This is a genomic window from Marinomonas sp. MED121, from assembly GCF_000153025.1.
Taxonomy (GTDB): domain Bacteria; phylum Pseudomonadota; class Gammaproteobacteria; order Pseudomonadales; family Marinomonadaceae; genus Marinomonas.
This window is the reverse complement of sequence record NZ_CH672430.1, coordinates 225,330-283,000: the sequence shown is the minus strand read 5'-3', so window position 1 is coordinate 283,000 and position 57,671 is coordinate 225,330. Positions and strand designations below refer to the sequence as shown.

Here is a 57,671-nt window from a genome sequence, read left to right as displayed (position 1 = left end):
ACCAAGAAAAGACCGCTATCTAATAATAATGCCTTGCTGATTTCATTCGCTAAATGGGTGGGGATATTTAACTCAGGTAATATGCGAATTTTATCTTGATGTAACAGTCTTAACGCGACTTTCTCGCCTTTTTGAGTGGCGATAATGCTGATTCGAATGAAGTATTTTTTATTGTTGATTTGACTTTCAAATTGACCTTCTTGAGTGCGCCTTGTTTCTGAGAGGTCTAAGCTGGAGATGATCTTAAGTCGATTGATCAGATTGCCTTTTGATTGGCGTGTAAATAAATTGAGTCTGCCTGAACGGCGAAATAAAATTTTAAAATCATCATGTTCAGGGCAAAAATGAATGTCCGTCGCTTGCATTTCATCGGCATGTTTAAGGATCTCTTCTAACATCATAATTCGCTCTCCTCATCGGCTAGGTCAGCTGTTGAACAATGACTAGGCAGGTAATCTGAAGAAAGGGAAGAGAGGCATTGCCAGTTAGCACTGTCGTCTCTTGAGAATAAGAAGTAATGGCCGGCTTCAAGTCCAGGCAGGGCATTTAGTTTAATGGTTAAATCACCGCTAGTGCCTTCATTGTTATCCAAGCTTATGGTGTTTATATGAGGGTCGGATTCATCTGTAATTAACCAACTCACAAACTCATCACTTGAAGGATAACTGTCATTGATCATGATGAACTCTTCGATTGCAGCTTGGTTTTGACTAGCTAAATTATGAGCGGCAACTAGGTTGGCTTTGGCAACCTGTCTGGCTAACTTTGGCGCACTTAAACTGGCTAAAATTGAGATAATAGCGATGACTATCATAAGTTCGACCAAGGTGAATCCACTCAATCGATTTACTTGAGGTGAAAGAGGCTTTCTATCCATGCTTTCCTCCATGAAATCTGGATAAATAGAGTCTGCTCTTATCCTTAAGAGCTTAGTGTCTTTAAGCTAGCTGATAAAATGCAGGTTTGCTGAATTTATCTCATTGTTTGTAGTCAATTAATTACTTGAAGTAGGCTAAATGAGTGCTAGTGACGTGTTTTTAATAGATTCAGATTCATCTTGCTTGGCGGCTTTATTTAGCCCGCAGTTTCAACGGCTTGTTTATGTAATGTGATCTAATGAAATGTGGTCTAATGAAATGAGATCTAGAAATAGCGCCTTTATTGAAGCAGGCTAAAGGAGTGAGTTTTAATAAAGAGCGAACAAAGAGCGAGGAGATATGATACCTCACTCTTTGTTTTGTCGTTATTAAGGGTTATGGCCTGATTGAATAGCTGTAATCGCGATAGTATAGACAATATCATCCACCAAGGCGCCGCGAGAAAGATCATTTACGGGTTTTCGAATGCCTTGTAGCATAGGTCCTATGCTGATGACATCAGCACTTCTTTGTACTGCTTTGTAGGTGGTATTACCGGTATTTAAGTCAGGGAAGATAAAGACAGTTGCGCGTCCTGCTACTTTACTATTAGGTGCTTTTTGTTTTGCAACATCTTCCATGATGGCAGCGTCATATTGAAGGGGGCCATCAATTAATAAATCAGGGCGTTTTGTTTTAGCAAGTTCCGTGGCACGTTTCACCTTTTCGACATCATTGCCGGCGCCTGATCCACCTGTACTGTAACTTATCATGGCAACTCTTGCTGGAATGCCAAAGGCAATGGCTGAGTCGGCACTTTCAATCGCTATTTCAGCTAATTGCTCGGCACTTGGATCAGGGTTAATGGCGCAATCCCCATAAACCAAAACTTGATCAGGTAAACACATGAAAAACACTGAGGATACCAAAGACGAGTTTGATGATGTTTTGACAAGCTGGAGTGCAGGGCGAATGGTATTTGCTGTCGTGTGAATGGCGCCAGATACTAGCCCATCTACATCACCGGTTTGCAACATCATGGTACCTAAGGTGACGTTATCTTCTAGCTGCTCTTTGGCAACAATATCAGTCAAACCCTTATGTTTTCTGATTTCCAGCATGGGGGCGACATATCGATCACGAATGGAATTAGGGCTTAAAATTTCAATGTCTGGGTGAAGTTCAATGCCATTGTTATGGGCAATGCGGTGTATCTGTGCTTTATCACCTAGTAACACACAACGAGCTATTCCTCTTTCGGTACAGATAGAGGCGGCTTCAATGGTACGAATTTCTTCTCCTTCTGGTAGTACGACACGTTTATTAAGCGCTCTTGCTTGCTCAATCAACTTGTACCTAAAGGCGGGTGGTGAGAGCTTTCTTTCATCTTGGTTTAAGGCAAATGAACTGATCCATTCATGATCGATACAGCGTGCCATATGCTCTTTTACTAAGGAAATACGCTGTCTATCATCAAGTGGGATTTCTTGGTTAAAAGACTGCATGCCGATCGCTGTTTCCCAGCTATTAGTATCAACCGATAAAATAGGAAGGCCTTTTGCCATGGCTTTACCACAAAGCTTTAACAGCTCTTCACTGGGCTGGTAGCTTCCTGTGAGAACGAGTGCTGCTATTTTTGTGTCATTAAGTGCGGCAATTGCCGTTGCCATTATAATGTCTGTTCTATCCCCTGGTGTGAAAACTAAGACACCTGGCTTAAGAGCGGGCAAGGTGTTTTCAACACCACGGGCGCAAAGAGTGAAAGATTGAACACGACGGGTGTCCATTTCGCCTGCATTAATAACTTTCGCATTTAAGAAGTCAGCAACGTCTCTTGCTCTTGGGTAAGTCAGCTCCTCTGTCTTAGGGATTTGCCCCAAGAGGTTAAAACTGCGCTTAAAGATAGGGCGTTGAGCAAAAGAGTCCCCGTAGGATTTTGCTCCCAGTGAACCTGGAATGGTTTTATTTAAAATGCAGCCGATGACATCTTCCGCTTTAATGCCACCGTAAGAGCCAGCTGCAATTTCAACGTGGTGCTCTAATTCGTTCACTCGCATATTATTGGGTGCTGTAACCAATACTAATGAGGCATCAAGGGTTTTTGCTATGGCTTTGTTTAAACGAGTGGCATAGGGGTGGCCTGGAATTTGTGCAAGGCCTTCAATAATAACCGTGCTATCAGCTTCAATGCTTGATTGAAAGCGAGCAACAACTTCTTCCATTAGCTCTTCAATTTGGTCGTTGTATAAAAAGCGTTCTGCTTCATGAAGAGGAATGGGGTCTGCTGGGGTTAAGGTTGAGCCTTGGGCTACCATAGCGGTGGATCGATCGGGGCCAAAGTCGCCAGGTCTTGGTTGGGCGATAGGTTTAAAAAAGCTTGCTTTAAGCCCCTGCTGTTCAAGTGCCCGGACCAGTCCAACTGAGACTGAAGTAAGGCCAACACCTGGACCTGTTGGTACTGTCATAAGGACATTCGTTGACATGTCTGTTTCCAATTCTAATTATGTTAGTTGGTCGTATTTAGTTAACGGCCTAAGCTTGGATAAGATTAATTGTATCCAAGGCAATCATGAGTTCTTCATTCGTTGGAATTACCCATACTGAGACATTCCCATCTGTTTTAGATATGTCGCTTGTTTGCCCTCGAACAAGGTTTGCATTGGCTGCTTGATCGAGCTGAATGCCTAAAATGCCAAGTGATTGGCAGATTTTTTGGCGAACATAAACTGAGTTTTCGCCTATGCCGCCGGTAAAAACAAGATGCTCGATTGAATCTAATGAGGTTGCAAGGCTAGCAATGTGTTTTGCGGTTCTTTGACAAAACATTTCAAGTGCTAACTTGGCTCTTTCATCACCCGCTTTCATTGCTTCCTCAAGAGTACGGCAGTCATTCGAAAGTTCTGAAATACCCAGCAAACCACTTTCTTTATTTAAAATGCTCAGGCATTCATCGAGTGATTTTCCTTCTGACTTGGCCATAAAGCCTAAAATCATAGGGTCGATACTGCCTGATCGGGTTCCCATCATCAGACCATCTAATGGGGTAAGTCCCATGCTGGTATCAAGGGAAAGGCCATTTTGAATAGCGCACACACTCGCACCATTACCTAAATGAGCAACAATGACCCCTTGTTGAAGCGATTTTGCATCTACCTGACCTAATGCTTGGCTGATATAACGATAGCTAGTGCCATGAAAGCCATACTTTCTGATGGTTTGGTCACGATAAAATGCCATCGGAATAGGGTAGAGGTATTGCACCTGATCTAAGGTTTGATGAAATGCAGTATCGAAAACGGCCACTTGCACTAAATCCGGAAACAGTGATTGGCAGGCTTTTATTCCTTTAACATTGGCAGGGTTATGTAGCGGTGCAAGACTTGCGCATTCTTCAATGGCATTAATCACTAGCTCATCAATCAATACCGATTGATTAAAGGTTTCACCACCATGAACCACTCTATGGCCAATACCACTTAAGTTTGCGGCTATTTCTGGGTGTTGGTCAAACCATGCTTTTATACTGGATAGCGCCCCTTGGTGGGAGCCTAGTGTTAGTGTTTGGGTCTCTTTAGTTTGGTCAAATTTAAAGCTGATGCTTGCATCTTTGCTGCCTAATCTATCCGCAAGGCCTTCTAGAATGACTGTTTGACCTTGCTCAGCAAGCACTGCAAACTTTAAAGATGAGCTGCCACTATTAATTACCAGTATAAAATCTTTCATCGGTTAGTCTTTCACTACTCTTAAAGAAAGGTCGATTGCTTGGATATGTTTAGTTAATGCACCCACAGAGACAAAATCAACCCCTGTTTTAGCAACATCTAATAAATCTTGTTTGGTCATATTACCTGACGCTTCAAATTTGACCTTATCTCCGTAGGTCGAAACGGCTTCAGACATCATGTCCAAGCTAAAGTTATCAAGCATAATAATATCCGCACCTGCTGTTACGGCTTGATTCACTTCATCCAAGCTTTCAGTTTCTACTTCAACGGTTTTTCCAGGGGCAATTTTTTTAGCTTGGGAGATGGCATTTTCAATGGAGCCTGCCGCCATAATATGGTTTTCTTTGATTAAGAATGCATCATAGAGTCCCACTCTATGGTTTTGAGCCCCACCGACCGTGACAGCGTATTTTTGTGCTAGGCGCCAACCGGGAATGGTCTTTCTTGTATCTAAAACAGTGAGCTTAGTATCGGCAACCAGTTGAGCATATTCTCTTGCAACGCTGGCCGTATAAGACAAACTTTGTACAAAGTTAAGTGCACAACGCTCGCCTGTTAGAATACTTCTTGCATTACCTTTAAGGGAGAATATTTTTTGATTGGCATTAAGTTGCTCTCCTTCTTTCGCATGCCAAGTGATTTCAACACTTTTGTCTAATTGCTGAAAGACTTCTTCAACCCAAGCGCTACCACATAGTACGGCGTCTTCTCGAGTAATGACATTCGCTTTAATAGTTTGATCAGAAGGGATTAATTGCGCGGTAATATCACCCGTGCCGACATCTTCAGCTAGTGCTAAATTAACTTGAGATGTTATCTGATGCTGAAGTTTGGCATCGATAGGTGTCATGCTGTGTCCTGTAAATACAAATTAAAAAAGAATCACATTGTAACGGGTATTCTAGAGTTCGTCAGTGCTCAAACATCGATTTTTTTGTTTCTTACGAGTATGTTTGACAAATATGGATAGATTTTATTCTTTTGCGCTAAGACTTTGTTATATCCAATAAAAATGCCACAGTGAGTGTTTTATTAGTGCGTGTCTTGGTGAATGCAATTGAGCGATAAAAGGGGTAGGTAAAAAGTGGAACTATTGATACTAGTGACAGGGTTATTCATGCGTCTCATCTTAACGATTCCAACGACGAGTGTTTGGCATAATGATGAGATCATTTCAAAAATTAATCATGTGATAAAAGGGCGAATCGAGGGGCTCGTTTTGTTATTTGTGATGGCGCTAATCTTAGCCTACCTCATGCAATGGTTATTGTCTGATTTCGTTTTGATTCTGTTTGAGGCTCTTTTGTTTCTCTATTTATTTCAAACAGGCCAACAAAGGGTCAATGTCACTAACACAGACCCTGATCATTATCGAGCTAACCTCATTCAGCTTATAAATAAAAGCCAAACTGACACTGAGTTAGAGGACAGGGGGCAGCCAATTGAGCAACTTGAATCTCAAGTCAGAACCTTAGTCATACACGACTACTTTAAGTCGACCTTAGTCTTGGTGTTTTTATTTTTAGCGCTCGGTTGGCTCGGATTAGTTTTATTTGTTTGCCTATATAAAGTACCTGTTAATCAGTTTCCTGCTTGGTTTGTCTGGCTCAAAAAAATATTGGAGATACCTGTGGGTTTATTAGGTGCTTTCAGTGTGGCATTAGCAGGCAGAATGGATTCGGTATTAAATGAGCTTTCCCAATGGCAGCCAGATCTCTTTGTTAATGGTTTACAAATGTTTGAGTTAGCATTAATTACGGGAGCGAACGAGGAGCAGGAGGACTTTTTAACTCAGCTTAAAGATTACCAGGCCATTTGTTTTCGAGTGACTTATGTATGGGTATTTGTTGTGGCACTGGTTTCAATAAGTTAAGGAACTTAATCCTTAATATCTCTGTTTTTGAGCCAAATAAAGGTAATCCATTAACCTGATTAAAAAGCTTGCTGCTTTTAAGTAGGCCTCAAGGTACACTCAAATAAGCGGCTTGATTCAACATCCTGAATGAATTCGTTAAGATTATTCCGAACCAGCGAGATATTTACCCAAAATCTGCTTGGTTTGTACAAAAAGTAGCCAAAAGCTACATAATAACAAGCGCGCAAAACGCGAGAGGTATTGTATGAATTCAGTTTTATCGCAAGAATTTCCCATGTCAGAAGCCTACCTGAACAATAATTCATTTCATATTGTGAAAATAGACGTCAGTCAACATGAAGAATTTGATCATCACGAAGCCGTTTATCGTTGCCAAGATGATGAATCCGGTTTAATCGCTTTTATTGGCATTCACAATCGTAATCGAGGTCCTGCTGTCGGTGGCTGTCGAATGTGGAATTATCAAACAGAAGCGGATGCGATTACTGATGTTTTACGTCTTTCAAAAGGCATGACTTATAAGAATTCTGTCTCATCATTAGATTTTGGTGGGGGCAAGGCCGTTATCTTAGGGGTACCAAAAGCGGAAAAGCGAGAAGCATTACTAGAAGCCTTTGGTTTATTTGTAAATGCCCTTGAAGGCCGATATTACACTGCTGAAGACGTGGGTATTTCACCTGAAGATATGTCAGTTGTTAAACGAAATACTAATTTTGTGTATGGTTTAACAGAAATTAGTGGCGACCCATCGCCTTTTACTGCCTTTGGTGTTTATCAAGGGATTAAAGCGGCGTGCGAAAAAAAATATGGCACAGATGATTTAGCGAATAAACGAATCCTAGTGCACGGAATTGGGCATGTTGGCTATTTTTTATGTGAATATTTACATCAAGATGGTGCGCAATTATTGGTCTGTGATTTGAATCCGAGTGCTTGTGAAAAAGCTAAAAAAGATTTCAATGCAGAGATTGTTTTTTCAGATCAGTTATTTGGACTTGCAATAGACATCTATGCGCCATGCGCTTTAGGTGGTACTCTTAGCGCCGAATTTGTAAACCAGTTCACAGGGGATATTGTTTCAGGTGCGGCTAATAACCAATTAGTGACACCATCTATTGGCGATTTATTACATGAAAAAGGGGTGCTATATGCACCGGATTATGTAATTAACGCTGGTGGAATTATAAACATTTCCTTTGAGCCTGATTATTCTTCAGATGCTGCAAAACAGCGTGTCGCAAAAATCAGGACTACACTTCGAGATCTTTTTGAAAGATCCGAATCGGAAAACGTTCCGACCTACAGGGTGGCTGATGAAATGGCGTTGGAAAACTTAAAACAATAATAATTTCGACCCCTATCATGCTAAACACAAGTCCATTTTAGTTAATAGACTAGTGTTTAGCATGAGCGTTAGCTGGTGCCGTATATATCCTTATATGGTTCCAACGGTTCGTTTAAAGGGTGCTTGCGTTGAAAAACAATCAAACTCAACGGTTGCGCCAAGATCTGTTCTAATAGCGGGGGGTTATTAACACTATGACTGAGCAGCATATTCTCAATGACGTCGATCCAACAGAAACCAAAGAATGGGTAGATGCACTTGAGTCTGTTCTTCGTGAAGAAGGACCAGAACGTGTACAATACATTTTAGATCGTCTAAATCAAGAAGCGACAAAAGCAGGCGCACCTATGCCTGCGTCCATCACAACATCTTACCGTAACACTATCTCACCTCAAGATGAGAAGCCGTTACCGGGTGATTTGTTTATGGAGCGTCGTATTCGTTCCATTATTCGTTGGAACGCTTTAGCTATGGTAATGAAGGCAAACCGAGTCGATTCGACACTTGGTGGTCACATTACAAGTTTCTCATCCGCTGCAACCTTATATGATATAGGTTTCAACCACTTCTTCCGTGGTGGCGATGGCAAACAAGAAGCGGATATGGTTTTTTTCCAAGGCCATATTTCCCCAGGTATTTACGCTCGTTCGTACATTGAAGGTCGTTTGACTGATGAACAGCTAGATAACTACCGTCGTGAAGTTGACGGCAAGGGTCTTTCTTCTTACCCACACCCTTGGTTAATGCCTGATTATTGGCAGTTCCCAACGGTTTCTATGGGCCTAGGTCCACACCAAGCTATTTACCAAGCACACGTACTTAAATATCAACAAAGTCGTGGTTTGATCGATCATGGTGACCGTAAAGTTTGGGCATTTTTAGGTGATGGTGAGTGTGATGAGCCAGAATCTTTAGGTGCAATAGCACTTGCTGGCCGTGAAAAGCTGGACAACCTGATCTTCGTGATCAACTGTAACCTACAGCGTCTAGACGGCCCTGTTCGTGGTAACGGTAAAATTGTTCAAGAGCTTGAAGGTGTCTTTAGAGGCGCTGGCTGGAATGTTGTTAAATGTCTATGGGGTCGCCATTGGGATCCTTTATTCGAAAAAGATACAAAAGGTTTATTGGCTAAGCGCATGGACGAAGTCTGTGACGGTGAGCTACAAAACTACAAGGCAAATGGTGGCGCTTATACGCGTGAGCACTTCTTTGGCAAATATCCAGAGCTACTGGAAATGGTCAAAGACATGTCTGACGATGACATCATGAACCTAAACCGTGGTGGTCATGACCCTTATAAAGTATATGCAGCCTATGCAGAAGCTTCTAAGAATGATGGTCGCCCAACAGTGGTACTTGCTCAAACCGTTAAAGGTTATGGCATGTTTAAAGCTGCTGAAGCACAAAATACCGCTCACCAAACTAAGAAATTGGATGAAGAATCATTGGCAATGTTCCGTGATAAATTCGGCATTCCAATTAGTGATGAAGAGCTTAAAGATCTACCTTACTACCGTCCAGCTGAAGACAGCCCAGAGATGAAATATCTTCGTGCTCGTCGTTCTGAGTTGCACGGTGCTTTCCCTGCGCGTCGTAAAGCCAGTGAAGCCCTTGAAGTACCTTCTTTAGAAGCATTCAAAGCACAAATACAAAACACAAAAGGTCGTGAAATTTCATCGACTATGGCATTTGTTCGTGTCTTAAACACACTCGTTAAAGACAAGAAAATTGGTCATCGTGTTGTGCCTATCGTTGCTGATGAAGCGCGTACTTTTGGTATGGAAGGTATGTTCCGTCAATTGGGTATTTACTCAGCTGAAGGTCAACGTTACACACCACATGATCACACTCAGATCATGTACTACAAAGAAGACCAAAAAGGTCAGATCCTGCAAGAAGGGATTAACGAAGCCGGCGCTATGTCTGCTTGGTTGGCGTGTGCGACATCTTACAGCAACAGTAATTATCCAATGATTCCTGTTTACATCTACTACTCTATGTTTGGTTTCCAACGTGTTGGTGACCTTGCCTATGCAGCAGGTGATTCTCGTGCCCGTGGCTTCTTAATCGGTGCAACAGCAGGTCGTACTACACTTAACGGTGAAGGTCTGCAGCACGAAGATGGTCATTCGCATCTATTAGCTGGCACGATTCCAAACTGTGTCTCTTACGATCCGACCTATTCTTATGAAGTCGCTGTCATTGTTCAAGACGGTATGCGTCGTATGTACAATGAGCAGGAAAGCGTGTTCTATTACCTAACCGTAATGAACGAAAACTATGCGCATGAAGACATGCCTGAAGGTGCTGAAGAAGGCATCATCAAAGGCATGTACAAACTAAAAGAACACACTAAGAAAGCGAACAAGAAACAAGTTCAACTATTAGGTTCTGGTGTGATCTTGCGTGAAGTTGAAGCGGCTGCTGAGATGCTATTCAATGATTACGGTATCAACTCGAATGTATGGAGTGTCACTTCATTTAACGAATTACGCCGTGACGGTCTTGATGTTGAACGTTGGAACCTATTACACCCTGAAGCAGAGCCACGTGCAAACTATGTGTCTGACTGCCTAAACGGTGCAGGTCCAGTTATCGCTTCTACTGACCATGTTAAGTTATTCGCTGATCAAATCCGTCCTTTCATCGATAGCACTTACAGTGTATTGGGAACAGATGGCTTTGGCCGCAGTGATACTCGTGCGAAATTGCGTCACTTCTTTGAAATCAACCGCTACTGGGTGGTTGTTGCGTCACTAAAAGCATTAGCTGACGATGGAGAAATTGAGGCATCAGTGGTTCAAGAAGCAATTGTTAAGTTTGGTCTAGATCCAGAAAAGCCAAACCCAGTAACTTGCTAATAACCATTTAAATCTGTGCTTGGCTCACACTTTTTTGTGAGTCAGGCGATATATATTTTTGATGCGTCTTTATGACAAAGGAGATTTTTGTGAGCACAGAGATCATTCATGTACCGGATATTGGCGGTGCAGCCGATGTTGAAGTGATCGAGATTAATGTCCAAGTTGGCGACATGATCGAAATCGATCAAGCAATAATTGTGTTAGAAACAGATAAAGCCTCTATGGAAGTACCTGCTTCTGTTGCGGGTAAAGTGACCAGCATTGCTATCGCTGAAGGTGCGACAGTAAATGAAGGTGATGTGATTCTTGAAGTTGAAGTTGCTGGTGGTGAGGTTGCTGTCGAAGAGGCCGCACCTGCTCCAGTAGTAGAAGCCCCTGTTGTTGAAGCCGCGCCTGCTGCTGCGCCAACGGTATCAGCTGAAATCGCTGTTGCTGTGCCAGATATTGGTGGAGCGACTGATGTAGAAGTGATTGAAATTTGCGTCAGTGTCGGCGACGAAGTTGGTGAAGGCGACTCTATTGTTGTGCTTGAAACTGACAAAGCCTCTATGGATATTCCCGCGCCAGCGGCAGGTAAAGTGGTTAGCATGTCTATCAATGTTGGTGACACAGTCTCAGAAGGTAGTGCTATTTTAGTACTTGCTTCTCAAGCTGCAGCACCTGTTGCAGAAGCGGCTCCTGTTGTTGAAACACCTGTAGCAGCTGCGCCAGCACCTGTTGCTGCACCAGTGGTTACTGCTGGTGGCGTTGAAGTTGTGACTGTACCTGATATCGGTGGTGCTGAAGGCGTTGAAATTATTGAAATTTCAGTGGCTGTTGGCGATAACATTGAAGATGGCGACTCTATCCTTGTACTGGAAACAGATAAGGCTTCTATGGAAATTCCTGCCCCTAAAAATGGGACAGTGAAAGCCATTGTTGTGAGTGTTGGTGATAAGGTGTCAGAAGGCGATAAGCTGATGGACCTTGAAGTTGAAGGCTCTGTTGCTGCTACACCAGCTCCTGTTGCTGCGCCTGCGCCAGCAGCGGCTGCGGTATCTACCCCAGCGCCTGTGAAAACAGCCCCTGCTGCTGATACTTCGGCGGTATTGTCTGCTCCTTCAAAAAATGTTCATGCCGGTCCCGCTGTTCGCATGCTTGCGCGTGAACTAGGTGTTGATTTATCGCTTGTTCGTGCAACTGGCCCACGTGGTCGAATCACGAAAGAAGACTTAAATGCTTATGTGAAAGCGGCTGTACAAAAAGCGGTTTCTGCACCAGCGGCATCTTCAGCAACAGCGGTTGCAGGTGCGGGTATCCCACAAGTACCTGATGTTGACTTTAGCCAGTTTGGTGACGTTGAAATTGTGAAGATGAGCAAGATCCAAAAAATCACAGCTCAGAACATGTCACGTAACTGGTTAAACGTGCCACATGTCACACAGTTTGATAAAGCAGATATCACAGAACTTGAAGCTTTCCGTAAAGGCCTTAAAGGGGAAATGGAAAAACAGGGTGTTAAACTAACACCACTACCATTCCTAATTAAAGCGGCGGCACAAGCCTTGGTTGAAAATCCAGCATTTAATGTTTCTATGCGTGCAGATGGCGAAAGCTATGTACAAAAGAGCTATGTAAATATTGGTATCGCGGTTGATTCTCCAATTGGCCTTGTGGTACCTGTGTTACGTGATGCAGATAAGAAATCAGTTGTTCAAATTGCTAAAGAAGCAAATGTACTGATCAAAAAAGCCCTAGATAAGAAACTACTTCCAGCAGACATGCAAGGTGGTTGTTTCACTATTTCTAGCCTAGGTGCTATTGGTGGTACCGGCTTTACACCTATCGTAAACTGCCCAGAAGTGGGTATCTTAGGTGTTTCTAAAGCTGATGTTGAGCCGCGTTGGAATGGTAAAGAGTTTGAACCTCGTACCATGTTGCCACTATGTTTATCTTATGATCATAGAGCAGTAAACGGCGGTGATGCTGGTCGCTTCATGACTTATTTAAATTCAGTTCTAAGCGATTTACGTCGCATGGTGCTTTAATTTATCTAAGTTGAGTGATTCGGTTAGCCATTTTTAATGGCTAACAAAAAAACCGCACTTAATTTAAGTGCGGTTTTTTTTGTTCAGATTTTTAGCCTTCTTTAGTTCATTAGTGCTCTGGCTCAGCAATTTTTAATAATTGCTTGCCTTGGTTTTTACCGGTGAATATTCGCTGGAAAGCCTCGGGGGCATTTTCTAAGCCTTGTTGAATATCTTCTTGGAAAATAAGTTCACCCGCTTGAATCCAGCCTAATAAGGCTGAAATGGCTTCGTTCGCTCTGGGTAAAAAGTCCAAGACGATAAAGCCCTGCATAGTGCATCTTTGCACAATTAAGTTACTTGTGTTTTTCAGTGCATAGTTTTGACCTGAGTTATAACTGGATATGGCTCCACACAGAACAATGCGTGCATTAATTTTGATTTTCGCTAAGACGATATCTAGAATTTCACCCCCAACGTTATCAAAAAATACATCAATTCCCTTTGGACATAATTCACTTAAAGCCTGACTGATATTGTCATCTTTATAGTTAATCGCATGATCAAAGCCCGCAGCTTGGGTTAACCAGTCACACTTTTCTTTTGAGCCTGCAATACCAATGACTTTTGCGCCCTTTAGTTTGGCGACTTGCCCAGCAATCGACCCAGTTGCCCCAGCAGCCCCTGATACTAATACCGTATCGCCCGCTTTCACCTTACCGATTTCTGTCATGCCAAAATAGGCTGTAATCCCAGTGACACCTAATACGCTTAAAGGCATAGTTGCTGGGATGTTAGGAGGGATTTTTCGAGTTTGAATAATGCGCTCTTTGCCATCACTTATCGCGTAATCTTGCCAACCAAAGCCTCCTAAAACCTTATCACCGACTTGATAATCAGAGTGCTTAGACTCAATGACTTCAGAGACAGTCGTACCACGCATAATCTCGTTAATTTGAATGGCAGACACATATGAGTCCTTTTCATTCATCCAGACCCTTAAAGTAGGGTCAAAGGAAAGGTATAAATTACGGACAAGAAATTCACCGTCTTCAATGTCTCTGAGCTTACTTTGATCAAACTCAAAATGCTCTCTACCAACAAGGTCTGTTGGGCGTTTACTCATGCGCCATTGGCGATTCAGTGTCATAAGGATACTCCTTTAAAATTTTGTCTTGTCTAAACCGCTGTCATGCCGCCATCAACAACCAATTCCTGACCTGTCATGTAAGAGTTATTTTTGTCGCAGGCAAATAACATGACTTTTGCGACCTCATTTGGTTGAGCAACGCGCCTTAATGCGGATGCCTTACTGTATTTAGCCAGCACTTCTTCGCGGTTATCTAAGGTTTTAAGATGTTGCTCAACCATGTCTGTCATTGTGATATAAGGGCAAACACTGTTTACACGAATACCGGCTCTACCATATTCATGTGCCACAGATTTCGTTAAACCAATGACGGCATGTTTGCTCGCCGCATACGCCGACATGAAAGGCGCGCCAGAGATACCAGCGACCGATGACATATTACAAATGGCACCCCCGCCTTGTTTTATCATATGGGGGATCTGGTACTTCATGCATAGATAAACCCCTTTCACATTAATATCCATAACACGTTCAAAATCTCGCGTATCCATATCGGCGAGTGTGCTGTGTTTAGGGTCTATGCCAGCATTATTAATGGCGACATCGAGACGGCCAAAATGGGCGGCAGTGTTATCGATAAAAGATTGAACTTCTTGCTCATTACTCACATCACAAGGTTGGCTAAAAACCTCATAGCCTTGTTCAATTAACTCAGTGCCAAGGTCGTTTAAAGCCGCGACATTCAGGTCACATAAGGCGAGCTTTGCTCCTTGTTGCGCGAACTGTTTCGCGGCTTCTTTGCCTAATCCACCACTGGCACCTGTGATGAGAACAACTTGATCTTTAAAGTTCATCATTTTGCTTTCCTTGCTCTTATTGTTGGTTTTGAGATCGATTGTGAGTGATTCAATTAAAGGGTTAGGCCGCCATCAACGACGATGCATTCACCATTGGTATAACTACTGGCATCAGACACTAGGTATAAAACCGTCCCTGCCATTTCTTTGGGCTCAGCGTGACGGCCCATAGGAATTCCCTGAACCACACTTTTGTAAATGTCTTCATTAGTAAAAAGTGCACCCGCAAATTTTGTTTTAGTGAGACCAGGAAGTAGGGCGTTACAGCGTATGCCAAATTGCGCACACTCTTTGGCAAAGGCCTTGGTCATGTTAATCACAGCGGCTTTGGTGATTGAGTAAATGGCTTGACCAGGCCCTGGGTGAACGCCATTAACTGAAGCGGTATTGACTATGGCGCCGCCACCTTGTTTACGCATGAGCTTGCCCGCTTCAATCGACATAAAGAAGTAGCCACGAATATTTACATCAACCGTTTTGTTATAGGCAGCAAGGTCTGTGTCCAATATATGGCCAAAATAGGGATTAGTGGCCGCATTATTAATGAGAATATCGAGTGTATGATGCTTAGATTTCACATGTTCAAAAAGAGCGCTGATATCTTCCATATTGCCCACATTGCAAGCAAACGCTTCTGCGCTACCGCCAGCACTCAAGATCTCATCAGCGATGGCAAGACAGCCTTCTAACTTGCGACTAGAGACAATCACATGGGCACCTTGTTCAGCTAGCAACTTAGCAATCTCTTCACCTATGCCTCGGCTTGCCCCTGTGACTAATGCTACCTTGCCAGTTAAATCAAATAATTGGGTTGTCATATCTTCTCCTTTTGATGTCGTCTTTTTTCTTGCTAGGGGTTTAAGTTATGGGTTTAAGCTAGGGGTTAAATTATGGCGTTAAAATAAGTTTTCCGATTGATTGGCGATTAAATACCTTACTTAGCGCTTCTGGTGCTTGAGATAGAGGGTATACCTGATCGATGACCACTTTGACTTGGCCTTGTTCATACCAAGCTAATAGTTCCTGCATATTGACCATGAAATTAGCCGGCTCTTTTTGGGCGAAGCTACCCCAAAACACCCCGATGACAGAAAAGCCTTTAACAAGGGCTAAATTAACGGGGAATTCTGGAATCGAACCAGACGCAAAGCCGACAACAAGTAAACGACCATTCCATGCCATCGTGCGGGCGCAAGTTTGAAAGATGTCCCCACCGACAACCTCATACACCACGTCAACGCCTTTATTTGCGGTTAACGCTTTGATTTTATCTTTAAGGTCTGGGTCGCTACTTAGTAAAAGTTCATCTGCCCCTTGCTCTTTCGCCGCAAACAGTTTTTCTTGGCTTGAGCAAAGTGCAATGACCTTAGCACCCATTGCCTTTCCTATCTGAACCGCTGCCAGGCCTGTACCACCGGATGCGCCTGTAACAAGCAGTGTTTCACCTTTTTTAAGGTTTGCTCTTTGCTTTAGGCCATGATGTGCTGTTGCATGAGCTGTGATTAATCCTGCGCCTTGTTCAAAGCTGATGGTGTCAGGCAGGGGCAAAACCATACGAGAGTTGATGGCTACTTTTTGAGCATAACCGCCAGTCATGGTGAGTCCAATCACTCTTTGCCCCAACTTAAGGTGCTTCACCTTAGCGCCCAATTGACTAATTGTGCCGGTTACTTCACTGCCAGGAGAAAAAGGGTGCTCAGGTTTCATTTGGTATAAACCCTGAACGAGAAGGCCGTCAGGGAAGTTAATGCCACATGCTGCAACAACAATAATGATTTCGTACTCATTTGGGGTTGGGTCTGGGACCTCTTCATAGGTGAGGGCGTCTATTGGTGCAAACTCGTGACACATAATGGCTTTCATACTGGGGCTCCTGTTGTTTGTTTTTGTTTTGAATTAGCAATAGGAATTTCATTTTTAATAATACCAAGAGCAAGTAAAGCAAGAGGCTCAACCATGGCACCAACCTTGCCAGCCTGTTTACTTGATGCATTACCAGAAAGGGCGCGTTTAGCCACACCTTGAGCAATCGCTGCAAGGCGGAAAAAACTAAAGCAAAGATAGAAGTGCCAGTTATCAATTTTCTCTATGCCCATTCGCTGACAATAAAGGGCGACATATTCAGCTTCGCTTGGAATCCCAAGGGCCTTTGCATCCAAACCCATAAGGCCTGAAATGGCATTTTTATCAGGGTTAATAGGGAGCCTTAATTGCATACATTGATAAGCAAGGTCCGCGTAAGGGTGGCCTAACGTAGAAAGTTCCCAATCTAAAATAGCCTTGATACTTTTGTCTTCTGGGTTAAAAATCAGGTTATCTAATCTAAAATCCCCATGGCATAGGGCAATGCGCCCATCATCTTCAGGCAAGTTTTCTTCCAGCCATGTGATGAGTGTATTCATCGCTTTAATGGGCTTGATTTCACTTGCTTGATATTGGCTTTTCCAGCGACTGAGTTGTCTTTCGAAATAATTACCCGGTTTGCCATAATCACTTAAACCCGCACTGTGTACGTCCACCTTATGTAGTTTTGTGAGAGCGAGGTTCATAGCATCATACATGGCACTTCGGTCGGCTTTTTTCGCTATTTCGGGTAAGGCAGCATCCCAATAAATTTTCCCCTCACAATAGTCCATGAGATAAAACATACTGCCTATGATGTCTTTATCTACACAAAGGTGGTGAGCGATAGGGACAGCTACCTGTGTATTCTCTAACGCCTTTAATACACGAAATTCTCTATCAACAGCATGGGCTGACTTTAATAGGTTGCCAAAGGGCTGACGTCTTAAAACATAAGCGCCAGATTGTGCGATGACTTTATAAGTAGGGTTAGATTGACCCCCTTCGAACTTGGTTAAGCTAATTGGACCTTTGAATCCTGTGATATTTGATTCTAGGTACTGAGTTAAGCGTTTCTCATCTAGGTTGTTATCTAGAGCATCATTGTTCGCCATGATTAATCCTTATTCGCTAGGGCTTGCTGGGCAAGGTTGCGCCCAAGTTGCATCATGTGGACTTGATCTGGCCCATCAGCAAGGCGTAAGCAACGTTGGCCTGCATACATATGGGCAAGGAAGTGATCTTGTCCGACACCTGCTGCACCATGTAGTTGAATGGCTCTGTCGATAACGGCTAGGGCCATATTTGGGGCGACTATTTTGATCATGGAAATCAAATCTTTTGCTGCTTTGTTGCCGACAGTGTCCATCTTTTGCGCTGCTTTTAAGGTCAGTAGTCTTACTTGCTCTATTTCACAGGCAGACTTGGCAATGTCTTCACGCACAGATTGTTGCTTGGATAAAGGCTTTCCAAACGCCACGCGCTCATTGGCTCTTTTGCACATAAGATCTAGCGCTCTTTGTGCTGCGCCTACTGAGCGCATGCAATGGTGAATCCGACCAGGTCCTAGTCGACCTTGGGCAATCTCAAAACCGCGGCCTTCCCCTAAAATAAGGTTCTCTACGGGAACGCGAACATTGTTGAAAATGATTTCAGCATGACCTTCTGGCGCATCGTCATAACCAAAGACCTTCATGGGTCTTACGATAGTGACACCTGGGGTGTTGGTGGGCACCAGTATCTGAGACTGCTGTTGATGTCGGTTAGGGTTATCAGGATCTGTCTTTCCCATCACTATTAATAACTCACAAGAATCACGACAGGCGCCACTGATATAAAACTTGCGGCCATTAATTAGATAGTCATTACCCTCTCGTAAAATTCGGGTTTCGATATTGGTCGCATCTGAGGACGCAACGTCAGGCTCAGTCATGGCAAAAGCTGAGCGAATATCGCCCGCTAATAAAGGCGTTAACCATTGTTCTTTTTGAGCTTCGTTGCCGTATTTTGCGAGTACTTCCATATTGCCTGTATCAGGTGCTGCACAGTTAAATACTTCAGGCGCCCACATGACTTTGCCCATTTCTTCCGCTAACGGAGCATATTCTAGATTGGTTAATCCAGGGCTATAGCTGCCATAACTTTGCGGGAGAAAAAGGTTCCAGAGCCCTTGGGCTTTCGCTTTGCTTTTTAGTGCTTGTAATATTGCTGGTGTCTGCCATGGGCTTTCACTCACTTCTTGATGAAATCGAGCATCATTAGGGTAGATATGCTCATCCATAAAGTCTTTCACTTCTTGTAAGAGTGTTTGTACTTTAGGACTGTATTCAAAATCCATGGTCATCTCCTTATTGAAAATTGAGCAAACTAACTGAAGCTGCGTAAGGTTTTTTGTTTGGGGGCGTCTAGGTGTGAAGTACTATTAAAGCTGTCTAAGCGAATACTGTCTTGCTGACATATACATTGAGTTATGGCTGTATTCTGAATGCTTAAATTAAGCTCAATGCAATTTTTTGTCGGTATGTTTAAAATTTGGCTTACGATCTGTGCAATCGGGCCGCCAGAGGTAAAAATCAAGGTGTCTGATTGGCTGAAGTCTGATTGAAGCTTTAGTAACCCCTTATGAATTCTTTGTTGAAATTGAGCCCAGCTTTCGTCTAATTCATTAAACTTGCCATGGCTAAGCGGATCATGGCTAACCGAATTATGGCTAAGTTCATCTTGGCTCCAGCTGGTAAGGCTGTCTTTGAGTAGGCGTATTAGATCTTTATTTGAATAAGCCTCTTGCTTTTTGGCAGGGTGACACTTTAGATAAGCTTTGATAATGGCTTCAAAGTTATATTCATTAAACTCCTTGAGATAAGTGATAGGTAAATCTGAATCTGAATCTTGAGTGTGATAGCCGGATAAAAAATGTTGTGCGCTTTGCTTATGACGAACCTGAGTGCCACAGATGATCTGATCAAAGCTTATTTCATTCACTTTAAAATACTCCCCTAGAAGGCGGGCTTGAGTCATGCCGAGTTCTGATAGCGCATCATAATTTTTGCTCCCATGCTAGCTTGTCCATGGCGTATGAAATACAAACGTCCCATTCATTTATCCTTATTCACCCATTAGAGCCTGATTGAAAGTGCTTAGAAAATTAGCATAAGCCCCTGACTATTATTTTAAAAATTTATTATATGAATAAAGTAAAATACACAATGGTTATAATGCTGTGGCATTATTGGGTGTGAATAACCTAAATAATGACTCTTTTTAAGGCAGGTTAAGGACAAGCGATGCGTTTGAATAAAGTGGATTTGAACCTTTTTGTGGTGTTTGATGCTATCTATATGCAAGGAAATTTAACGCGAGCGGCTGAGGTTTTGTGTATTACTCAACCCGCTGTGAGTAATGCCTTATCAAGGCTGAGACTGATTTATGATGATGCTTTATTTGTAAGAACAGGTAAGGGAATGGTGCCTACGCCATTGGCTGAAAATATCGTAGCGGGTATACAAAGTGCGTTACAGCTTATGGCAACCAGTCTACAAGAAGGCCAAATCTTTGAACCTTTGCAAACGGAGAAAACCTTTCGTTTAAGTATGAATGATATGGCTGAAGCCATGATAATGCCTAAACTCTTAACCCTTTTACAAGAACTGGCCCCCAAAGCCGGTATTGAGTGTTGTTATGTACCAAGAGAAGAGATTGAAAGAGAGCTTGCGGCCGGGAGCTTAGACATTGCACTAGATGCGCCCTTTGTATCTGTTGGGCAAATGCAAACTCAAGCACTTCTCAAACAAAGGTATGCTTGTGCTGTCAGGCGAGACCACCCAAAGGTTGGCGATACTATTAGTTTAGATGAGTACCTTGCTTTAGATCATATACAGGTATCTTCAAGGCGAAAAGGTCGTGGTTATGAGGATATAGGTTTAAACCGTTTAGGGCGTCAACGTAAAATAAAGATGCGAGTTCAACATTATCAAGTTGCCCCTTTATTGGTGGCTCAGACGGATATGGCGCTGACGGTTCCCATTAGTATGGCGCAAAACTACGACCTTAAAATTTTAGAGTTGCCTTATTCTCTACCCGCCCTTGATTGGAATATTTATTGGCATAAAAGTGCTGATCAGGACCAAGCAAATCTATGGTTAAGGGCGTTAATTTTAGGGCTTGCGCTTTAAAGCCATTAGGTAAATAGGCTTTAAAGCTCGCTAAGTCTTGTATTGGCTAGCCTCTGAATTAGCAAGACTCTGTATTAATTAGCCCCTGTATTAACGAGGCTTTATTAGCCCGCGGTTAGGTGATCCAACATGGCTTTGATTGCACGCATCTGAATCGATTTTTTTGTGTAGTAAGTATAAGGAGGCAAACTATTATTGGTGTAGCCCCAGAAGTCCCAGCAACCTTTTGGGTTATAAGGAATGAAAGAGGACTTGTCCACCTGAGGAAAAAGCACAATGAGTTGGTTCGCTTCAGCCACCTCTAAATAGCCTGTGTCTGTTACATACTTTTCTTTTAAACTTTGAATACCTTGTTCACAACCATGCAAAGCCACATGGACACGGCACTCAGTTGCATCTTGTTGGCAATCCGTTGGGATATAAACATAAGCTTCAGGGTTCATGCTGCTGATATTAAATCGGTACTCAGGTACAAAGGGCTTTTGTTCAAACTTCATCAGGTTTTCTGTTTTATAGGGTGTGGATTCGTCTAAATTGCCATATATTTTTTCGAGTAGAATCCTTGCTTGGCGGTATTGGCAATCATTGATAAAAGGGGGTTGGCTGAGCGGGCAATCTAAGTTTTCTTCTTGATTAGTAATAAAAGCATGTCCCGCGTCTAATTGATTGTCATATAAGATCTGCTCATCTGATATACCTAATACTTGATAAAAGGATTTTGCACTGTCTACAACGGGTGTCAGCACGGTTTTATCTTGCTTGCCAGAAAATAGGTAGACTCTGTCATCTAATACATTATCTAACTTATCAATGTCCCCAGCGTCTTCTGCTTTTTTTGCCAGTTTATAGATTTCATCCACATCAGGGAAAGGGGCACCAAGGTAAGGGCAGGGTAAACCTTTTAAGCAAGTGCAGGTACTGGTTGCGGTTGAAAGTGGATTAGCGTTAAGGGGATTACTCGCTGCACATTGCCAAGGCCCACCTGCGACCGCAGCGACACCCACTAAATCTTGAGAGAAGGCTATATGGTATTGTGTCGCCATAAAGGCACCTGAAGATAAACCCGAAATGGAGCTTTGGTTTTTGATTGCATTTAGCTTAGGTAACTCATCACTGGCAAAGCTTAGTGAGCTTAAGGTGATTAGGGTTAAAGCGAGAGAGGCCGCAACCAATCGTTTAAACATTCTCATAAACCGTCCTTGTTATCATTCCTATCTTTTTTGGGAAATTGCTTGCGTCATGCAATATTCAATTTTACTAATATTGACTGTAGAAGTGTTATAAGACATTTTGGTGAAATTATGGGGTACAGACCCTTTGTCTTGCTTGATATCAAGTATTTTCAATTAGGGTGGCATTTGACGCTAAAACAGCTAAGGGTGTTTTTATGCGTTAAAATTGATGCGATTCAAAAGCCCAAGTTGTTAGTGATAGTGTTACACTTGCCGCGTTTTTAATAGGTCAGTTAGGTTAAGTTGATATCATGAGTTTTACATCTTTGGGTTTGCATTCTTTTTTATTGGAGCAGGTTGAATTATTGGGTTATCAAACCCCAACACCGATTCAACTTGAGGCTATTCCCGCTGTGCTTGCCAATAAAGATGTCATGGCAGGCGCACAAACAGGAACAGGTAAAACCGCCGCTTTTGCCTTGCCTCTTTTACATAGATTGTTTGAAGCTCACCAAATAGAAAACCCTGAGCCTAATAACCAAGTATCTGTACTTGTTTTGACGCCGACTCGTGAACTTGCCCAACAAGTGTATAAAAGCTTTTGTGATTATGGCCAAGCATTACCTTTAAGAAGTGTTGTTGCCTACGGTGGCGCCAGTATTAATCCGCAAATAGATGAGATTAGGCAAGGTGTTGATGTGCTTGTAGCAACCCCTGGGCGTTTACTTGAGCTTGTCATGAAAGATTTGGTTGATGTGAGCCAACTAAAGACTTTGGTGTTAGATGAGGCGGATCGCATGCTGGATATGGGCTTTATCATAGATATCCAACGTATTTTAAAGCGCCTCCCTCAACAAAAACAGACGCTTTTCTTCTCCGCTACCTTTGATGATGCCATTTTCAAATTAAGCAAAACCTTACTGCAAGATCCTGTATTAATTGAAGTTGATCAAAGAAATACCAGTGCAGAGCAAGTGGAGCAGATTTTCTATGCGGTTGATAAGGAGAAAAAAAGCGGCTTAATTTCTTATCTGATAGGTTCAAAGAACTGGCAACAGGTCCTGATCTTCACTCGCACTAAAGAAGGGGCGGATCGTCTTGCAAAAGAAATGAAAAAAGATGGTATCGAAACCCAGGCAATTCATGGGGATAAATCTCAAGGTGCGAGAGATAGAGTGCTTGCTGCCTTTAAAGCGGGTGAATTAAGAGCCTTAGTTGCCACCGATGTGGCTGCTCGTGGATTAGATATTGAAGCTTTATCCTATGTGATTAACCATGAACTGCCTTATAACGCTGAAGATTATATTCACCGTATCGGGCGAACAGGTCGTGCTGGGCAATCCGGACTGGCCGTGAGTTTACTCAGTGAAAAAGAAAATTACTTATTGAAAGACATAGAAAAACTTCTGGATACACCTTTGGCTTCTCAATGGTACCCAGGTTTTGAGCCTGACCTTGATAAGCCTGAATCTAAGTCAAATAAAAGGCCTTTATCTAATAAGGAAAAACGTAACCAAGCCTTGGGTATTAAACCGAAAGCTAAAAATAAACGCCCTAGAAGGCGCTAGTTTTCACCTTATGATGATAAATTTCCTAGGGCGTTTTCAATCTGAGTAATCGCCATTTGCACTGCGATCGGTGTGATACCTTGATAAGGGTGTAAAGCGTAAATCGGGTTATCAGCTAATTCAAACTCTTCCAATACTGGCATAAGTGTCTTGATGTGTTTACGACAAATGAAGTCAGGCACTATGCCGATACCAAAACCTTGTTCAATTAACTCAATACAAGATTGCAGGTTATTTGCTTTATGAGTTTGATGAAACGTAAGGTGCTGCTTTTTTTGACTTATCTTAGAAGAAAGCTCATGTGTAATTTCTTTACCTTGCCATGAGTTAGCAATGTAAGGTGCTCGCTCTATTGTCTCTGGTATAGACTTGTTGGCGCTAAAACTAGCTTCAGATGAGCCCTTTAAAGCAATGCCGTCTAAAGTTGGAAATAGTCTTGATTGACATACTTGGTCACGAAAGCTGCCAAGGCGCTTTTGCTTTAAGTTACTCGCATCTGACAGGCCAATCCGTATGGTTAAATCGATATCTTCTTGCATCAAATCTTGGTGAGTATCACTACTTATAAGTTCTAAATTGAGCTTTGTATTCCCTCTAAACGCTTGGGCTAATGCCGGAATAATCAAGGTATTCATTAATGCGTGGGGGGCACTGATTTTTAATTTACCTTTTGGCTCCTCTTGCGCTTCTTTCGCTTGTAGCCAAGCTGATTCGGTTATCTTATTTAACTCACAACAATCTTGATAAAAGGCTTCTCCCGCTGAAGTTAAGTACTGCTTTCGAGTGCTGCGCTTTAATAAGGTTACCCCTAACTCTTGTTCTAAACGTTTAAGCTGGTGGCTAACAACAGACTTAGACACGTCAAGTTTTTCTGCCGCTTTAGTGATACTACCTGCTGACACAATGTGCATAAAAAGGGTCATGTATTTAGCTTTATTCATATTTATATTGTTCTATTAAAGTTGACAGTTATTTCTAATTTTTCTGTTTTTTGATGTTAATGGCAAGGGTAAAGTGTCTAAAAACACATAACAGAGGTAAAAAAATGACGGATTCTAAAGTGTTAGAGACATGTAAAGCAGGTATCGCAGCTTGGCAAATTGCGTTTAATAATCAAGACGCAGCGGGATGTGCGGCTCAGTATTGTGAGGGGGCTACAATGGAAGCTCGCCCTATGGGGACTTTCACGGGGCGTTCTGAGATTCAAGCATTTTGGCAAAACATCATGGACCAAGGATTTAAAGATGTGGATTATTCAGATGTAAACTGGGTAGCAGAAGGGGATGACGGTTATATTTTAAGCTCAAACTGGACAATGAATAAAGCTTTCGGTGCAGTACATAGGGAGCATTGGCAGATACAAGAAGACGGAAAAGCCAGACTGGTGAGTGATGTATTTGAAATTTTAGGTGAGCGTTAATCGCTAAGTTTTGACATAAAAAGACCCCCAGTAATTGGATATCCAACTATTGGGGGTCAGTTAATAGTCGGCTTTATTATTTTTAAGTGGGTCTTAATCTCTGCCCTGGGTTAATTAATTTAAGTATTAAGAACAGAAATTGAGACGTTTAAAACACTTGGCTTATCTTACTTGTGTGTTTGCTAATATAAAGTGTAAATTAACATGAATTAACCTAATGGTATCAATGTATTACATTAGAATTATTGATCATAAAAACGCTTTATGAGATGGTTGAAAATTAGACAAAATCTTGTTTAATTTGACTAAGTAGAGCCTTGTACGTTTGATTATTTTCTAATTAGTTGCGAGGTGATTTACTCTGCATTTTTCAAGCGCAGGCATTCTTACCTTAGCGGCTATCAATGCCATGTTTGTTTCATTGGATATTGGAGTGTTTTAAATGGATTTTTCATTACAACAGTTGTCCCTCGTTGAACTTGCCACTTTATTTCCTCAAAGAGATGTGTCGCAAAGCCAGTACACCTTTGCTGAAGATGCTTTACCACCTAATCATGTCTTTTCAAGATCGGTTTCTTTAAGTGAACAGGGCAAGGCCTTATTTTGGTCTATGCCTTATTTAATGAAAGACGATACGGGTTGTGTTATCGGCGCCTGTGGTTTTAACTCAGAGCCGGAAGGCGGTGAAGTGGATATTAGTTGCCATGTTTCCCCTTCATATCAAAACCTTGGGGTAGCAGAGGAAGCCGTGAAACAACTTTTAGAGCGTGCCTTTTCCTATGCCGCACAAGCAGGAAATGAGCTTAATAAAATTCTTGCTCTTATCCCCTCTGATAATATTGCTTCTAAGAAAGTTGCTCAAAAAATTGGTTTTGTATTGGCTTATGATGAAGGCAAGCAAACAGAAAATGCGATGGCGGGTTTAGAAAAGTGGTGTTATTACCGACATTAATCGTTAGACACATTCATTAATATAAAAGGAGCCTGCAGATGCTGGCTCCTTTTTTTATGGAAATGAAACAGCTTATATTGGAAAATCATATAAGCTCAATTGGTAATATCAATATTCTTTTTTGGAATAAGTGTCGAGGTTTTGCTTTTATCTATGTTAGTTTAATTGCTTAAAGCAACTTCCAGAATGGAAGCTGGGATGAATTTAAACCGATAGAAGATTGCCATGTTATACCTAGATAAACTGCCTTTGGCCCACTGGCTAAAGTCATATCAAAAACAAGACTTTATCAGTGATTTTATTGCTGGCCTTATTGCAACTATCATTATGGTGCCACAAGGTATGGCTTATGCTTTGCTGGCAGGTGTTCCCGCTGAATATGGTTTGTATTGCGCTATTTTACCGTCTTTTTTCTATGCCATTTTAGGTAGCAGTCGCAGCTTATCTGTTGGCCCCGCAGCCCTTATTTCTATCATGATTGCCTCAAGTGTTGGAACATTAGCACCTGCTAATGACATGGAGTACTTAAAATATGCCGTTAATATTGCGTTTCTTGTCGGCGCATTTTTATTGCTAATGCGTTTGCTGCGTTTAGGGAGTATGACAAATTTTATTAGTTTACCTGTGATTAGTGGCTTTACTAGTGCGTCAGCCATCATCATTTTAACCAGTCAGTTAAAGCATATGTTGGGCATTTCAGTACCGGCTGGATTGAGCTTTGGCGAAACGTTGCTGGTTCTATTTGAACAAATTGATTTTATTAATTACACCACGTTAATGATCGGCTTAGGGGCTTGTATTGGACTTTGGTATTTTAAGAACTTTTTTCCACGTCATATAAAAATACTGTCGCTAAACCCTCTATTTGAGCAGGCCTTGGCTAAGGCTGGCCCAATGTTTATTGTTCTCATCTCAGCCTATATTGTTTTTATTGCGCAGCTTAATGATGTGAACCAAGTGAGTGTGGTTGGTGCTATCCCTGAGGGCTTTCCTACTCTTCAAGCTTGGCAATTAGACGTCAGCTTATGGCGAGAACTGGCCTTACAGTCACTTTTGATTGCTTTAATGTGTTTTGTCACCAGTATCAGTGTGGGTACTAAGCTTGCCAGTAAGCGAAAAGAGCGCATCAATGCCAATCAAGAGCTACTGGCGCTAGGTATGGCAAATTTAGTGGCGGCACTAAGTGGCACCTTTGCGCTTGCGGCCAGCATGAGTCGTTCGGCGGTTAATCATAGTGCAGGTGCAAAAACAACCCTTGCCAGTATCGTGTGTGCGCTAGGTGTATTAATTACCTTGTTATTTTTGACGCCTTTCTTTTACTTCTTACCCTTAGCTGTATTAGGCGCCATTGTCGTGATGTCAGTAGCCTCTATGATAGAAATTGAGCAAGTGAAACGTTGTTGGCGGATAAATCGAACCGATGCTTATAGCTTGATCGCGACCTTCTTTACCGTGTTGATTTTTGGGATAGAGGTTGGCATTAGTGTGGGTATTATTGGTTCCGTTATGTTAGTGGTTTACCGAGCAAGTCACCCTCATATTGCGGTGGTTGGACGTGTCGGTAACAGTGAGCATTTTAGAAACATTAAGCGTCACCAAGTTCAAACAGAGCAGGGTATTTTGGCAATAAGGGTGGATGAAAGCATTTACTTTTCTAATGTTCAATGTATCGAAGATTTCATTTTATCTAAAACAAAGGATGCTGCGATAAAGCATATTGTCCTTATTTTTAGTTCGGTAAGTTTTATTGATACGACGGCTTTAGATGCCTTTGAAGCAATGAAGGTAAAATTAGATGAATTGGGTATTAACTTGCACTTAGCAGAGGTAAAAGGGCCTGTTATGGATCAGCTAGAGCAAACAAGTTTTATTGAACAATTAAAGCCAGGAAAAATATTCTTTACAACGGATGATGCTTTTAAAGCACTTTCTTGAATATCACAGCTTGAATATCACAGCTTAAATATCACAACTTGAATATCACAACTTGAATATCACAGCTTAAATATCAGGCATTGAATTATCAGCCTAACATCTTATAAAAATAGGTTTGCTTAGGTTCCCTAGGTGACAAACTAGATTTCATTCCGGCGATAAGGAAAAGGCATCAGTTAGGGCTATACTAGTAAGGAGTGACCTAAATATAGGTTCCAAGCTAGAGGCTTCAGAGTAGGTAGAAGAAGCCGAAATGTTTTGCGCATGAGATTGGATGAATCGTTAGCATTGCGAAACGTCATTGTAAACCAAAAAGGTGTCAATGGATGCCCAGCCCTCAAGTAAATTTATATTTAGAACAGCTAAATCGATTACTTAATTTTCAAGGCATTAGCTGGTGGTTAATCGATGTTCAAAATGAGCCTGATTATTTCTATTGTAATCAAACAATGACCCAGGCATTTTCATTAGATGCTAGCTTGGAGAAGCACTCGGTGAGTCATACCTGCCCGATTGCCGGTGACTTTCTAAAAAATGTTGAATTAAAATCTGACAAACAAGCAAAATTAATTTGTACTGAATATAGAAAGTTACTGAGTCAAGACATTGACGAATATAACAATCAATTTCCCTATTACAATCAAGAGCATAAAAAGAATTATCATTATAAAAGTCGAGCCCGTGTGTTGGCTTGTGACTATGATGGGTGCGTGTCTCTTATTTTTGGTGTGATTGAAGATATTAGTGAATGGGAAGCTCAGCGTTTAAAGATTGAGCAGCAAAAACGTAAGTTTAAAAAATTAAGTGAAAAAGACCCTGTCACCAATTTATATAACCGTCGTTATTTTATGACGGTTTTTAAACAAGGCTTTTATCAAGCACAGAGAGACCAAAAATCGATTGCTATTTTGATGCTAGATACAGATAACTTTAAGCGTTTTAACGATTATTATGGCCACCTTAAGGGGAATGATTGCCTTAAATTGATTGCAAAATCGATTGCCTCTGTTTTTAACCGAAAAACCGACATTGTTGCTCGCTTTGGTGGCGATGAATTTATTATTTGTGTCACAGGTGTGAAGGCTGACATGCTTGAAAAAATGGCATTTAAGCTTAGGGAAAAAATATTTAGCGAGAAAGCACTGCAACCGGATGAGCCTAGTTTACCTAGAATAAGCCTGAGTATTGGCGCTTACATTGGTGTTCCCCAAGCTTGTGAGACACAAGCTGAAGCTTATATTAAGTATGCTGATGATAATTTATATAAGGCAAAGCATCAGGGGAAAAATCGGATTGAAATTAGCCAAGGTAAAATTTTAAGTTTATTTGATAAAATGACTAAATAGAGTGGCCTTAATGATGGTTAGATTGGGTCGCTATTGATCATTAAAAGCAGAGATAAATTTGCTTTATCCCTGCCTTTAATTGTTAAAGCTCTTTAATGGCTCTGCCAATGCCATCTAAGGTTAGAGGAAACATTTTATCTTTCATTAACTCTTTCATCATGCCAATAGAATAATGATAGGGCCAATGCTCTTCAAGCTGAGGATTGAGCCAAACAACCTTGTCAAAATGATTGGTTATTTTATTGATCCAGCTTGAACCCGCTTCTGCATTCCAATGCTCAACACTGCCCCCAGGCGCTGCGATTTCGTATGGTCCCATGGTGGCATCACCAACAAAGATAACCTTGTAATCACGACCAAAGCGATTAATTAGTCCCATGGTATCGATTGATTCACTGCGTCGTCTAATGTTGTTTTCCCATACTTGTTCATATAAACAGTTATGAAAATAAAAAAACGAAAGGTGTTTAAACTCACTATGTGCCGCACTAAAAAGCTCTTCACAGGTTTGAATGTGGTCGTCCATGGAGCCGCCGATATCAAAAAACATCAATACTTTTACCGCATTGTGCCTTTCTGGCTCCATGTGCACATCTAGCATACCGCCTTGCTTTGCTGTTGCACTTATCGTGTTATTTAAATCTAACTTTTCGCTTGCGCCTGTTCTTGCGAAACGACGCAGTTTTTTCAACGCTAGCTTCATGGTTCGGCTAGTGATTTCAACATTTACATCAAGATTACGGTATTGCCTTTGTTGCCAAACCTTGACGGCTTTTCTTTGCCTAGGTTGGTCTTCTCCAATACGCACCCCTTCAGGGTTATAACCACCAGAACCAAAGGGAGAAGTGCCTCCTGTTCCTATCCATTTACTGCCACCGGCATGACGTTTCTTTTGTTCTTCAAAACGCTTTTTTAAGGTTTCCATCAACTTATCTAAGCCGCCCATGGCTTCAATCTGGGCTTTTTCCTCTGCGCTTAGGCTTTTTTCAAAGTCTTTTCTTAGCCAATCTTCAGGAATTTGGTAAGCCTCTTTTAATGCTGATAGTAAATCTAGATCTTGAATACCACTAAAGTAATCAGCGAAGGCCTTATCAAATTTATCGTATTGGGTTTCATCCTTTACTAAAGTTGTTCTTGCTAAGAAGTAAAAGTCATCTAGATCAGCAAAAATAACCTGTTTTTTTAGCGCGTTTATCAGGTCTAATAATTCACGAATACTGGTTTTTAGCTTGTATTTTCGCAGCGTCATAAAGAATTCAATTAGCATAGTACTGCTCCTTTCATTCTGTCATGATTAACGTCGTTTACTCATAAAAGCCAGTTTCTGTAACAGGCTGACATCTTGCTCATTTTTAAGTAATGCACCAAAGAGAGGAACAAGCCCACCTTTGTTAGATTTGTCTCTTAATATGTCAGGGTCTATATCTTCAACAATAAGGAGCTTTAACCAGTCAAGCAGTTCGCTAGTAGACGGTTTTTTCTTTAATCCTGGTTGCTCTCTTAATTGAAAAAATACTTCTAATGCTGTGGTTAATAAATCTTGTTTAATATGGGGGTGATGCACTTCGATAATTTGCTGCATCTCATCTTGATTTGGAAAGTCGATATAATGAAAGAAACAGCGTCTTAAAAAGGCGTCTGGCAACTCTTTTTCATTATTAGAAGTAATGATGACAATAGGTCTTTGTTTTGCTACCACTCTTTCTTGGGTTTCATAGACATGAAATTCCATTTTATCGAGCTCAAGGAGTAGGTCATTTGGAAACTCGATATCTGCTTTGTCGATTTCATCAATCAAAAGGACAGGCCTCACATCAGCATCAAATGACTGCCACATCTTACCTTTGACAATATAGTTGGCGATATCATGCACTTTCTCATCACCTAATTGGCTATCCCTAAGGCGTGAAACCGCATCATATTCATACAAGCCTTGTTGTGCTTTGGTTGTGGACTTTATGTGCCATTGAATGAGCTCTGTTCCAAGGGAATCTGCCAGCTCCTGGGCTAGCATGGTTTTACCTGTTCCTGGTTCACCTTTAATTAGCAGTGGTTTTTCTAATAGCATGGCCGCATGGACTGCAAGTTTTAACGAATCACTGGCGACGTAATTTTCAGTTCCTTCAAATTTCACACTTTGCCCCTAAATGATAATGAAAGCGATGTTTGTGGGTGGCAAAAAGCCTTTTTCAAATCATCCCATAAAACTTAAGAAATACCAATTGTGTGAGTTTAATGTTCACTATTATTTGTTTTAGTTATTTGAAGGTGAGGTATTGGGCTTTGTTAAGCTAAAATGTGTAAGAATTGAGATTAGAAATTGGAACGACTGGTCAAGTTATGTATTTGTTACTGTTTCTTTTTTATAATAGCTGGATATTAAGTGATGTAAGACTTACTTGATTTCTCTTAGTTTTAAATTACCTTTCGCTTATATTTCAAGCAAACCCAGACATTTTGTTCTGGGTTTTTTTATGCCTAAAATTTGCGCAATCATGACGCCTTTTTATTTTTAATATTCGCTTTTTCTAATTTAATTGCCAATGACTGAGTTTGTGGATTTTATGATAGATATTTAAGGGGGATATCCTATTAAAGGTTTATAAATGATAAACTTAAGGTGAGTTGTTCAAGTAATTTTCACTAAACTAGCTTGATTTGATTACTTTTTTTCCATTGGCTTAACATCTGCTTCAAGTAAATGATAAGTGGATTGGCCCAAATTCAGAGAATAAGTTTTAAAAAGTTAATAGGTATTAAATTGCATATTCGTTGGAATTGAAATGGACATCTTGTTTAGCACTTTTAGGTTATCAAGGAACATTCGGTGACGCTAAAAGAACAATTGCACTGGGGTAATTTTATAATACTTTCAAGTGCAACATATAATTATAATTAATAGGAAGCCAACAAAATGAAGCTGAAAGAAACCAGCAATGGTAGAGCAGAATATAGTACGGCGTATAAAGTAGGTCAGGATAATGTGCAAGTGATGGGGTTGGACTTTCTTAACCCTGTATTCATGAGCAGTGCGTTTATTATTTTTGCATTTATTTTAGGTACCATTTTATTTCCCGCTGATGCGAAGGAAATATTAGTCGGTGCAAGAGGGTGGTCGATCAATAATTTTGATTGGCTGTTTATGATAAGTGGTAATATTTTTGTATTATTTTGCTTAGCCTTAATTGTTTTGCCTGTGAGCAAAATCCGTCTAGGTGGAACTGAGGCTAAACCTGAGCATTCCACTCTCACTTGGTTCTCTATGCTGTTTGCAGCAGGTATGGGTATCGGTTTGATGTTTTGGAGTGTGGCTGAGCCAGTCGCTTATTATACTGGCTGGTACGGTACTCCTTTAAATGTGGAAGCTAGAACCCCTGGTGGTGAGCAACTTGCTATGGGGGCAACCATGTTCCACTGGGGTTTACACCCGTGGGCAATCTATGGTGTTGTTGCCTTGTCGTTAGCATTCTTTGCTTACAATAAGGGGTTACCCTTAACCATACGTTCTGCTTTTTATCCGCTTTTAGGCGAGAAAGTGTGGGGTGTTATTGGTCATTTCATCGATGTGTTGGCCGTTATTGCAACCATTTTTGGTTTGGCAACCTCTTTGGGCTTAGGTGCTCAGCAAGCAACCAGTGGTCTTAACTTCTTATTTGATATTCCCAATACGTTAACGACGCAAATTATTGTTATTTTAGTGGTAACTGCAGTGGCTATTATCTCTGTAGCGCGAGGCCTAGAAGGCGGTGTGAAACTACTGAGTAACATTAATATCATGATTGCGGCTGCGTTAGCTTTGTTTGTCTTAGTCGTGGCAAACACGGGGGCAATTTTTGGCTCTATGGGGACTATCTTCCTAGGCTATGTTGAAAACATCATCCCACTGAGTAACTGGATGGGTCGTGAAGATAGCACCTTCTTCCATGGTTGGACTGTGTTCTATTGGGCTTGGTGGGTATCTTGGGCACCATTTGTCGGTATGTTTATCGCGCGAGTTTCTCGCGGTCGTACTGTGCGTGAGTTCTTGGTTGCTGTATTACTCGTACCTACCTTTGTTTCCTTAATTTGGATGGCAATCTTTGGTGGTTCAGCGATCGATCAAGTTAATAATGGTGTGGGTGAGCTGGCTAATGGTATTTCAGATGCTTCTTTAGCTATGTTCCAAATGTTTGATCACCTTCCGCTTACTGGTTTGATCTCATTTGTTGGTATCGTATTAGTACTTGTTTTCTTCGTGACATCATCTGACTCTGGTTCTCTGGTTATCGATGGTATTACGGCAGGGGGCAAAACAGATGCACCTATGATCCAACGCGTATTTTGGGCTGTGTTAGAAGGTATTATTGCCATTGCACTATTGATTGGTGGGGGTTCAGAAGCGCTTTCTGCTATTCAAGCCGCTGCTATCACCATAGGCCTACCTTTCTCTGTCTTGATGTTGATTATGTGTGTGAGCTTATACAAAGGGCTACAAAGCGATTTACATCTGGTTAAGTAATAGGTTTTAAATAAATGTTGCTCTAATAAAGCGATGTATGGTGACATACATCGCTTTATTTTTTGAACACAACTATTTTTAATGCTGGAAATGGATAGGTGGTAAATCCTATGATGGAAGTTGAATTGACAGAAATGTTGGATGCTTTGACCCAGTATCTCCCATTTAGTGAAATGCAAGAACCTAAGCTGATTGAGCAAATGGTGCATGAAATTGAGATTCAATATGTGCGCAACGGCGAGTCCATTATTGTGCCCAATACCATTAATGAATATTTATACTTTATTCGAAGTGGTGCCGTAGAGGTATTATCCACTAAGGATCAGCTATTAAGGCGAATGGAAGAGGGTGAGCTGTTCGGTTATTTATCCCTATTACGTGATGGTAAGGTCACCCAAGAAATAAAAGCCATTGAAGATTGTCTTTTGTATTTAATTCCCGCTTCTTGGTTTAAGAAATTTTATGTTGAGAATGATGTCTTCTCTGATTTTTTTGAGCTGATCCGAGAGAATCGTTTGCGCAGCGCCCTTGATGCACAGACTCAAAACTCAAGCCAAGATGTTTCTCTCATGACCTGTCCGGTGAAAAGCTTGTTAAGGCGTCCACCTATTAGTATTGAAGAGGATGTCAGTATTCAGCAAGCTGCCCAGCGCATGGCGGATAAACGTGTTTCAAGCTTACTTATTACCCATGAAGATGAGCTGGTAGGGATAGTAACCGATAGGGATTTGAGAACACGGGTGATTGCTAAAGGCCTTAGCTATGATGAGCCCGTTAATGTCATTATGACAAAAGATCCGATTACGATAGACAGTGGTGACTTTGCCTCTGAAGCCGTGATGAAGATGATGGCGCAAAATGTCCACCACTTACCCATTACTAAAAATGGTAAGGCTATCGGGGTGATAAGCTCGGGGGATATCGTCCAAAAAGAAAGTCACGGTAGTATGTATTTGATCAGTGATATCTATAAGCAACAGGATGTCAAAGCGCTGCAAGCCATTAGTCGAAAAATGACCCATACCTTTACCCAATTGGTTCATGCGGATGCAAATAGCGTCATGATAGGCAATGCCTTATCTCGAATAGGCACCACCTTTATAGAGCGTTTATTGCAACTGGCTGAGAAGAAATTTGGCCCAGCACCTATTCCATTTTGTTTTATTGCTCTAGGTTCTCAAGCTAGAGAAGAGCAAACGATCAGTACCGATCAGGATAATGCCTTCATCTTGTCTGATAATTATGATGAAGCTGTGCATGGGGAGTATTTTAAAACCCTTGCTGATTGGCTATGTCAGAGTTTAGATCAGTGTGGTTACCCACTTTGTACCGGCGATATTATGGCGAGCAATACCTTGTGGCGACAGCCCTTATCCCAATGGAAAAGCTATTTTAGCGATTGGATTCAGCACCCTAAGCCAGAAGCCTTGCTTAGAAGTTCTATCTTCTTTGATCTTAGGTGCGTTTATGGTGAGCAATCTTTAGCTCGTCAGCTCACAGATCATATTCACTTAGAAACACAACAACATAGACGCTTTTTATCCCATATGGCCCGTAATGCCAATCAAAGAAAGCCGCCTTTAGGCTTTTTTAGGCAGTTTGTATTGGATGGTAGCGGTAAGCAGTCTAAGACTTTTAACTTAAAGGAAAGGGGCATAGCGCCCATTATTGATATTGTCCGGGTGCATGCGCTGGCCTGTGGTAGCCGTAAACTTAATACCATGGAACGCCTACAAGATATTGAAGCGGCAGGCATTTTACAAGAAGGTCGAGCCCGTGACTTAGCCATGGCGTTGGAATTAATTAGCATGGTTCGCATTCGACACCAAACTGACCAGATAGATCAAGGTTTAGAGCCCAATAATCATGTGAATCCAGAGCATTTATCCAGTTTGGAGAGGCGTAATTTAAGGGATGCTTTTCATGTGGTTTCTCGCCAACAAGAATATATCAAGTTTCGTTATGCAGGTGAGCGTTCCTAATGATCACTAACTTGTATCAGGGCTTTAAACAGGACAAAAAACCAGCATTTGATTGGCATGACTATTATAAAAAGCAAGCAGAATCACTACCTCAAGGCCCTTTAAAACGCTTTTATCAAGCGGGTATCCCTGACATTGATTGTGCCCTGGGTAACACGCAAATGATTGCTTTAGATCTAGAAACGACAGGACTTAAAAGCCAAAAAGATACCATAGTTAGTGTCGGGTCTGTGGCGATGAATGCTAAGCGAATTCGCTGTGCTAGCTCAAATTATTGGGTCGTAAACCCTGGCGCGCCTTTATCCGCTCAATCCATTACTATTCATGAATTGACCCACTCGGACGTTGAGCAAGCGCCTCCTTTAAGCCGCTATTTTGAGGCTATTTTGGACGCATTGGCAGGGAAGGTCGTCGTGGTTCATTGTGCGGCAATTGAAAGGCAGTTTTTGTATCAAGCGGCAAAAAAGCTGTATGGGCAAGATTTATTTTTCCCCGTGTTGGACACCCTGGCATTAGAGCAAAAAATTCTCAAACAAAGACCTTTAATGGCGCGTATGTTTAGAGGGAATACTTCGGTACGTTTAGATGCCTGTCGACAAAGGTATGGACTACCTAGATATAAAGCGCATCATGCTTTAACCGATGCTTATGCGTCGGCAGAATTGTTGCAAGCGCAAATTGCACATCATCTTGATGCAGACATTGGCATTGGAGAGTATTGGAGTTAGAGGATATTGAACTTAAAGGATATTGGACTTGGGTCATGCAGTCATAATGGGTTTAAGTTTCATCCAATGCTTGTTTCTTAAGTGAAATAATCGAGTAGTGCATTCAATTTTAACGCTAAATTGTAAATACACTTGGCTCAATCTGAACCTTGTTTTACAATCCATTTTTCCCTGACTTATTTCTTAAGTTAGGAAATAACTGCTTACTAGAATTTTTCTATTCGTTTCAAATCATAGGGACATCATGAATACGTCGGTGAATAAAGGCATAGTGCCTGCTCTGTCTGCCTATATTTTATGGGGGATAACGCCTATTTACTTCAAGTGGATGGCAGATGAAAATCCACTGGATATTGTGGCGAATAGGGTTATTTGGTCTGTTGCTCTGTTAGCAATAGTGATTACATTTATGGGTAAGTGGGGCAATGTAAAAAGCGCACTTGCTTCAAGTAAAACTGTTAAAACCTTATTAGCGACCACCTTTTTAATCGGGGTGAATTGGTCTGTTTTTATCTATGCTATCGCAACAGATAGGATGATAGATGCAAGCTTAGGTTATTATATTAATCCGCTTATTAGTGTCATATTGGCTTATTTCTTTTTGAGTGAGCGGCTAAATAGAGTTCAACTTATCGCTTTAGGGTTAGCTGTTATAGGGGTAGGTATACAGGTTGTCGCTTTAGGTTATTTACCTTGGATTTCTATCCTCTTAGCCTTGTCGTTTGGTTTTTATGGTCTTTGCCATAAGAAAACACCGACAGACAGTTTCACCTCTTTATTTGTTGAAACCAGTCTACTTATGCCAATTGCCTTTATCATTATGGGCTACTTGTATAATGCTGGTGGTAATATTGCAGAACGTGAGTTAACGACTTGGATGCTATTTATGCTTGCTGGCCCTGTGACAACACTGCCTTTATTGCTATTTTCGCTTGCCTCTAAAACAGTCAAGCTCTCGACCTTAGGTTTTATGCAATACATTGGACCAACCATGATTCTAGGGTTGGCTATCTTTGTTTATGGTGAAGAATTAGAGCCAGCTAAGGCGCTGACTTTTACCTTTATTTGGGTGGGCTTACTGCTTTATGGTTTTGATTCAGTAAGACGAGATTCAAAGCGCCATAAACCCGCTAATCATTAACTTAGGTCTTATTAACTTAGGCCTTATTAGCTTAGGCCTCTATCTGGACCTGCTTTTTTAATAGCAGGTCCAATAAACCATAGCTGATAGCAGCGACGAGAATACCAATAATAGGTGCAACCCATTCGCTTAAGTAAGCGGCACCAGACCCCATCGAATAAGCAATAAGCCCTGCATAATTAATTTTTGAGAAGGTGACATCTTCAAAACTAAGCGTATCGTGACGTCGCTTAAGCCAGAAGTCGGTGATAATAATAGCGCCAATAGGTGGAATGAAGGTGCCTAATAGAATCAAAAAGGGAATGAGGAATTCATACATACCAAATACAGCGAGTAGTGTGCCTATGCTTGCTCCGGCTAGAATGACTCGGCTTCTTTGCTTAGTTCGCAATAAGTGGCAACCAGCAGCGGCAAAGTTATAAATAGTATTATCTTGGGTTGTCCAAATATTGCTAAATAACATCAAGACTGCAATTAGCATAAAACCTTGGCTAACAAGCACATCGACCATATCTGCTTCTTGATAGACAAGCACCCCAAAGGCCCCAACAAAGATCATCAAACCATTGCCTATAAAAAATGCCAATAGAGTACTTGTAATCGCAATTTTCCCAGACTTTGAGAAGCGACTCCAATTGGTGGCTTGAGTTGCACCACTGACAAAGGTACCGAAAACCAAAGTAATGGCGGCTGAATAGCTTAAGCTCTGTTCGGGCGTTTGACTGATTAGCGCCTCTATTCCACCTATATCAATTGCCCCTTGAAAGAGGCTTAAACCAATGAAAAAGAGCATGGCAGGGACAGATATCTTAGATAAAAATTCTAAGCCTCGATAACCAATGAGAGCAGTGAGACAAAAGGCGAATCCAAACAAGAGCATTAATGGCAGAGTAAGGCTTTGAGGTAAATTGAGTAATTCAACAAGCACAATGGCTATGGTGGCCGTGCCCCAGGCGTACCAACCTATTTGAGTAAAACCAAGTATGAGGTCGACAAGCTTACTGCCTTGGTTACCAAAGCAATAACGACTCAGAAGAACGGTATTAAGACCAGTACGGTAGGCGATATAACCTAGGCTTGCGGCATAGCCACCCAGTAATAAATTACCAATAAAAATAAGGCCAATAAGCTCATAAAAACTAAAGGATGAGCCTAATTTCCCCCCAGCCCACATGGTTGCAGTAAAAAAGGTGAAACCTAACAATACGCTTGTCATTGAGACAAAGCCCTTGCGTTGATCTAAAGGCACCGGGCTTAAGGGGAAGTCATTATTTGAGAACATGTCACTATCCATATTGTGTTTAAACTAGATTCGTACAAAGCGAAAAGGGTTGCAAGCAATATGCAGAAATCCCCTTTTTAGGTTAAGGCGTTAGCGGGCTTTTAAACTAGGTTCTTTTAAAATAGCAGTCTTGTTTAAAACTATTCCTCATCAATTTTTACATCCATTCTTAAGTACCAAATAAGCTCGCAAGCAGATAGAAGAGTAGTGGTGAAATGTTCTGTAATACTTATGGTTTTTGAATAGGTTTATAAAGATGGGTTTTCCATAAAAATGAGTTAGATTTTAATTGGGTTTTTCTAATATAAGTTGTTGTTATAGTTAGAGTATTTTCTTTATTGATAAGGTTAAAATTGATTGAAATGTGGAGAAAACTGAGTAAGATAATTTTCCATTGTGTACGTAGAGGGTGGTTTTTGTTCTGGATCACGGGTTGTAGAAGTGATGTAGAGAGTCCGCTCGTAAGTGTTTATTAGTACAACTGAATAATAAATTCACGGTTTATTAATGAGTAAATAAGATACTCAGTTTTGCATAGTAAAAAATTGATGACAAAACAGCTTGTACTAATTTATCTGGGATAAAGGTTTAAGTCCTCGATTAAAGTAAGAATAGATGGCTGCAGAGCCTTATTTGTCAGAAGATATTTTTGCTTGCAAAAGCGGGTTGTCAATAGATGTTAGCTTACTAAGGAAAATATGGAACATTTCGTTGAACTAGTTAAAGCATTAGCATGGCCTGTTGCTGTTATTTGGATTGCATATATCTTTCGTGCTGAAGTACGCCAATTATTAGGCCGCGTATCATCTTTTAAGTACAAAGATGTTGAAGCAAGCTTCGAAAAGAGTCTAAGTAAAGCTGAAAAAAGTGCTGAAAATATTGCAAAACCAGAAATAAACGAATCAGAAACAGATTTAAGCCAAAAAGAACAATTACTTCGTATTGCTGATGTTTCTCCAAGAGCAGCTGTTGTTGAAGCGTGGACATTAATTGAAACCGCAGCAATGAAAAATGGGCTTTCAAGTGGTTCTGCAATTAAGCGAACTAACCCTAAAATGATTTTGGATCATCTTGCTTCATCAGGTAAGTTTTCACCAGACAGTTTAGAGTTAATCAATCAATTGCGACAAATCAGAAACAAAGCAAGTCACTTGCCTGATTTTGCCGTAACGCAATCGGAAGCTGAGCGTTATTTAGATTTGGCAGTAAAAAGTGCTGCTGTGATTGGTGTAACCGTAAGCTAACAAGGTTTTAAAGTCGGACTCGTAACCGCTTGCTCTGTTCCACTTCGTTTCATATTTTGAGGCACTAATAGGACGAGGCAGTAAAACATTAATAGGACAGTCTCTCCAATTTGACCTTCTTCTAATCACAATCTAGCTGTATTAGATTCACTCAAGGATGAGGAATCTAAAATGTGCTTTCTTTTAGTGAAGCGAAAGTCCCTAATTAGCCTACAAGATACGCCTTACTACCATTGTGTTTCACGCTGTGTCAGACGTACTTTTCTGTGCGGAGTAGATGAATCTACTGGGAAAAGTTATGAGCATCGACGAGGTTGGATCGAAGATAAAATGCTAGCCTTAGCCAAGGTTTTTGCTATCGATATATGCGCCTACGCCGTCATGAGCAATCATACTCATTTGGTACTTCACATTGATGCTGATCAAGCGAGAAGTTGGTCAATTAGAGAAGTGCTTGAACGCTGGCATCGTCTTCATAAAGGTACTCAGTTCACAGAAAAGTATTTAGAAAACAAAAGATTAGAAGAGTTTTAGCTAGCTTCTGTATATGAAACTTGTGAGAAGTACCGTAACGGTTAATGCTCACTAAAGAAAAGTAGCTGGTTCATGAAAGAGCTAAATGAGCCAATCGCACGTATGGCGAATAACGAGGATAAGTGTACCGGCCATTTCTGGGAGGGTCGCTTTAAATCCCAAGCCTTGCTAGACGAAGCTGCACTGGTTTCTTGTATGGCGTATGTCGACCTAAACCCGGTTAGAGCGAAAATGGAAAAGACACCAGAAACCTCAAAGCATACAAGTATTAAAAAGCGAATCGAAGTGGCTAAAGCACATCAAACCCAACTTAAAACATTATTTCCTTTCATCGGCCATGTAAGTGAAGATCAACCAGAGGGGCTGCCTTTTAAACTTGAGGATTATCTTGAATTGATTGATCTAACTGGCAGGGTGATCAGGGAAGACAAACGAGGTTCATTGGATATTTCGCTAGCACCAATCTTACAGCGAATAAACATAACGTCTGAGCAATGGTTGGAGGTAAGTACAGGCTTTGAAAAGCATTTTAAATCTGCTGTTGGTTCAGAACTACTTCTTGCAGAGTATTGTGAGCATACTGAATTACAGCGACGATCAGGTTTAGCCGCCTGTAGGCGCTTGCTCACTTAAGTATTAGTCTAAAGATAAACTATCAGTACTTTAAAATCTTCTATATCGCTAACGCGAGAGATGCTATTGCCTTCAATTTTAACATCTGCAATTAATGCCCTGAAATTAGCCGTCAATTTAAGGGAGTCTCTTTCTTCTTTCTCTTCATTCTAAGAAGTAAAGCACCAAAAATACCAAATGAATGTGATTAAAGGGAGGGGCTATACTTCATCTCTTTTTAAAATGCCTGTCTCGTTTAAAAGGGCAGGAGAGATAGAGAGTTCTGTCATTGCCATAGTGGCTTTTGTTTTGAGAAGAATTGAAAAGTAATGAGCAATTGGCAAATGCCAACACTAATAGGACAGGCACTCCAATTTGACCTTCTTCTAATCACAATCTAGCTTTATTAGATTCACTCAAAAGTTTTATCGGGACAGACACTCCAATTTAACCTTCTTCTAATCACAATCTAGCTTTATTAAATTCACTCAAGGATGAGGAATCTAAAATGCCTAAACCACGAAAGTCCCTAATTAGCCTACAAGATACGCCTTACTACCATTGTGTTTCACGCTGTGTCAGACGTACTTTTCTGTGTGGAGTAGATGAATCTACTGGGAAAAGCTATGAGCATCGACGAGGCTGGATCGAAGATAAAATGCTAGCCTTAGCCAAGGTTTTTGCTATCGATATATGCGCCTACGCCGTCATGAGCAATCATACTCATTTGGTACTTCACATTGATGCTGATCAAGCGAGAAATTGGTCAATCAGAGAAGTGCTTGAACGCTGGCATCGTCTTCATAAAGGTACTCAGTTCACAGAAAAGTATCTAGAAAACAAAAGATTAGAAGAGTTTGAGCTAGCTTTAGTATATGAGAGGTGTGAGAAGTACCGTAAAAGGTTAATGAGCATAAGTTGGTTCATGAAAGAGCTAAACGAGCCAATCGCACGTATGGCGAATAACGAGGATAAGTGTACCGGCCATTTCTGGGAGGGCCGCTTTAAATCCCAAGCCTTGCTAGACGAAGCTGCATTGGTTTCCTGTATGGCGTATGTCGACCTAAATCCCGTTAGAGCGAAAATGGAAAAGACACCAGAAACCTCGAAGCATACAAGTATTAAAACGCGAATCGAAGTGGCTAAAGCACATCAAACCCAACCTAAAACATTATTTCCTTTCATCGGCCATGTAAGTGAAGATCAACCAGAGGGTCTGCCTTTTAAACTTGAAGATTATCTTGAATTGATTGATCTAACAGGCAGGGTGATCAGGGAAGGCAAACGAGGTTCATTGGATATTTCGCTAGCACCAATCTTACAGCGAATAAATATAACGTCTGAGCAATGGCTGGAGGTAAGCACAGGCTTTGAAAAGCATTTTAAATCTGCGGTTGGTTCAGAGCTACTTCTTGCTGAGTATTGTGAGCATACTGAATTACAGCGACGATCAGGTTTAGCCGCCTGTAGGCGCTTGCTCACTTAAGTTTTAGTCTAAAGATAAACTATCAGTACTTTAAAATTTTCTATATCGCTAACGCGAGAGATACTGGAGCCTTCAATTTTAAAACCTTCAATTAATGTCCTGAAATTAGCCGCCAATTTAGGGGAGTCTCTTTCTTCTTTCTCTTCATTCTAAGAAGTAAAGCACCAAAAAAACCAAATGAATGTGATTAAAGGGAGGGGCTGTGTTTCATCTCTTTTAAAATGCCTGTCTCGTTTAAAGAAGAGGAGAGATAGTATTGTCATTGCCATAGTGGTTTTGTTTTGAGAAGAATCGAAAAGTAATGAGCAATTGGCAAATGCGGCCCTAAATAACTTGGCGAATGTGACTTGGGTGGGATAGAGTCTTTTTATTAACTAAAAGGAGTTTATTATGTTCCCATTGACTGTCTGGATGAGTTTTACGTTAGCCTGTTTATTGTTGGTCATTACCCCAGGACCAGATAATTTATTAGCTATTGGACGTGGTTTAAGCCAAGGCAAAGTGGCCGCGGCTTTATCTGGATTTTCCTCCGGAACAGGCATTCTGTTTCACGTTTTAGCGGCCACCTTTGGTTTAACCCTATTGATACAAACCTCTGAGGTGGCTTTTTATGCCGTTAAAATAATGGGTGCGGCTTATTTAATATTCTTAGGCATTAAGGTGCTGAGATCTCGAAATCTCTTTAGCTTAGAGCCGGTTAAAAAGCAGTCATTAACCAATATCTTTTCGACAGGTTTTTTGTCCGCTGCCCTTAACCCAAAACCGGGTATGTTTGTCCTCGCCTTTATTCCTCAATTTGTGGATCCTAAGCTTGGCTCAGTGAGCCAACAAATGCTGGTATATGGTGTTTGGTTTGCTTTGTTAACTGCCGTTGGTTTTGCTCTGATGGGGATTTTTGCCTCTAAACTTTCTAGCTTTTTAGAATCAAGACCAAGACTGGTTTCTGGTATGAATATCAGTGCAGGGTTGACCTTTATTAGCTCAGGTTTAGCTATAGCATTTATGAAACAAAAATAGTGAGAGAGATGAAAACCAAGCTATATCTTATTCCAGGTACCATGTGTACGCAGCAGTTATGGCAATTTTTATTGCCTTTATTATCTGATGAGTTTGAACTTTGTTATCTGACAATACCCAACAAGATGAGCTTAGATGACATTTCAGATCATCTTGTTGCTCAATTTAAAGAGGATAGGGTTAACCTTTTAGGCTTTTCCTTAGGTGGATATATTGCCAGTTTAGTAGCGAGTCGCTTTCCCGAAAGGTTAGATAAACTCATGGTGCTCGCTAACAGCCCTTGTGCTCTCAATGCCGATGAACTTAGCTTGCGTAAACAAACCGTCTCTATACTCAAACGCTTTGGCTATAAAGGTATGCCAAGAGTGAAAGCAGAAGCCTTATTGGCAGAGAAGTCTGCTTTGCATATCGATCTTATCTTGGAGATGGATAAAGCGCTGGGTGCAGATACCCTGCTGAGTCAGCTTGAAAATACTTCTTTACGTGATGACCTTATGCAGCCTTTATTGGCATTAGATTGTGATGTTCGTTTTATTTATAGTCAAAAAGATAGCTTAATCAATCTTGCTTGGATGCAGGAGTTTAACGGCTTAGCGGGTCACAAGATGTCACAAAAAATGGTGGCAGGTAGTAGCCATATGTTGCCTCTTGAAGAGCCGAGCATGATAAGTCGTGAGATAAATACATTCTTTAAATAAAAAGCAGGCCTTATATAGAAGGCCTGCTTATCTCTAATTTTAATGACTCATGTTTACAGCATTAGAAATTAAAGTTTGGTAGTGCATTTTCAACCACTGCATCAGAAATGATTTTGTGTGTTTGTGTTGATGGATGGGTTACTCCCCAAAATAGGTAAGTATCAGAACCATAGGTTGCACAATCAGAGCGAAGGTTATGAGATTTTAAATAATCTGACGATGCACTTCGGTTGATATCTAGGCAAGAGTCACTGGTGTTACGAAGACCATAATTGCTTGGGTTTGCTACAATATCTTCAAATAAGCTGAAAGTATCATAAAGTACAAAGTTAAGTCCTTGCGCTTGATACTCAGCTACTTTGCCTTCTACAAAGGCGTTGTATTCTACGATTTTTGCTTTTACTTCATCGGCTTTACTTGGATCAGCGTATTTAAACTGAGGCGCAATTGAGGCATCTACTAGAGCCAAAATAAGCATGTTTTCAATGCCATTATCAATAAGGTTGTCTACTGCTTCAGTAAAGTCTGCGCTAACTTCAGCGACACTTCTGTCATAGTTAACAAAGTCATTGAGGCCAATTTCTAGGGTAACCAAGGTATCTTTTGTATCGTAGTTTTTTGCCAGTTGCATGTATTCAACATAGGACTCTACTTGACTGGTTAAACCTGTCAGCACCACATATTGATCTGATCCCGCTGCGCCGCCAACAGCCCAATTATAATTTGGTAAGCCTTTCTCTAATGCGAGATATTCGTTCCAAACTAGGCCATTGGAAAAGTGACCCAAGAACCAGGTTTTGTCATTGGGGAAGATCCACTGGGAAGCATTATAGATATTGCCTGTATCTGAAATACTGTCGCCAAAGGTAACCACTTTATTAATCTTACTTGTATTGTCGTTATTACTGGCGTCATCATTGGTCCAAATCGTATGGTTGTATGACAAACGAGTATCGGCTGCAAAGAAAGTAATATCTGCCGCATCATAATTTGCATTCAAGGTTGCTTCACAGCGTTCTCTAATCGTATCTTGGCTTACATCCGTATAGAACATATTCTTCCAAGCGGTTTTAGAATACCAATAACCATTGATTGAATAATAACTGCCATTATCTTTTAGCGCCCACTCCCAACTTGTACTGGCATCATCATGACTACCAGAAGGTCGGTACCAACATCTTACATAGGTCTTAGTCTCATCTTGCTGAAGGTTTGCAATCTTATTGGCAGAGAGATCCTCAGCCTGAGCGCTTGCTCCGTAAAAAGGTAAAACTAGAAAAGGTAACAAACCGATTGTTCTTATTGTTTGATTCATCGTTAACTCCAAGTAAAAGTAATAATCCTCTATGACTGAAGATAATTGACATCTTTTGGTCAAAAAATAGTCAGAAATATTAAAAAAATTTATATCAGTGTTTTGTATAAATGACCTAAAGGAATATCTCTAGTCTCATAAATGTTTTATTAAAGGCTCATTTAATAAAACTGTTTGGCGTTAACATGGTTAAGAAATTTTGTAATATGAAAAATTATGGGAGGGAAAAATGGTGTGGAGATAAATTCCCTCAAGCAATAGAGGGCTAAAAGAGTCACAAAGAGGAGCACCATAGCTTAAGCATAACTTGCTTAAGCTATGGCCTGATTAACTTATCTTTGTTTTAGATAGTTAAGCATGGTATCAGCATCAGAGACTTCAAATGGGTCAGCAGGCGCATCATCTTGAAAGCCAGCTTCAGAGAACATTTTAGTAATCTCACCATTTTCAACATACATGGCATAACGCCAGCTACGCATTCCAAAGCCCAAATTATCTTTTTTCACTAACATGCCCATTTGGCGAGTGAAATCACCATTGCCGTCTGGTAACAGAAAAACATTTTGTGCGTTCTGGCTCTTGCCCCATTGGAACATCACAAAGGCATCATTGACTGAAATACAGACAACAGCATCCACGCCTTGCGCTTTAAATTCATCATAGAGTTCTTCAAAACGTGGAAGATGGGAGGTTGAGCAAGTGGGTGTGAAAGCGCCAGGAAGAGAGAACACAACGACATTCTTGCCTTTAAAGACATCATCACTGGTTAAATCTTTCCATTCAAAAGGGTTGGGTCCGCCTAATGCGTCATTTCTTACGCGAGTTTTGAAGGTAACCTCAGGTACAGTGTTTCTCATTAGATAATCCTTGATTAAGATGATGGTATTAGAAACTTCAGTCTCTAATGTATTACCCATAGGTGCAAGTTAATTACTGTGAAAGAGGTGGGTCTGAAGCTAAATGTTAGTGATTACGGGCTTTTTTTGCCTATTGTATGACAAATGGATTGGTTATCTTAATTCTTCTATTAAAAGGAGAGTGAGAGCCATGACTTATCAAGCATCAAACAGTATGGCGTTAGGGTTATGGAAAAAGTTAGGTAAGCGTCATCTTGGACGGGTTTTATTTTCTAAAGCAGTGTGCTTTAAAGCACCTTATTTTGGATCGATAAAGCCATATTTTCATGCTTTAGCCCCTGGTAAGGTTGAAGTACATGTTAAAAAACGCCGAGCAGTAACGAATCATATTAACAGTGTTCATGCGATCGCTATGTGCAATGCTGCTGAACTGGCGGCAGGCACCTGCTTAGATGTTTCACTAGATGCTAGATATCGCTGGATACCAGTCGGCATGGAAGTGAAATATCAGAAAATCGCGAAAAGTCATTTAAAAGCTGTGTGTCAGATCGAAGATTATCAGACATTAACCGAGGGTGATCATGTCTTACCTGTGAGTGTGGAAGATACTCAGGGTGTTGAAGTGTTTTCAGCTCAAATAAAAATGCGTGTCAGTGCTAGAAAATAGCATAAGGTAAGCTCACATAATGATATAAACAGCAGGCAAGTTGCCTGCTGTTTAAAACTAAATTACTTGGCTTTATGTGTGTCGATCGCTTCTTGCATAGCAGACATGGCGGTTGCTTCTAACCAATCAAGATCAATGGTTTGGTGAGCTTCACAAATAAACCAAGGTTCACGAGAATCAGGTTCTAGCATGATGCCTTTATTAATCAGGTTAAATGCAAATTTGGTATAAAGCTCTGAGTCAGTTTGTTTCCAGTCACGGTAGTTTTGCGGTACAAACTTACCAAAGTGAATGCCAAACATGGCATCGGGTCCCGCAAATTTATGCTCAATACCAAAGTGACTAAATACTTTGCCAAGACGTGCTTGAATTGCACGGCCAGTTTTGTCGACTGTGGCAAGTGCATCTGTTTCTTTAAGTACTGTTAGGGTCGCTTTCGCTGCGCTTAAGGCTATCATGTTGGCGGTATAAGTGCCCCCGTGGGTGACACCATTTTTGCCAAAGTTAATTTTATCCATGATGTCTTTTTTGCCACCAAATGCCGCGACTGGGTAACCATTACCCATGGCTTTAGCATAAGTGGTGAGGTCGGCATAGATTCCATATAGCTCTTGAACGCCGCCTTTAGCAACGCGAAATCCTGTCTTAACTTCATCCATGATAAGCAATGATTCATTCTTGTCAGAAATATCACGCAAAGCCTGAATATAATCTTGAGTGGCTGCAATGCTGCCACAGTTACCCATAATAGGTTCAATGACAATCGCGGCTATATCATCCCCAACACGATCAAATACAGCGTTCAAAGCGTCTAAATCATTTAAAGGAACGGTTTCAAGATGTTCTTTGCTGCTTTCTGGAATACCAATACCGAAGGCTGCAATTTCGGGTGCTGCTTCAGAGTTTGCATCCCAGTTATCCACATCGGATTTCCACATCATCTCGTCATAAAGGCCATGAAAACCACCTTCCACCACAACAATTTTATTACGACCAGTAAAGCCTCTTGCTGTTCTTACTGCACCTAAAACGGCTTCAGTCCCTGAGTTAGCAAAGCGTACTTTTTCAATTTGAGGGCAAAGGTCTTTAATTAGGGCTACAACCTCAGAGTCTAATTGTGTTGAGAAGCCAGAAATTGTACCAACTTGGGTGATGGCATGAATGACCTCTTGGTCAATGCGAGAGTCGCGATAGCCTAAAATAATAGGGCCGTAAGCAAGACGAAAATCAACAAATGTTTGATCATCACAGTCGGTGATAGTGGCACCTTGTGTGCTTTTGATGAAAACAGTGTTTTTTTCACCCCAATAGCGGTAGCTATCAGCAACGCCCATAGGCATGTGAGTGTGGGCAGTTTCTAACAGTTTGGCAGATTGAGGTTTTGCTTGATCAGTCATGAGAATCTTGTATTTAAAAAGAGAGTATTGGGAGGCTGCAGGGCAGCAGATTTTGGCTGCGAATCATACCCGTTTCAATCTTGGTTTTCTACTGAGTGAAAGGGTCAATTTACTGAAATTTGACTCCAATAAGCCTGATAAGGGAGATGACACCTTATAAGATAAAGTCTTCGCCAGATTAAAGGCTGAAAATCTCTTTATAGGGTAGAACAATGAGATTGGCGATGATCAAAATAGATAAAACCGCATAGGTGATTTGCATGCTAATTGCTCGACCTTTGCATCTGCCCCTTAAAATACTTTTAGCATGAATCAAACGAGCCATTAAAAAAGCACACCCTAGGGCATGAATAAACCATGCCGGGCTATGATTGAGCTCCAACATCGCAAGTAACAGTAGGGCGATAGGGATGTTTTCAAGTGCGTTTGAATGACCTGCTCTTGCCCAAATTAGGGGCTTATAACCCCCATCCCCAAAAGCAACACGGCCAATACGTCTTTGTTTTACCACGTTAAAAGAGAGCGCTAACACCAGCAAACAAGATAAACAAAAATACAATCCGACAATCATGATATGTCCTTTTTAAAGTGGGAAAATTGCTGAGCGATAAATCTTAACTAAATGAGTCATTTAGATACTGCTCTTTAATGATGACTTGTTCGGCATTTTTACGGGCTTCCCATTTTTGTAATTCGAGTTCAGGTTTATCATAAAATTTATCCACATAACCGACGCATAAATAAGCAATAAGCTCTCTGTCTTTTGGTGCTTTTAATATTGCTTTCACGTCATCTGGGTTAAGTATGCTGACCCAGCCCATGCCGATGTTAAGTGAGCGAGCCATAAGCCACATGTTCTGAACGGCACAAACTACGCTGAACCGACCCATATCTGGCATACTGGTTTGCCCTAATACGGGTTGCTTACTGGGTTTATAGAAAACCGCAAGATTAAGGGGGGATTCTTCAATGCCTTCTAACTTTAAACCTTGATATTGGGTTTGTTTATCTTTGTCTAACGAATGGGAGAGGGTGTCTTTGGCTTTATCGTTTTCAGTATTAAAACTTTCTCGAATTTTATGTTTAGTGGCTTTATCTTTGATTAGGACAAACTCCCACGGTTGAGAAAACCCGACGGAAGGAGCATGCAGTGCGGCATCGAGAATTTGTTTAAGGGCGCTATCTTCAATCGGAGTGGGTAAAAAACGGTTACCACGTACATCACGCCTATATTGAATAATTTGACTTAGGAGGTCACTGGCCTCTGCATCAAACTGCTTATTGGATTCAAACCTTGCTGTCATGGTTAACTGCTCTACATTTTCTTGATGGCTAGGTATCCCAGGTTAATGATTATTGGGTACCTTGTTCTAACATTTTTTTTACTAGATTAAGTCAGAGTAACATTTTGTTAGATGCTTTTTGGGTATCACTGAACAGACGTTAACTATTCAAAGATACTCTGTTTAGCACTATTAAAGACACTCTGTTTAGCACTATTAATAGTACGCTATTCATAGTCTTTTATGGGATTGTGAACAAGATACTAGACGATACGGTTTAGTTTTTTAACCTTTCTTTACAAAATACTGAAGCAAACTTCACATAGGTCTTTATTGCGGACTAAGTATATCGGTTTCTAACTTGTTTAAGGTGATCATAAATTGCCAAATTAAATCGCCTTTGAAGGCGACTAATTTTTAGGCGAGGGCTGATGTATTGGCTTAATTGTGCGATAATGCCGCCAAATTTTATTTGATACTGTCTTATGGCGCATTTTATTGATAGAAGAGCGTTAAAAATGCCAGTATTAATCAACACTTTAATTGATAAATTAATCGGAAGACTACCTTGCTAACTACTGCAAATCTCACCATTCAGTTTGGTGCCAAACCGCTTTTTGAAAATGTCTCTGTTAAATTTGGCGAAGGTAATCGCTATGGTTTAATCGGTGCAAATGGTTGTGGTAAATCTACCTTGATGAAAATTCTAGGGGGTGACCTGGAACCTACATCAGGCAATGTTTCTAAAGACCCAAATGAGCGTCTTGGTAAGCTGAAGCAGGATCAATTTGCCTATGAAGAGTTCAGTGTTATCGACACTGTGATCATGGGTCATGAAGAGCTTTGGGCCGTTAAGTCTGAAAAAGATGCGATTTATGCTAATCCAAACATGACGGAAGCAGATGGCCTACGTGCAGGTGATCTTGAAGCTGAGTTCATGGAAATGGATGGCTATTCAGCTGAAGCGCGTGCCGGTGAACTTTTGATTGGTGTCGGTATTCCTGTCGAACAACATTATGGTTCTATGACGGAAGTGGCACCGGGTTGGAAGCTACGTGTCTTGCTGGCACAGGCACTATTTTCTGAACCAGAAATTTTGTTACTTGATGAGCCTACCAACAACTTGGACATTCATACGATCGAATGGCTAGGCGGAGTGCTTAACGAACGTAACTGCACCATGATTATTATTTCCCACGACCGTCACTTCTTAAATAGTGTATGTACTCACATGGCGGATTTGGATTACGGTGAGTTGCGTTTGTTCCCTGGTAACTATGATGAATACATGACGGCAGCGACTCAATCTCGCGAGCGTCTTTTGTCTGATAACGCTAAGAAGAAAGCGCAAATTAACGAGCTTAAAGCGTTCGTTAGCCGTTTCTCTGCCAACGCGTCTAAATCTAAGCAGGCGACTTCTCGTGCGAAGCAAATCGATAAGATCCAACTTGATGAAGTAAAACCTTCTTCTCGTCAGAATCCGTTTATTCGTTTTGAGCAAGAGAAAAAACTTCACCGTAATGCCTTGATGGTTGAAGGCTTAGGGAAAACCTATGAAGAAGAGATCTTTAAAAACTTGGATCTAATGGTTGAAGTGGGTGAGCGTATTGCCATTATCGGGCCTAACGGTATTGGTAAATCTACCTTGCTGAAATGTCTAGTAGGGGATACTGAGCTTAACTCAGGTACGGTTAAATGGTCTGAAAATTCCCAGATTGGCTATTATGCGCAGGACCATGCTGCAGATTTTGAAGAAGACAAAACCCTTATCGATTGGATGTGGCAATGGGGCCAAGAGGGTGATGATGAGCAAGTAATGCGTGGTACCTTAGGTCGCTTGTTGTTCTCACAAAAAGAGATTGAGAAATCCGTTAAGGTTATCTCAGGTGGTGAGCAAGGTCGTATGTTGTTCGGTAAGATCATGCTTCAACGTCCAAACATTCTATTAATGGATGAGCCGACTAACCACTTGGATATGGAATCGATTGAATCCTTGAACTTAGCGTTAGAAAACTACGCTGGTACTCTGTTATTTGTTTCCCATGACCGTGAATTTGTATCATCTTTGGCAACACGTATCATTGAAATAACACCAAATGGCATTGTTGATTTCCACGGTACTTATGATGAGTACCTTGAGAAACAAGCGGTATAAATAACCGGATAAGCAAGTTAATCTGGCTTGTTTATTTAGGGTGAAAAAGAGCACTTAGGTGCTCTTTTTTTTGCTTTAAAAAAAGTATATCTACTGATATTCCAATTTGGAAAATAGAGTTTTCATTCTTTTCGCTTTTAGAACATGGAAGATCTTCGTAAAGTCACTGAATAGATTAGTCACTGAATAGATGAGTCAGTTAAATGTTTTGGGGAATAGGTTATGTTAAATGAAGGGCAAATTAAGCAATATCAAGATCAAGGCTTTTTAGTCTTAGATGAGGTTTTTCCGTTAGATGAGTTAGAACAAGTTAAGCAACAAGCGGCTAAAATCGTCAATGACTGGCATGATGATGATAGATCCCACACGTTTGGTACTAAGGATAATGACCGAAGTGGCAATGACTTTTTCTTAGATTCTGCAGAAACCATGAGCTGTTTTTTTGAAGAAGAAGCTTTTGATGAAAAGGGTGAATTTGTCCAGGATCGCGCTTTGTGCATTAATAAAATTGGTCATGCCTTACATGAATTAGATCCCGTTTTTAAACGCTTTAGCCATCAAAAAATCTTGGGGGATATTGCAAAAGACATTGGCTTGCAAGAGCCTCAAATTCGCCAGTCTATGTATATCTACAAACAGCCCAATATTGGCGGTGAAGTTAATTGGCATCAAGATGCGACTTTCTTTTTTACAACACCGCAAAGTGTGGTGACTTATTGGTTTGCAATGGAAGATGCAACTTTAGAAAATGGTTGCCTTTGGGTTGAACCTGAAGGACATAAAGGGCCATTGAGAGAAAGGTTTAACCGTTGTGGCAGTGATACCAAAATGCAGCCTTTAAGTGATAAAGCCTGGCCGATAGACACAGGGGTACCGGTTGAAGTTAAAGCCGGTAGCTTGGTTATTTTCCAAGGTAAGCTACCCCATTATAGTGCCCCAAATCGCTCAAATAAGTCGCGTCAGGCTTATACGCTTCATGTGACGGATGGCCGTACTGAGTATGCTGTAGAAAACTGGCTGCATGCTAACACCCTGCCACTAACGGGCTTTGATTCTTAGAAAAGTATTTGAACACAAGCGAGTTTATCTAGGCCACCCATTGTCATGGGTGGCCTTTTAATTTGGCCTTTTAGTTTGAGCACGCTCTTTGGGTTTGAACGTCGCCTTTTGTTTGCTCAACACCGGCATTAATCAAGGCTTGTTTAAACCAGAGATGAGCAGGGTCTGATTCACTTCTTTGGTGCCAAATCAGTGAATAAACCACGGGCAAAGTGGCACAAGGCATGGGTAAGCTTACCAAATCATACTTTTTACAAATATGCTCACCCCAATGAGCTGAAGTGGTAAAAATTAAGTCTGAGTGCTGGCATATGGCGCTGGCGCTATTAAAATCAGGCACTTGAATGGCAATATCTCTTTCTAATCCTCTTTGGGCCAATGTTTGGTCAAACACAGGGGCGCCTAATTCATTATCCCTAACGTGAATATGGCGACACTTAAGATAGGTTTCTTGATCCCAGTTTGGTTTATCAGCGGTTAAAACAGGGTGCCCCTTTCGCACTAAGCAAATGAGTTCATCCCGATAGAGTTCTTGTGTATTTAAATGGTTACCTAGTTTTGGGGTCTGGCCTAAATCCTGTGGCAAGATCACAAAATCTAAAAGGCCTTTTCCAAGGTGATCTAAGCTCAGAGTGTCTTTAAACCAGGTATCTAACTGAACATAAGGTGCGGCGGTGATAAGTTGCGTCATCATGGGGGCGAGTAAAAATTCAAAGGCACTTTCTGGCATTGATAATTTGAGCTTGGCTCTGTGCTCTTTTAAATTAAACTCATCCGGTGCAAATAGATTGTCCAGCGCAAAAAGTGCAAGGTTCAACTTAGGTTCTATTTCTAAAGAGAGCTGAGTCGGAATCAGGCCATGGGGGCCACGATGAAATAAAGGGTCATTAAACAAATGCCTTAATTGGGCTAGATTTTTACTAATTGAAGATTGGCTAAGGTTCATGCTGCTTGCGGCAGCAGAGGCGCTTCTTTCTTTAAGCAAACTTTGTAATGTCACTAATAAGTTAATGTTGACTCGTGAGAGCTGCGACATGTCCATATTGCCTTCCTATTTATTTACGATTAAGAATATTGCTTCTAAATACTATTCCATTTTGGAAAATCTAACTATGGGCTTCCTTAATTAACGTATGATTTTAAACAAGGATGATTTATATTCAGCTGCTAATTTTTAAAACTAACGCCAGCATTACTTAGTAGGAGCCAGTATGTCATTTCCAGAAGGGTCAAAAGTCTGGTCAAAATTAGTTCTAATCGCCAGTTTAATCTGTGTTTTTAGTGTCTTTGTTGCCATTTTTGGCGTGAGGTTGGGTGCCTTTAATTTTCGTGTTGCCAGTGACATGCTGGAAAGCACTCTTCAAGCGGCGATTCCTGTACTTTTAGTCGCGGTTATTATCTTTGTTGGGGAAGCAGAAACCAGAATAAAGACGGGGGCTGCGATAGTTATTTTATTATTTCCAATTATTGGCATTTGGGTAAACCAACCGCCAGCGCCAAGCTTAAATGAACAAGGTCAACGGCTGGCTGCGTTAAATGATATTTCGACAGATACTCAAAACCCACCGCAATTTGAAGCGGTAATGAGTATGAGGCCAGCAACAAGCAATAGTGTTATTTACCCTGAAAATGGCGCAAAAATTCAAGCTGAACGTTTTGCTGATATTCAGCCGATTAGATCCGACTTAACCCAAAAAGAAGCGTATGAAAACGCGCTTGCTTTAGTTGATCAATACGGTTGGGAGCTGGTTTTAGCGGACGAATCTCAAGGCAGAATAGAAGCGGTTGCCAGTACTTTCTTTTTTAATTTTAAAGATGATGTGGTGATAAGAATCAGGTCTGAACAAAAAGTGAGTATCATTGATATTCGCTCGCATTCTCGTCTTGGCAAAGGGGATAGGGGCAAAAATGCTGAACGTGTGCGTGCCTTTATTCGTGATTTCAATCAAGTTGCGAAAGAAGAGTGAGTTTTATTGCCGCTAAGTTGGAGGCTTATCCACTGTCTTTTTAAATGGCTTTCTATATGATAGCCAAGTTTATGATCTTCCTAGTTTGGATTCTTATATTTAATGAAAACTGAATTTGTTTGTATTGGTTTAACCAACCCTAAAAGCACCTCTAATGTGGGTTCTGTCATGCGTGCAGCGGGTTGTTATGAGGTTGACCAAGTACTTTATACGGGGCGACGCTATGACAGGGCGGCAAAATTAACCACGGACACTAAAAAAGTACGAATTGATATTCCTCTTAATAATGTGGAGGCTCTTGGTGTGAACTGCTTGACCCAAGCGATTGATGCAGACACTAAAATTGTCTGTGTTGATTTGGTAAAAGGGGCGACACCATTACCTGAATTTAAGCATCCAGAAAAAGCCATTTATATCTTTGGTCCAGAGGATAATACCATTAGCCAAGCGGTTATCGATAAAGCAGATCATGTGGTGTTTGTACCCACAGTCGGTTGTATGAATCTTGCTGCCAGTGTCAATGTCCTTTTGTATGATAGGCTGGCGAAATCGGAAAAAGCGAAAGCTGGGGATGAGCTAATTTTGAAGAGTCGTGATCGAAATAATAATGTGAAGGTAAGGTCTAAATAAAAAGCCCAGCAACGGGGAAATGCTGGGCTTTCTAAAGGCTAGGTTTTACTCACTTGCTTTTTTAACAAGGCCTACTTTCTCCATCATGTCCATTAGTAGACTAGAAGGGGCTTTTAGGTCTTTTATTACTAGCATTACGCCACTAATCCATACTAGACACGCCATAATAAATAAAGTTCCTGAATCACTACCAATTACTTCACCTGCTGCATTAAAAGCGGGTTGCACAACGCCTAATGGGGTCGCAAGGTGGAAGAAAATTGCACCTGTCATTATACCCACTGCCATTAGTGCCCCAATTGCATGTAAGCGAGTAACCAGTAAAATTGAGGCGATAAGTTCAGCTGTCCCAATCATATAGCCGCCATATGTACCAAACCAAGCTAATCCAGACCAATCACCTAATGCGCCAAAGATGTATTGGGTTTCATATGAGCCACTAAACTTAAAAAACAGTGATTGAATAAATACGAACATGATAAAAATTGAAAATAAATTTTTCGAGCTAATGTATTGCTTCAACATAGGTTGATTTCCTGTGAGATAAATAGGCTTTAATAAAGCTTAGTGCTTGTTCTGCTTAGTGCAATGAAATTCAGTGTCAATTAAAATTTATTTAACTGACACTATTATGACACTTGAAATTCGCAAAGGTTTAATTTAAAAATAAAAAAGATATGGTGAGGTAATTGAAGGGAATCTAAGATTAGGTTGCCCCCCTCGCCATAAATCTAGTGACTTTTACCTACCCGCAGAGGCGAGAGGACTTAATGCCAGCTTGCCTCAATTTTATGGCTGCTTATCAAAGGTTTTTACCCCTTCAGGAATAATAAACCAGTCTTGCTTTTCACTGACCCACACATGAACAGTGGGTATTAGCATGCTAGTGTCATCTAAACTGGCGCCCCCTTTAAACTTTAAAATATTAGGTATTTTAGGGTCATAGTGATAAATACGGTTACCGCAAGAAGGGCAAAACTTTGCGTGGTTTTCATTACCACTATCTGCCATTCTGCTCCAGTCGGCTAGTTCTCCCTCAATGACAACCTTGTCTTTATCTAGGATGCTAGTAATGCTAAATGCACTGGTCGCTAACTTTTGACAGGCTTTACAATGGCAGGCAATGACCATATTGGGGGCAGCTAATAAGGAAAAGGTAACCTGTCCGCATTGGCAGCTTCCTGAAACAGGGTAATGGGTAGTGCTCATATTATATTCCTTATAGGGTTAAGCATTATTTGTTTTTGACACAATAGGTATCTAACGCAGATTTAATTTGCTCTTCCTCTGTTGTGTTTGGAAAGAGTCGGTACCTTGGGGAAAGGATAGGGTTTACTTTAAGTACTTCTATTTCAATGATGCGTTGAAAGGGGAAGTCGTCTCCGGTCAAGGCATAAAGCGCTTGGTGCTTTTGAGCAAAGCTTGCATCATCTTTATTTAAAATACGGGCTGTGCCATGCAACTTAAAACCTTTTTGTTTAAAGACATGGACAAAACTCAAACAGACAGCAGGGTTAGCGCGAATATTCGCAACACTATTAGGCGAGGCGATGTTGGCAATCAGAATATGGGTTTTTTGATTCCCTTTGCCGTAGGCAACAAACATTTCTTTTGGAGAAACATTGGGTGTTCCATGAACATCAACGGTTGCTAGCCAGCAAAGTACGCTTTCTTCAATGGAGGTTAATACATCATCTGTTAACATCTTCTCACCCTTTTACACATCAATCTGCGACCTTGCTTTCATACTGTACACAGAATGTGCGATTTCTTCTTTTAAGGCAACATTTTAGATTTCATTTTTGATGAAATTATCTACAAGTCATTGAATAGAATACGTATACTCAATCACCCCCATTTATCAGATTATTTCTAGGTGTTGAGTGACTGAACTAGTTAATAGCTTTATTGAGCTTGATTGGCAGGACCCTTTTTTGATTTCACAATGCCTGATTGGCATTGCGATTATCTTCGACTTCTTCTCTTTTCAGTTTAAGAAAAGAGAGCAAATTGTCGCTTGTTTATTTGCCGCAGGGCTTTTAATCACAACGCATTTTGCTTTGTTAGAAGAGTGGACAGCAACAGCATTAAT

The 57,671-nt window shown here is 41.0% G+C and carries 50 protein-coding genes and 2 pseudogenes (2 of these 52 cut by a window edge); 25 read left to right on the top strand and 27 right to left on the bottom strand.

Annotated elements, in window-relative coordinates; translation table 11 throughout:
- From MED121_RS09230 to nadC, 5 genes are all read right to left on the bottom strand, one after another.
- On the bottom strand, positions 1–401 hold the 5' portion of the coding sequence (locus MED121_RS09230; RefSeq protein WP_009833404.1) for an ATPase, T2SS/T4P/T4SS family. 532 nt of this gene lie to the left of the window's left edge; 401 of the gene's 933 nt are visible here — the first part of the coding sequence; its start codon is at positions 399–401; its stop codon lies beyond the left edge, outside the window.
- On the bottom strand, positions 398–877 hold the full coding sequence (locus tag MED121_RS09225; RefSeq protein WP_036179845.1) for a pilin: 480 nt from the start codon (positions 875–877) through the stop codon (positions 398–400). The genes MED121_RS09230 and MED121_RS09225 overlap by 4 nt, the downstream gene beginning before the upstream one ends.
- Positions 878–1,246: 369 nt before the next feature.
- Entirely contained in the window at positions 1,247–3,340 is a 2,094-nt protein-coding gene (gene pta / locus MED121_RS09220; protein ID WP_036179842.1) for a phosphate acetyltransferase, read from the bottom strand.
- 49 nt (positions 3,341–3,389) lie between these two features.
- Complete coding sequence (locus MED121_RS09215; protein ID WP_009833401.1) at positions 3,390–4,580, bottom strand: acetate kinase; 1,191 nt, start codon at positions 4,578–4,580, stop codon at positions 3,390–3,392.
- A 3-nt stretch (positions 4,581–4,583) separates the two neighbouring features.
- Positions 4,584–5,432: a carboxylating nicotinate-nucleotide diphosphorylase gene (nadC, locus tag MED121_RS09210; protein ID WP_009833400.1), complete on the bottom strand. Its 849-nt coding sequence runs from the start codon at positions 5,430–5,432 to the stop codon at positions 4,584–4,586.
- 234 nt (positions 5,433–5,666) lie between these two features.
- On the opposite strand from nadC, the gene MED121_RS09205 reads away from it, so the two are divergent.
- The 4 genes from MED121_RS09205 to aceF all read left to right on the top strand — a co-directional run bounded on the left by MED121_RS09205 (position 5,667) and on the right by aceF (position 12,694).
- Positions 5,667–6,455 (top strand): hypothetical protein, encoded by a 789-nt coding sequence (locus MED121_RS09205; protein ID WP_131470982.1) that lies wholly within the window; start codon positions 5,667–5,669, stop codon positions 6,453–6,455.
- Positions 6,456–6,702: 247 nt separating this feature from the next.
- Entirely contained in the window at positions 6,703–7,803 is a 1,101-nt protein-coding gene (locus MED121_RS09200) for a Glu/Leu/Phe/Val dehydrogenase dimerization domain-containing protein (RefSeq protein WP_009833398.1), read from the top strand.
- Positions 7,804–7,997: 194 nt separating this feature from the next.
- Positions 7,998–10,664 (top strand): pyruvate dehydrogenase (acetyl-transferring), homodimeric type, encoded by a 2,667-nt coding sequence (gene aceE / locus MED121_RS09195; RefSeq protein WP_009833397.1) that lies wholly within the window; start codon positions 7,998–8,000, stop codon positions 10,662–10,664.
- A gap of 89 nt (positions 10,665–10,753) precedes the next feature.
- Entirely contained in the window at positions 10,754–12,694 is a 1,941-nt protein-coding gene (gene aceF / locus MED121_RS09190; protein ID WP_036179839.1) for a pyruvate dehydrogenase complex dihydrolipoyllysine-residue acetyltransferase, read from the top strand.
- A gap of 109 nt (positions 12,695–12,803) precedes the next feature.
- On the opposite strand, the gene MED121_RS09185 is transcribed toward aceF, so the two are convergent.
- From MED121_RS09185 to MED121_RS24795, 8 genes and pseudogenes are all read right to left on the bottom strand, one after another.
- Positions 12,804–13,823: an NADP-dependent oxidoreductase gene (locus MED121_RS09185; protein WP_009833395.1), complete on the bottom strand. Its 1,020-nt coding sequence runs from the start codon at positions 13,821–13,823 to the stop codon at positions 12,804–12,806.
- 29 nt (positions 13,824–13,852) lie between these two features.
- Positions 13,853–14,620: a glucose 1-dehydrogenase gene (locus tag MED121_RS09180; protein ID WP_009833394.1), complete on the bottom strand. Its 768-nt coding sequence runs from the start codon at positions 14,618–14,620 to the stop codon at positions 13,853–13,855.
- A gap of 53 nt (positions 14,621–14,673) precedes the next feature.
- Positions 14,674–15,438: an SDR family oxidoreductase gene (locus MED121_RS09175; protein ID WP_009833393.1), complete on the bottom strand. Its 765-nt coding sequence runs from the start codon at positions 15,436–15,438 to the stop codon at positions 14,674–14,676.
- 70 nt (positions 15,439–15,508) lie between these two features.
- The gene (locus tag MED121_RS09170; RefSeq protein ID WP_009833392.1) at positions 15,509–16,483 is read right to left on the bottom strand and encodes an NADPH:quinone oxidoreductase family protein; all 975 of its coding nucleotides are present in this window, start codon (positions 16,481–16,483) and stop codon (positions 15,509–15,511) included.
- Positions 16,480–17,577, bottom strand: a complete 1,098-nt coding sequence (locus tag MED121_RS09165; protein WP_009833391.1) for a phosphotransferase — start codon at positions 17,575–17,577, stop codon at positions 16,480–16,482. The genes MED121_RS09170 and MED121_RS09165 overlap by 4 nt, the downstream gene beginning before the upstream one ends.
- Positions 17,578–17,579: 2 nt before the next feature.
- The gene (locus MED121_RS09160; RefSeq protein ID WP_009833390.1) at positions 17,580–18,800 is read right to left on the bottom strand and encodes an acyl-CoA dehydrogenase family protein; all 1,221 of its coding nucleotides are present in this window, start codon (positions 18,798–18,800) and stop codon (positions 17,580–17,582) included.
- 29 nt (positions 18,801–18,829) lie between these two features.
- The gene (locus tag MED121_RS09155; RefSeq protein ID WP_347372385.1) at positions 18,830–19,288 is read right to left on the bottom strand and encodes a histidine phosphatase family protein; all 459 of its coding nucleotides are present in this window, start codon (positions 19,286–19,288) and stop codon (positions 18,830–18,832) included.
- 12 nt (positions 19,289–19,300) lie between these two features.
- Positions 19,301–19,486: pseudogene (locus MED121_RS24795) on the bottom strand (histidine phosphatase family protein); the annotation flags it as partial.
- Positions 19,487–19,746: 260 nt separating this feature from the next.
- On the opposite strand from MED121_RS24795, the gene MED121_RS09150 reads away from it, so the two are divergent.
- The gene (locus tag MED121_RS09150) at positions 19,747–20,634 is read left to right on the top strand and encodes a LysR family transcriptional regulator (protein ID WP_009833388.1); all 888 of its coding nucleotides are present in this window, start codon (positions 19,747–19,749) and stop codon (positions 20,632–20,634) included.
- Positions 20,635–20,738: 104 nt separating this feature from the next.
- Here the strand turns inward: MED121_RS09150 and MED121_RS09145 are convergent, their stop codons facing one another.
- Positions 20,739–21,824 (bottom strand): hypothetical protein, encoded by a 1,086-nt coding sequence (locus MED121_RS09145; protein WP_036179836.1) that lies wholly within the window; start codon positions 21,822–21,824, stop codon positions 20,739–20,741.
- Positions 21,825–22,117: 293 nt separating this feature from the next.
- Here MED121_RS09145 and MED121_RS09140 point away from each other — a divergent pair, with 293 nt between their 5' ends.
- Positions 22,118–23,374, top strand: coding sequence for a DEAD/DEAH box helicase (locus MED121_RS09140; RefSeq protein ID WP_009833386.1), 1,257 nt, complete (start codon positions 22,118–22,120; stop codon positions 23,372–23,374).
- A gap of 8 nt (positions 23,375–23,382) precedes the next feature.
- Here the strand turns inward: MED121_RS09140 and MED121_RS09135 are convergent, their stop codons facing one another.
- A complete protein-coding gene (locus MED121_RS09135; RefSeq protein ID WP_009833385.1) occupies positions 23,383–24,315 on the bottom strand; it encodes a LysR family transcriptional regulator in 933 nt (310 codons plus the stop codon).
- A 104-nt stretch (positions 24,316–24,419) separates the two neighbouring features.
- Here MED121_RS09135 and MED121_RS09130 point away from each other — a divergent pair, with 104 nt between their 5' ends.
- The 4 genes from MED121_RS09130 to MED121_RS09115 all read left to right on the top strand — a co-directional run bounded on the left by MED121_RS09130 (position 24,420) and on the right by MED121_RS09115 (position 29,027).
- On the top strand, positions 24,420–24,794 hold the full coding sequence (locus MED121_RS09130) for a nuclear transport factor 2 family protein (protein WP_036179834.1): 375 nt from the start codon (positions 24,420–24,422) through the stop codon (positions 24,792–24,794).
- 442 nt (positions 24,795–25,236) lie between these two features.
- Positions 25,237–25,746, top strand: coding sequence for a GNAT family N-acetyltransferase (locus tag MED121_RS09125; protein ID WP_009833383.1), 510 nt, complete (start codon positions 25,237–25,239; stop codon positions 25,744–25,746).
- Positions 25,747–25,971: 225 nt separating this feature from the next.
- Positions 25,972–27,681, top strand: a complete 1,710-nt coding sequence (sulP, locus tag MED121_RS09120; RefSeq protein ID WP_009833382.1) for a sulfate permease — start codon at positions 25,972–25,974, stop codon at positions 27,679–27,681.
- Between the two features lie 326 nt (positions 27,682–28,007).
- Entirely contained in the window at positions 28,008–29,027 is a 1,020-nt protein-coding gene (locus tag MED121_RS09115) for a GGDEF domain-containing protein (protein WP_009833381.1), read from the top strand.
- An 82-nt stretch (positions 29,028–29,109) separates the two neighbouring features.
- Here MED121_RS09115 and MED121_RS09110 read toward each other — a convergent pair whose 3' ends face one another.
- Together MED121_RS09110 and MED121_RS09105 are read right to left on the bottom strand one after the other, a co-directional pair.
- On the bottom strand, positions 29,110–30,294 hold the full coding sequence (locus tag MED121_RS09110) for a VWA domain-containing protein (RefSeq protein ID WP_009833380.1): 1,185 nt from the start codon (positions 30,292–30,294) through the stop codon (positions 29,110–29,112).
- A 27-nt stretch (positions 30,295–30,321) separates the two neighbouring features.
- Entirely contained in the window at positions 30,322–31,161 is an 840-nt protein-coding gene (locus MED121_RS09105; RefSeq protein WP_009833379.1) for a MoxR family ATPase, read from the bottom strand.
- A 780-nt stretch (positions 31,162–31,941) separates the two neighbouring features.
- On the opposite strand from MED121_RS09105, the gene MED121_RS09100 reads away from it, so the two are divergent.
- The 4 genes from MED121_RS09100 to rarD all read left to right on the top strand — a co-directional run bounded on the left by MED121_RS09100 (position 31,942) and on the right by rarD (position 37,376).
- A complete protein-coding gene (locus MED121_RS09100) occupies positions 31,942–33,525 on the top strand; it encodes a BCCT family transporter (RefSeq protein ID WP_009833378.1) in 1,584 nt (527 codons plus the stop codon).
- 110 nt (positions 33,526–33,635) lie between these two features.
- Positions 33,636–35,507, top strand: coding sequence for a putative nucleotidyltransferase substrate binding domain-containing protein (locus MED121_RS09095; protein ID WP_050764560.1), 1,872 nt, complete (start codon positions 33,636–33,638; stop codon positions 35,505–35,507).
- A complete protein-coding gene (locus MED121_RS09090) occupies positions 35,507–36,235 on the top strand; it encodes a 3'-5' exonuclease (protein ID WP_009833376.1) in 729 nt (242 codons plus the stop codon). The genes MED121_RS09095 and MED121_RS09090 overlap by 1 nt, the downstream gene beginning before the upstream one ends.
- Positions 36,236–36,479: 244 nt before the next feature.
- On the top strand, positions 36,480–37,376 hold the full coding sequence (gene rarD / locus MED121_RS09085) for an EamA family transporter RarD (protein ID WP_009833375.1): 897 nt from the start codon (positions 36,480–36,482) through the stop codon (positions 37,374–37,376).
- Between the two features lie 31 nt (positions 37,377–37,407).
- Here the strand turns inward: rarD and codB are convergent, their stop codons facing one another.
- Positions 37,408–38,658, bottom strand: coding sequence for a cytosine permease (codB, locus tag MED121_RS09080; RefSeq protein WP_116371600.1), 1,251 nt, complete (start codon positions 38,656–38,658; stop codon positions 37,408–37,410).
- A 698-nt stretch (positions 38,659–39,356) separates the two neighbouring features.
- Here codB and MED121_RS09075 point away from each other — a divergent pair.
- The 5 genes and pseudogenes from MED121_RS09075 to MED121_RS09055 all read left to right on the top strand — a co-directional run bounded on the left by MED121_RS09075 (position 39,357) and on the right by MED121_RS09055 (position 44,249).
- Positions 39,357–39,902, top strand: a complete 546-nt coding sequence (locus tag MED121_RS09075) for a hypothetical protein (RefSeq protein WP_009833373.1) — start codon at positions 39,357–39,359, stop codon at positions 39,900–39,902.
- A gap of 171 nt (positions 39,903–40,073) precedes the next feature.
- A pseudogene (locus tag MED121_RS09070) lies at positions 40,074–41,069 on the top strand (transposase).
- Positions 41,070–41,556: 487 nt separating this feature from the next.
- The gene (locus MED121_RS09065; RefSeq protein WP_009833370.1) at positions 41,557–42,534 is read left to right on the top strand and encodes a transposase; all 978 of its coding nucleotides are present in this window, start codon (positions 41,557–41,559) and stop codon (positions 42,532–42,534) included.
- A 390-nt stretch (positions 42,535–42,924) separates the two neighbouring features.
- The gene (locus MED121_RS09060; protein ID WP_036179831.1) at positions 42,925–43,551 is read left to right on the top strand and encodes a LysE family translocator; all 627 of its coding nucleotides are present in this window, start codon (positions 42,925–42,927) and stop codon (positions 43,549–43,551) included.
- An 8-nt stretch (positions 43,552–43,559) separates the two neighbouring features.
- Positions 43,560–44,249, top strand: a complete 690-nt coding sequence (locus MED121_RS09055) for an alpha/beta hydrolase (RefSeq protein ID WP_009833368.1) — start codon at positions 43,560–43,562, stop codon at positions 44,247–44,249.
- 61 nt (positions 44,250–44,310) lie between these two features.
- Here the strand turns inward: MED121_RS09055 and MED121_RS09050 are convergent, their stop codons facing one another.
- Both MED121_RS09050 and MED121_RS09045 read right to left on the bottom strand, forming a co-directional pair.
- Positions 44,311–45,564 carry an SGNH/GDSL hydrolase family protein gene (locus tag MED121_RS09050; RefSeq protein ID WP_009833367.1) on the bottom strand — a complete coding sequence of 418 codons (1,254 nt, stop codon included), beginning with the start codon at positions 45,562–45,564 and terminating at the stop codon, positions 44,311–44,313.
- Positions 45,565–45,896: 332 nt separating this feature from the next.
- Entirely contained in the window at positions 45,897–46,421 is a 525-nt protein-coding gene (locus MED121_RS09045; protein WP_036179827.1) for a peroxiredoxin, read from the bottom strand.
- A 190-nt stretch (positions 46,422–46,611) separates the two neighbouring features.
- On the opposite strand from MED121_RS09045, the gene MED121_RS09040 reads away from it, so the two are divergent.
- Entirely contained in the window at positions 46,612–47,088 is a 477-nt protein-coding gene (locus tag MED121_RS09040; RefSeq protein WP_036179825.1) for a hotdog fold domain-containing protein, read from the top strand.
- Between the two features lie 62 nt (positions 47,089–47,150).
- Here the strand turns inward: MED121_RS09040 and MED121_RS09035 are convergent, their stop codons facing one another.
- The 3 genes from MED121_RS09035 to bluB all read right to left on the bottom strand — a co-directional run bounded on the left by MED121_RS09035 (position 47,151) and on the right by bluB (position 49,789).
- Positions 47,151–48,485, bottom strand: a complete 1,335-nt coding sequence (locus MED121_RS09035; protein WP_009833364.1) for an aminotransferase class III-fold pyridoxal phosphate-dependent enzyme — start codon at positions 48,483–48,485, stop codon at positions 47,151–47,153.
- Positions 48,486–48,663: 178 nt separating this feature from the next.
- Positions 48,664–49,056, bottom strand: a complete 393-nt coding sequence (locus tag MED121_RS09030) for an MAPEG family protein (RefSeq protein WP_009833362.1) — start codon at positions 49,054–49,056, stop codon at positions 48,664–48,666.
- Between the two features lie 43 nt (positions 49,057–49,099).
- Positions 49,100–49,789, bottom strand: coding sequence for a 5,6-dimethylbenzimidazole synthase (gene bluB / locus MED121_RS09025; protein WP_009833361.1), 690 nt, complete (start codon positions 49,787–49,789; stop codon positions 49,100–49,102).
- Positions 49,790–50,336: 547 nt separating this feature from the next.
- Here bluB and MED121_RS09020 point away from each other — a divergent pair.
- Positions 50,337–51,923, top strand: a complete 1,587-nt coding sequence (locus tag MED121_RS09020; protein WP_009833360.1) for an ABC-F family ATPase — start codon at positions 50,337–50,339, stop codon at positions 51,921–51,923.
- Between the two features lie 222 nt (positions 51,924–52,145).
- The gene (locus tag MED121_RS09015; RefSeq protein WP_009833359.1) at positions 52,146–52,982 is read left to right on the top strand and encodes a phytanoyl-CoA dioxygenase family protein; all 837 of its coding nucleotides are present in this window, start codon (positions 52,146–52,148) and stop codon (positions 52,980–52,982) included.
- A 70-nt stretch (positions 52,983–53,052) separates the two neighbouring features.
- On the opposite strand, the gene MED121_RS09010 is transcribed toward MED121_RS09015, so the two are convergent.
- On the bottom strand, positions 53,053–54,018 hold the full coding sequence (locus tag MED121_RS09010; RefSeq protein WP_207382798.1) for a LysR family transcriptional regulator: 966 nt from the start codon (positions 54,016–54,018) through the stop codon (positions 53,053–53,055).
- A 175-nt stretch (positions 54,019–54,193) separates the two neighbouring features.
- On the opposite strand from MED121_RS09010, the gene MED121_RS23675 reads away from it, so the two are divergent.
- Together MED121_RS23675 and MED121_RS09000 are read left to right on the top strand one after the other, a co-directional pair.
- Complete coding sequence (locus MED121_RS23675; protein WP_009833357.1) at positions 54,194–54,949, top strand: DUF1499 domain-containing protein; 756 nt, start codon at positions 54,194–54,196, stop codon at positions 54,947–54,949.
- A 102-nt stretch (positions 54,950–55,051) separates the two neighbouring features.
- Positions 55,052–55,579 (top strand): RNA methyltransferase, encoded by a 528-nt coding sequence (locus tag MED121_RS09000; RefSeq protein ID WP_009833356.1) that lies wholly within the window; start codon positions 55,052–55,054, stop codon positions 55,577–55,579.
- Between the two features lie 45 nt (positions 55,580–55,624).
- Here MED121_RS09000 and MED121_RS08995 read toward each other — a convergent pair whose 3' ends face one another.
- The 3 genes from MED121_RS08995 to MED121_RS08985 all read right to left on the bottom strand — a co-directional run bounded on the left by MED121_RS08995 (position 55,625) and on the right by MED121_RS08985 (position 57,284).
- Entirely contained in the window at positions 55,625–56,104 is a 480-nt protein-coding gene (locus tag MED121_RS08995; protein ID WP_009833355.1) for a hypothetical protein, read from the bottom strand.
- A 264-nt stretch (positions 56,105–56,368) separates the two neighbouring features.
- Positions 56,369–56,788 carry a GFA family protein gene (locus MED121_RS08990; protein WP_009833354.1) on the bottom strand — a complete coding sequence of 140 codons (420 nt, stop codon included), beginning with the start codon at positions 56,786–56,788 and terminating at the stop codon, positions 56,369–56,371.
- A 25-nt stretch (positions 56,789–56,813) separates the two neighbouring features.
- Positions 56,814–57,284: a pyridoxamine 5'-phosphate oxidase family protein gene (locus MED121_RS08985; RefSeq protein ID WP_009833353.1), complete on the bottom strand. Its 471-nt coding sequence runs from the start codon at positions 57,282–57,284 to the stop codon at positions 56,814–56,816.
- A 178-nt stretch (positions 57,285–57,462) separates the two neighbouring features.
- Between MED121_RS08985 and MED121_RS08980 the strand changes: the two genes are divergently transcribed.
- Positions 57,463–57,671: the 5' end (the start) of a YgjV family protein gene (locus tag MED121_RS08980; protein ID WP_009833352.1), read on the top strand. The gene runs 343 nt beyond the window's last position; only the first 209 of its 552 coding nucleotides appear in the window; its start codon is at positions 57,463–57,465; the stop codon falls past the right edge of the window.

What these genes read in the sequence shown, in the direction of transcription:
- MED121_RS09225 (WP_036179845.1), bottom strand. Translation starts at nt 877, where the DNA reads ATGGATAGAAAGCCTCTTTCACCTCAAGTAAATCGATTGAGTGGATTC.
- pta (WP_036179842.1), bottom strand. Translation starts at nt 3,340, where the DNA reads ATGTCAACGAATGTCCTTATGACAGTACCAACAGGTCCAGGTGTTGGC.
- MED121_RS09215 (WP_009833401.1), bottom strand. Translation starts at nt 4,580, where the DNA reads ATGAAAGATTTTATACTGGTAATTAATAGTGGCAGCTCATCTTTAAAG.
- nadC (WP_009833400.1), bottom strand. Translation starts at nt 5,432, where the DNA reads ATGACACCTATCGATGCCAAACTTCAGCATCAGATAACATCTCAAGTT.
- MED121_RS09200 (WP_009833398.1), top strand. Translation starts at nt 6,703, where the DNA reads ATGAATTCAGTTTTATCGCAAGAATTTCCCATGTCAGAAGCCTACCTG.
- aceE (WP_009833397.1), top strand. Translation starts at nt 7,998, where the DNA reads ATGACTGAGCAGCATATTCTCAATGACGTCGATCCAACAGAAACCAAA.
- MED121_RS09185 (WP_009833395.1), bottom strand. Translation starts at nt 13,823, where the DNA reads ATGACACTGAATCGCCAATGGCGCATGAGTAAACGCCCAACAGACCTT.
- MED121_RS09180 (WP_009833394.1), bottom strand. Translation starts at nt 14,620, where the DNA reads ATGATGAACTTTAAAGATCAAGTTGTTCTCATCACAGGTGCCAGTGGT.
- MED121_RS09175 (WP_009833393.1), bottom strand. Translation starts at nt 15,438, where the DNA reads ATGACAACCCAATTATTTGATTTAACTGGCAAGGTAGCATTAGTCACA.
- MED121_RS09170 (WP_009833392.1), bottom strand. Translation starts at nt 16,483, where the DNA reads ATGAAAGCCATTATGTGTCACGAGTTTGCACCAATAGACGCCCTCACC.
- MED121_RS09165 (WP_009833391.1), bottom strand. Translation starts at nt 17,577, where the DNA reads ATGGCGAACAATGATGCTCTAGATAACAACCTAGATGAGAAACGCTTA.
- MED121_RS09160 (WP_009833390.1), bottom strand. Translation starts at nt 18,800, where the DNA reads ATGGATTTTGAATACAGTCCTAAAGTACAAACACTCTTACAAGAAGTG.
- MED121_RS09150 (WP_009833388.1), top strand. Translation starts at nt 19,747, where the DNA reads ATGCGTTTGAATAAAGTGGATTTGAACCTTTTTGTGGTGTTTGATGCT.
- MED121_RS09145 (WP_036179836.1), bottom strand. Translation starts at nt 21,824, where the DNA reads ATGAGAATGTTTAAACGATTGGTTGCGGCCTCTCTCGCTTTAACCCTA.
- MED121_RS09140 (WP_009833386.1), top strand. Translation starts at nt 22,118, where the DNA reads ATGAGTTTTACATCTTTGGGTTTGCATTCTTTTTTATTGGAGCAGGTT.
- MED121_RS09135 (WP_009833385.1), bottom strand. Translation starts at nt 24,315, where the DNA reads ATGAATAAAGCTAAATACATGACCCTTTTTATGCACATTGTGTCAGCA.
- MED121_RS09130 (WP_036179834.1), top strand. Translation starts at nt 24,420, where the DNA reads ATGACGGATTCTAAAGTGTTAGAGACATGTAAAGCAGGTATCGCAGCT.
- MED121_RS09125 (WP_009833383.1), top strand. Translation starts at nt 25,237, where the DNA reads ATGGATTTTTCATTACAACAGTTGTCCCTCGTTGAACTTGCCACTTTA.
- sulP (WP_009833382.1), top strand. Translation starts at nt 25,972, where the DNA reads ATGTTATACCTAGATAAACTGCCTTTGGCCCACTGGCTAAAGTCATAT.
- MED121_RS09115 (WP_009833381.1), top strand. Translation starts at nt 28,008, where the DNA reads ATGCCCAGCCCTCAAGTAAATTTATATTTAGAACAGCTAAATCGATTA.
- MED121_RS09110 (WP_009833380.1), bottom strand. Translation starts at nt 30,294, where the DNA reads ATGCTAATTGAATTCTTTATGACGCTGCGAAAATACAAGCTAAAAACC.
- MED121_RS09100 (WP_009833378.1), top strand. Translation starts at nt 31,942, where the DNA reads ATGAAGCTGAAAGAAACCAGCAATGGTAGAGCAGAATATAGTACGGCG.
- MED121_RS09095 (WP_050764560.1), top strand. Translation starts at nt 33,636, where the DNA reads ATGATGGAAGTTGAATTGACAGAAATGTTGGATGCTTTGACCCAGTAT.
- MED121_RS09090 (WP_009833376.1), top strand. Translation starts at nt 35,507, where the DNA reads ATGATCACTAACTTGTATCAGGGCTTTAAACAGGACAAAAAACCAGCA.
- rarD (WP_009833375.1), top strand. Translation starts at nt 36,480, where the DNA reads ATGAATACGTCGGTGAATAAAGGCATAGTGCCTGCTCTGTCTGCCTAT.
- codB (WP_116371600.1), bottom strand. Translation starts at nt 38,658, where the DNA reads ATGTTCTCAAATAATGACTTCCCCTTAAGCCCGGTGCCTTTAGATCAA.
- MED121_RS09075 (WP_009833373.1), top strand. Translation starts at nt 39,357, where the DNA reads ATGGAACATTTCGTTGAACTAGTTAAAGCATTAGCATGGCCTGTTGCT.
- MED121_RS09065 (WP_009833370.1), top strand. Translation starts at nt 41,557, where the DNA reads ATGCCTAAACCACGAAAGTCCCTAATTAGCCTACAAGATACGCCTTAC.
- MED121_RS09060 (WP_036179831.1), top strand. Translation starts at nt 42,925, where the DNA reads ATGTTCCCATTGACTGTCTGGATGAGTTTTACGTTAGCCTGTTTATTG.
- MED121_RS09055 (WP_009833368.1), top strand. Translation starts at nt 43,560, where the DNA reads ATGAAAACCAAGCTATATCTTATTCCAGGTACCATGTGTACGCAGCAG.
- MED121_RS09050 (WP_009833367.1), bottom strand. Translation starts at nt 45,564, where the DNA reads ATGAATCAAACAATAAGAACAATCGGTTTGTTACCTTTTCTAGTTTTA.
- MED121_RS09045 (WP_036179827.1), bottom strand. Translation starts at nt 46,421, where the DNA reads ATGAGAAACACTGTACCTGAGGTTACCTTCAAAACTCGCGTAAGAAAT.
- MED121_RS09040 (WP_036179825.1), top strand. Translation starts at nt 46,612, where the DNA reads ATGACTTATCAAGCATCAAACAGTATGGCGTTAGGGTTATGGAAAAAG.
- MED121_RS09035 (WP_009833364.1), bottom strand. Translation starts at nt 48,485, where the DNA reads ATGACTGATCAAGCAAAACCTCAATCTGCCAAACTGTTAGAAACTGCC.
- MED121_RS09030 (WP_009833362.1), bottom strand. Translation starts at nt 49,056, where the DNA reads ATGATTGTCGGATTGTATTTTTGTTTATCTTGTTTGCTGGTGTTAGCG.
- bluB (WP_009833361.1), bottom strand. Translation starts at nt 49,789, where the DNA reads ATGACAGCAAGGTTTGAATCCAATAAGCAGTTTGATGCAGAGGCCAGT.
- MED121_RS09015 (WP_009833359.1), top strand. Translation starts at nt 52,146, where the DNA reads ATGTTAAATGAAGGGCAAATTAAGCAATATCAAGATCAAGGCTTTTTA.
- MED121_RS09010 (WP_207382798.1), bottom strand. Translation starts at nt 54,018, where the DNA reads ATGTCGCAGCTCTCACGAGTCAACATTAACTTATTAGTGACATTACAA.
- MED121_RS23675 (WP_009833357.1), top strand. Translation starts at nt 54,194, where the DNA reads ATGTCATTTCCAGAAGGGTCAAAAGTCTGGTCAAAATTAGTTCTAATC.
- MED121_RS09000 (WP_009833356.1), top strand. Translation starts at nt 55,052, where the DNA reads ATGAAAACTGAATTTGTTTGTATTGGTTTAACCAACCCTAAAAGCACC.
- MED121_RS08995 (WP_009833355.1), bottom strand. Translation starts at nt 56,104, where the DNA reads ATGTTGAAGCAATACATTAGCTCGAAAAATTTATTTTCAATTTTTATC.
- MED121_RS08990 (WP_009833354.1), bottom strand. Translation starts at nt 56,788, where the DNA reads ATGAGCACTACCCATTACCCTGTTTCAGGAAGCTGCCAATGCGGACAG.
- MED121_RS08985 (WP_009833353.1), bottom strand. Translation starts at nt 57,284, where the DNA reads ATGTTAACAGATGATGTATTAACCTCCATTGAAGAAAGCGTACTTTGC.